Origin of the sequence: Stenotrophomonas sp. PS02300 (assembly GCF_029959395.1) — a bacterium.
Taxonomy (GTDB): Bacteria; Pseudomonadota; Gammaproteobacteria; order Xanthomonadales; family Xanthomonadaceae; genus Stenotrophomonas; species Stenotrophomonas maltophilia_AD.
This window is the reverse complement of sequence record NZ_JASCOP010000015.1, coordinates 1-51,926: the sequence shown is the minus strand read 5'-3', so window position 1 is coordinate 51,926 and position 51,926 is coordinate 1. Positions and strand designations below refer to the sequence as shown.

General features: G+C 67.6%; 48 protein-coding genes and 7 tRNA genes. 44 read left to right on the top strand and 11 right to left on the bottom strand.

Translation table 11 applies throughout. The features are described 5' to 3' along the window. Positions 1-71: 71 nt before the first annotated feature. Together nadC and QMX79_RS05230 are read right to left on the bottom strand one after the other, a co-directional pair. A complete protein-coding gene (gene nadC, locus QMX79_RS05235; RefSeq protein WP_282245072.1) occupies positions 72-926 on the bottom strand; it encodes a carboxylating nicotinate-nucleotide diphosphorylase in 855 nt (284 codons plus the stop codon). Next, positions 926-1,192: a Trm112 family protein gene (locus QMX79_RS05230; RefSeq protein ID WP_282245070.1), complete on the bottom strand. Its 267-nt coding sequence runs from the start codon at positions 1,190-1,192 to the stop codon at positions 926-928. Before QMX79_RS05230 ends, nadC begins: the two co-directional genes overlap by 1 nt. Before the next feature lie 59 nt (positions 1,193-1,251). On the opposite strand from QMX79_RS05230, the gene purE reads away from it, so the two are divergent. Beyond that, positions 1,252-1,755, top strand: a complete 504-nt coding sequence (gene purE, locus QMX79_RS05225) for a 5-(carboxyamino)imidazole ribonucleotide mutase (RefSeq protein WP_093534030.1) — start codon at positions 1,252-1,254, stop codon at positions 1,753-1,755. After that, the gene (locus QMX79_RS05220; RefSeq protein ID WP_282245066.1) at positions 1,752-2,900 is read left to right on the top strand and encodes a 5-(carboxyamino)imidazole ribonucleotide synthase; all 1,149 of its coding nucleotides are present in this window, start codon (positions 1,752-1,754) and stop codon (positions 2,898-2,900) included. The genes purE and QMX79_RS05220 overlap by 4 nt, the downstream gene beginning before the upstream one ends. A gap of 6 nt (positions 2,901-2,906) precedes the next feature. Here QMX79_RS05220 and QMX79_RS05215 read toward each other — a convergent pair whose 3' ends face one another. Next, on the bottom strand, positions 2,907-3,488 hold the full coding sequence (locus QMX79_RS05215) for a Fe-Mn family superoxide dismutase (RefSeq protein ID WP_282245065.1): 582 nt from the start codon (positions 3,486-3,488) through the stop codon (positions 2,907-2,909). A gap of 118 nt (positions 3,489-3,606) precedes the next feature. On the opposite strand from QMX79_RS05215, the gene grxD reads away from it, so the two are divergent. The 11 genes from grxD to QMX79_RS05160 all read left to right on the top strand — a co-directional run bounded on the left by grxD (position 3,607) and on the right by QMX79_RS05160 (position 17,084). Then, positions 3,607-3,927 (top strand): Grx4 family monothiol glutaredoxin, encoded by a 321-nt coding sequence (gene grxD, locus QMX79_RS05210; RefSeq protein WP_282245063.1) that lies wholly within the window; start codon positions 3,607-3,609, stop codon positions 3,925-3,927. Next, on the top strand, positions 3,924-4,667 hold the full coding sequence (locus QMX79_RS05205; RefSeq protein WP_282245061.1) for an SDR family NAD(P)-dependent oxidoreductase: 744 nt from the start codon (positions 3,924-3,926) through the stop codon (positions 4,665-4,667). The genes grxD and QMX79_RS05205 overlap by 4 nt, the downstream gene beginning before the upstream one ends. Positions 4,668-5,014: 347 nt before the next feature. Then, a complete protein-coding gene (locus QMX79_RS05200; protein WP_282245060.1) occupies positions 5,015-8,209 on the top strand; it encodes a carboxypeptidase regulatory-like domain-containing protein in 3,195 nt (1,064 codons plus the stop codon). Positions 8,210-8,474: 265 nt separating this feature from the next. Next, positions 8,475-9,863, top strand: coding sequence for a nucleotide 5'-monophosphate nucleosidase PpnN (gene ppnN, locus QMX79_RS05195; protein WP_095364063.1), 1,389 nt, complete (start codon positions 8,475-8,477; stop codon positions 9,861-9,863). Positions 9,864-10,026: 163 nt separating this feature from the next. Further along, the gene (locus tag QMX79_RS05190; protein WP_282245054.1) at positions 10,027-10,542 is read left to right on the top strand and encodes a GspH/FimT family pseudopilin; all 516 of its coding nucleotides are present in this window, start codon (positions 10,027-10,029) and stop codon (positions 10,540-10,542) included. Continuing rightward, positions 10,539-11,015, top strand: coding sequence for a type IV pilus modification protein PilV (gene pilV / locus QMX79_RS05185; RefSeq protein WP_282245052.1), 477 nt, complete (start codon positions 10,539-10,541; stop codon positions 11,013-11,015). The genes QMX79_RS05190 and pilV overlap by 4 nt, the downstream gene beginning before the upstream one ends. Then, positions 11,012-12,178, top strand: a complete 1,167-nt coding sequence (locus QMX79_RS05180; protein ID WP_282245050.1) for a PilW family protein — start codon at positions 11,012-11,014, stop codon at positions 12,176-12,178. The genes pilV and QMX79_RS05180 overlap by 4 nt, the downstream gene beginning before the upstream one ends. Positions 12,179-12,182: 4 nt before the next feature. Continuing rightward, positions 12,183-12,692 (top strand): PilX N-terminal domain-containing pilus assembly protein, encoded by a 510-nt coding sequence (locus QMX79_RS05175; protein ID WP_282245048.1) that lies wholly within the window; start codon positions 12,183-12,185, stop codon positions 12,690-12,692. Between the two features lie 11 nt (positions 12,693-12,703). Continuing rightward, the gene (locus QMX79_RS05170) at positions 12,704-16,507 is read left to right on the top strand and encodes a PilC/PilY family type IV pilus protein (protein ID WP_282245046.1); all 3,804 of its coding nucleotides are present in this window, start codon (positions 12,704-12,706) and stop codon (positions 16,505-16,507) included. Positions 16,508-16,521: 14 nt separating this feature from the next. Beyond that, positions 16,522-16,950, top strand: a complete 429-nt coding sequence (locus QMX79_RS05165) for a type IV pilin protein (protein ID WP_282245044.1) — start codon at positions 16,522-16,524, stop codon at positions 16,948-16,950. A gap of 57 nt (positions 16,951-17,007) precedes the next feature. Beyond that, positions 17,008-17,084 (top strand) — tRNA-Asn (locus QMX79_RS05160). Positions 17,085-17,156: 72 nt separating this feature from the next. Here the strand turns inward: QMX79_RS05160 and QMX79_RS05155 are convergent. Then, positions 17,157-17,693, bottom strand: coding sequence for a GspH/FimT family pseudopilin (locus QMX79_RS05155; protein WP_282245042.1), 537 nt, complete (start codon positions 17,691-17,693; stop codon positions 17,157-17,159). A 128-nt stretch (positions 17,694-17,821) separates the two neighbouring features. Here QMX79_RS05155 and uvrB point away from each other — a divergent pair, with 128 nt between their 5' ends. From uvrB to QMX79_RS05065, 18 genes are all read left to right on the top strand, one after another. Continuing rightward, positions 17,822-19,846, top strand: a complete 2,025-nt coding sequence (uvrB, locus tag QMX79_RS05150; protein WP_282245040.1) for an excinuclease ABC subunit UvrB — start codon at positions 17,822-17,824, stop codon at positions 19,844-19,846. Positions 19,847-19,952: 106 nt separating this feature from the next. After that, positions 19,953-20,027: transfer RNA gene (locus tag QMX79_RS05145), tRNA-Val, on the top strand. A gap of 172 nt (positions 20,028-20,199) precedes the next feature. After that, the gene (locus QMX79_RS05140; RefSeq protein WP_282245038.1) at positions 20,200-22,626 is read left to right on the top strand and encodes a DNA internalization-related competence protein ComEC/Rec2; all 2,427 of its coding nucleotides are present in this window, start codon (positions 20,200-20,202) and stop codon (positions 22,624-22,626) included. A 3-nt stretch (positions 22,627-22,629) separates the two neighbouring features. After that, on the top strand, positions 22,630-23,307 hold the full coding sequence (locus QMX79_RS05135; RefSeq protein WP_282245036.1) for a MotA/TolQ/ExbB proton channel family protein: 678 nt from the start codon (positions 22,630-22,632) through the stop codon (positions 23,305-23,307). A gap of 3 nt (positions 23,308-23,310) precedes the next feature. Continuing rightward, positions 23,311-23,733 carry a biopolymer transporter ExbD gene (locus QMX79_RS05130; protein ID WP_282245034.1) on the top strand — a complete coding sequence of 141 codons (423 nt, stop codon included), beginning with the start codon at positions 23,311-23,313 and terminating at the stop codon, positions 23,731-23,733. Then, positions 23,730-25,478, top strand: a complete 1,749-nt coding sequence (msbA, locus tag QMX79_RS05125; RefSeq protein ID WP_282245032.1) for a lipid A export permease/ATP-binding protein MsbA — start codon at positions 23,730-23,732, stop codon at positions 25,476-25,478. Before QMX79_RS05130 ends, msbA begins: the two co-directional genes overlap by 4 nt. Then, positions 25,478-26,503: a tetraacyldisaccharide 4'-kinase gene (gene lpxK / locus QMX79_RS05120; RefSeq protein WP_282245030.1), complete on the top strand. Its 1,026-nt coding sequence runs from the start codon at positions 25,478-25,480 to the stop codon at positions 26,501-26,503. Before msbA ends, lpxK begins: the two co-directional genes overlap by 1 nt. After that, complete coding sequence (kdsB, locus tag QMX79_RS05115; protein ID WP_282245029.1) at positions 26,500-27,297, top strand: 3-deoxy-manno-octulosonate cytidylyltransferase; 798 nt, start codon at positions 26,500-26,502, stop codon at positions 27,295-27,297. Before lpxK ends, kdsB begins: the two co-directional genes overlap by 4 nt. Positions 27,298-27,321: 24 nt before the next feature. After that, complete coding sequence (locus QMX79_RS05110; protein ID WP_282245027.1) at positions 27,322-28,737, top strand: hypothetical protein; 1,416 nt, start codon at positions 27,322-27,324, stop codon at positions 28,735-28,737. Beyond that, positions 28,734-30,581, top strand: coding sequence for an excinuclease ABC subunit UvrC (gene uvrC / locus QMX79_RS05105; RefSeq protein ID WP_282245024.1), 1,848 nt, complete (start codon positions 28,734-28,736; stop codon positions 30,579-30,581). Before QMX79_RS05110 ends, uvrC begins: the two co-directional genes overlap by 4 nt. A 9-nt stretch (positions 30,582-30,590) precedes the next feature. After that, positions 30,591-31,214, top strand: coding sequence for a CDP-diacylglycerol--glycerol-3-phosphate 3-phosphatidyltransferase (gene pgsA, locus QMX79_RS05100; RefSeq protein WP_282245022.1), 624 nt, complete (start codon positions 30,591-30,593; stop codon positions 31,212-31,214). 46 nt (positions 31,215-31,260) lie between these two features. Then, positions 31,261-31,336 (top strand) — tRNA-Gly (locus tag QMX79_RS05095). Between the two features lie 135 nt (positions 31,337-31,471). After that, positions 31,472-32,584: an NAD(P)/FAD-dependent oxidoreductase gene (locus QMX79_RS05090; protein WP_282245019.1), complete on the top strand. Its 1,113-nt coding sequence runs from the start codon at positions 31,472-31,474 to the stop codon at positions 32,582-32,584. A 93-nt stretch (positions 32,585-32,677) separates the two neighbouring features. Further along, positions 32,678-32,753 (top strand) — tRNA-Gly (locus tag QMX79_RS05085). A gap of 114 nt (positions 32,754-32,867) precedes the next feature. After that, positions 32,868-32,943 (top strand) — tRNA-Gly (locus tag QMX79_RS05080). A 47-nt stretch (positions 32,944-32,990) separates the two neighbouring features. Next, positions 32,991-33,064: transfer RNA gene (locus tag QMX79_RS05075), tRNA-Cys, on the top strand. 107 nt (positions 33,065-33,171) lie between these two features. Then, positions 33,172-33,393: a hypothetical protein gene (locus tag QMX79_RS05070; protein WP_068850768.1), complete on the top strand. Its 222-nt coding sequence runs from the start codon at positions 33,172-33,174 to the stop codon at positions 33,391-33,393. 261 nt (positions 33,394-33,654) lie between these two features. Continuing rightward, positions 33,655-33,891, top strand: coding sequence for a hypothetical protein (locus QMX79_RS05065; RefSeq protein WP_068850770.1), 237 nt, complete (start codon positions 33,655-33,657; stop codon positions 33,889-33,891). A gap of 23 nt (positions 33,892-33,914) precedes the next feature. On the opposite strand, the gene QMX79_RS05060 is transcribed toward QMX79_RS05065, so the two are convergent. Further along, complete coding sequence (locus tag QMX79_RS05060; RefSeq protein WP_282245004.1) at positions 33,915-34,955, bottom strand: 4Fe-4S dicluster domain-containing protein; 1,041 nt, start codon at positions 34,953-34,955, stop codon at positions 33,915-33,917. Continuing rightward, the gene (locus tag QMX79_RS05055; protein WP_282245003.1) at positions 34,952-35,245 is read right to left on the bottom strand and encodes a hypothetical protein; all 294 of its coding nucleotides are present in this window, start codon (positions 35,243-35,245) and stop codon (positions 34,952-34,954) included. The genes QMX79_RS05060 and QMX79_RS05055 overlap by 4 nt, the downstream gene beginning before the upstream one ends. A 70-nt stretch (positions 35,246-35,315) precedes the next feature. Here QMX79_RS05055 and QMX79_RS05050 point away from each other — a divergent pair, with 70 nt between their 5' ends. Together QMX79_RS05050 and hemN are read left to right on the top strand one after the other, a co-directional pair. Then, on the top strand, positions 35,316-35,756 hold the full coding sequence (locus QMX79_RS05050) for a group III truncated hemoglobin (RefSeq protein WP_282245002.1): 441 nt from the start codon (positions 35,316-35,318) through the stop codon (positions 35,754-35,756). Positions 35,757-35,800: 44 nt separating this feature from the next. Then, entirely contained in the window at positions 35,801-37,210 is a 1,410-nt protein-coding gene (hemN, locus tag QMX79_RS05045) for an oxygen-independent coproporphyrinogen III oxidase (RefSeq protein WP_282245000.1), read from the top strand. Positions 37,211-37,212: 2 nt separating this feature from the next. Here hemN and QMX79_RS05040 read toward each other — a convergent pair. Further along, positions 37,213-37,299 (bottom strand) — tRNA-Leu (locus QMX79_RS05040). 75 nt (positions 37,300-37,374) lie between these two features. Between QMX79_RS05040 and QMX79_RS05035 the strand changes: the two genes are divergently transcribed. The 5 genes from QMX79_RS05035 to QMX79_RS05015 all read left to right on the top strand — a co-directional run bounded on the left by QMX79_RS05035 (position 37,375) and on the right by QMX79_RS05015 (position 42,822). Further along, positions 37,375-38,067, top strand: a complete 693-nt coding sequence (locus tag QMX79_RS05035) for a glutathione S-transferase family protein (protein WP_282244999.1) — start codon at positions 37,375-37,377, stop codon at positions 38,065-38,067. 1 nt (position 38,068) lies between these two features. Beyond that, on the top strand, positions 38,069-39,073 hold the full coding sequence (locus QMX79_RS05030) for a TraB/GumN family protein (protein ID WP_282244997.1): 1,005 nt from the start codon (positions 38,069-38,071) through the stop codon (positions 39,071-39,073). A gap of 69 nt (positions 39,074-39,142) precedes the next feature. Further along, positions 39,143-39,598, top strand: coding sequence for a BLUF domain-containing protein (locus tag QMX79_RS05025; protein ID WP_282244996.1), 456 nt, complete (start codon positions 39,143-39,145; stop codon positions 39,596-39,598). A 286-nt stretch (positions 39,599-39,884) separates the two neighbouring features. Next, complete coding sequence (locus QMX79_RS05020) at positions 39,885-41,168, top strand: nucleotide sugar dehydrogenase (RefSeq protein WP_282244995.1); 1,284 nt, start codon at positions 39,885-39,887, stop codon at positions 41,166-41,168. Between the two features lie 31 nt (positions 41,169-41,199). Further along, on the top strand, positions 41,200-42,822 hold the full coding sequence (locus tag QMX79_RS05015) for an FMN-binding glutamate synthase family protein (RefSeq protein WP_282244994.1): 1,623 nt from the start codon (positions 41,200-41,202) through the stop codon (positions 42,820-42,822). On the opposite strand, the gene QMX79_RS05010 is transcribed toward QMX79_RS05015, so the two are convergent. Both QMX79_RS05010 and QMX79_RS05005 read right to left on the bottom strand, forming a co-directional pair. Beyond that, entirely contained in the window at positions 42,819-44,063 is a 1,245-nt protein-coding gene (locus tag QMX79_RS05010) for a TIGR03862 family flavoprotein (protein ID WP_282244993.1), read from the bottom strand. The genes QMX79_RS05015 and QMX79_RS05010 overlap by 4 nt on opposite strands. Positions 44,064-44,068: 5 nt before the next feature. After that, positions 44,069-44,509, bottom strand: coding sequence for an FKBP-type peptidyl-prolyl cis-trans isomerase (locus tag QMX79_RS05005; protein WP_282244992.1), 441 nt, complete (start codon positions 44,507-44,509; stop codon positions 44,069-44,071). A 63-nt stretch (positions 44,510-44,572) separates the two neighbouring features. Between QMX79_RS05005 and QMX79_RS05000 the strand changes: the two genes are divergently transcribed. The 4 genes from QMX79_RS05000 to QMX79_RS04985 all read left to right on the top strand — a co-directional run bounded on the left by QMX79_RS05000 (position 44,573) and on the right by QMX79_RS04985 (position 47,436). Further along, a complete protein-coding gene (locus QMX79_RS05000) occupies positions 44,573-44,938 on the top strand; it encodes a DUF6164 family protein (RefSeq protein ID WP_282244991.1) in 366 nt (121 codons plus the stop codon). Positions 44,939-44,983: 45 nt separating this feature from the next. After that, positions 44,984-45,730: a sulfurtransferase gene (locus QMX79_RS04995; protein ID WP_282244990.1), complete on the top strand. Its 747-nt coding sequence runs from the start codon at positions 44,984-44,986 to the stop codon at positions 45,728-45,730. Between the two features lie 92 nt (positions 45,731-45,822). Beyond that, positions 45,823-46,812 (top strand): LLM class flavin-dependent oxidoreductase, encoded by a 990-nt coding sequence (locus tag QMX79_RS04990; RefSeq protein ID WP_093534515.1) that lies wholly within the window; start codon positions 45,823-45,825, stop codon positions 46,810-46,812. 123 nt (positions 46,813-46,935) lie between these two features. Further along, entirely contained in the window at positions 46,936-47,436 is a 501-nt protein-coding gene (locus tag QMX79_RS04985) for a pyridoxamine 5'-phosphate oxidase family protein (RefSeq protein WP_282244988.1), read from the top strand. Here QMX79_RS04985 and QMX79_RS04980 read toward each other — a convergent pair. Together QMX79_RS04980 and QMX79_RS04975 are read right to left on the bottom strand one after the other, a co-directional pair. After that, positions 47,433-48,092, bottom strand: coding sequence for an exopolysaccharide biosynthesis protein (locus QMX79_RS04980; protein ID WP_282244986.1), 660 nt, complete (start codon positions 48,090-48,092; stop codon positions 47,433-47,435). The two genes, QMX79_RS04985 and QMX79_RS04980, sit on opposite strands and share 4 nt — an antisense overlap. Then, positions 48,076-49,419 (bottom strand): hemolysin family protein, encoded by a 1,344-nt coding sequence (locus QMX79_RS04975; protein ID WP_282244985.1) that lies wholly within the window; start codon positions 49,417-49,419, stop codon positions 48,076-48,078. Before QMX79_RS04975 ends, QMX79_RS04980 begins: the two co-directional genes overlap by 17 nt. Positions 49,420-49,700: 281 nt before the next feature. Here QMX79_RS04975 and QMX79_RS04970 point away from each other — a divergent pair, with 281 nt between their 5' ends. Together QMX79_RS04970 and QMX79_RS04965 are read left to right on the top strand one after the other, a co-directional pair. Continuing rightward, the gene (locus QMX79_RS04970) at positions 49,701-50,327 is read left to right on the top strand and encodes a DUF47 family protein (RefSeq protein WP_282244983.1); all 627 of its coding nucleotides are present in this window, start codon (positions 49,701-49,703) and stop codon (positions 50,325-50,327) included. Between the two features lie 13 nt (positions 50,328-50,340). Further along, the gene (locus QMX79_RS04965; RefSeq protein WP_282244982.1) at positions 50,341-51,462 is read left to right on the top strand and encodes an inorganic phosphate transporter; all 1,122 of its coding nucleotides are present in this window, start codon (positions 50,341-50,343) and stop codon (positions 51,460-51,462) included. Positions 51,463-51,926: the final 464 nt, after the last annotated feature.

Below are 51,926 nucleotides of genomic sequence, written 5' to 3'. Positions count from 1 at the left end.
ACCAACGGTCGTGCGCTACCGCATCCGCGGTAGGTGTCGACCGTTGGTCGATGCGGGCCGCCGACCAGAATTCAGGGCGGGTCGCCCAGCTTCAACGACAGGTCAATCGCCTGCACATGCTTGGTCAGCCCGCCGATCGAGATGCAATCCACCCCGTCGTTGGCAATCGCGCGCAGGCCAGCCAGGTCCACGCTGCCGGAGACCTCCAGCGGGATGCGGCCGGCGGCGATGCGTACCGCTTCACGGCGGGTGGCGGCGTCGAAGTCGTCGATCAGGATGCGGTCACAGCCCACCGCCAGCGCTTCGCCCAGCTGCTCCAGGTCTTCCACTTCCACCACCAGCGGCAGCCGTGGCCACTGCGCCCGCGCGGCGTTGACCGCAGCGGTCAGCGAACCGGCGGCGCGGATGTGGTTTTCCTTCAGCATCACCGTGTCGTACAGGCCTTGGCGATGGTTGTCGCCCCCGCCGCAGCGCACTGCGTACTTCTGGGCCGCGCGCAGGCCCGGCAGGGTCTTGCGGGTGTCCAGGATGCGCGTGCCGGTGCCGGCCACGGCCGCTACGTAGCGTGCGGTGGTGGTGGCAGTGCCCGACAGCGTCTGCAGGAAATTCAGCGAGGTGCGCTCGGCGCTGACCAGGCTGCGGTTGCGCCCGTGCAGGATCGCCAGCACGGTGCCGGCGGGCACCGCATCGCCTTCGGCCACGCGCCATTCGATCCGCACCTGCGGGTCCAATGACTGGTGGGTGGCATCGAACCACGGCCGGCCGGCGATCACCGCGTCCTGCTTGCACAGCAGGTAGGCGCTGTCGGGGCGGTCCGGGAGCAGGGCGGCGGTCACGTCACCCGGGCCGATGTCCTCGGCCAGGGCGCGGGCGACATCGGCCTGTACCTGGCCGGGGTCAGGGGGCGTCAGCGCGCTCAGGCTCATTACCTGGGGAAATCGGTGATCTGGGCGGTATCGATGGCTTCTTCCGGCAGCAGCACCGGAATGCCGTCGTTGACCCGGAAAATCTGTTTGCGGTCCTGGGTCAGCAGCGCTTCGCGCAGGGGCTGGTCCAGCGGGGTGCCGTCGAGGTTGGTCACCGTGCCGGCGCCAATGGCCCGGTTGAGCGCGTCCAGGCCCTTGGAATCCAGCAGGGACAGGCGCTGGTTGGTGCGGGGCGCGCACAGGAGGTCGATGACTTTGCGATCCATGGGTTCTTCGTCTTGCGTGGAAGGCGGCTAGAATACGTCTTTAAGGCAGGTGACGGCCAATGACCCCCAACCAATCCGCGCCGCTCGTCGGCATCGTCATGGGTTCCCGCTCCGACTGGGAGACCATGCAGCACGCGGCGCAGAAGCTCGACGCGCTCGGTGTTCCCTACGAAGTGAAAGTCGTGTCGGCGCACCGCACGCCCGACGTGCTGTTCACCTACGCCGAACAGGCCGGCCCGCGTGGGCTGCGCGCCATCATTGCCGGTGCCGGCGGCGCCGCGCACCTGCCGGGCATGATCGCCGCCAAGACCGCAGTGCCGGTGCTGGGCGTGCCAGTGCAGTCCAAGGCCCTGAACGGCATGGATTCGCTGCTGTCGATCGTGCAGATGCCGGCCGGCATCCCGGTGGCCACGTTTGCCATCGGCAACGCCGGCGCCTCCAACGCCGCGTTGTTCGCCGCCGCCATGCTGGCGCCGGAGCAGCCGGCCATCGGCCAGGCGCTGGATGGCTTCCGTTCCCGCCAGACCGAAGACGTCATGGCCCACGACGATCCGCGTCAATGACCACGGTGACCGTTGGCATCCTGGGCGGCGGCCAGCTGGCCCGCATGATGGTCCTGGCCGGCGCGCCGATGGGGCTGCGCTTCGAACTGTTCGACCCGGCCGCTGATGCCTGCGGCGGGCAGCTGGCGCCGCTGCAGGTGGCCGCGTTCGAGGACGAGGCCGCCCTGGCCGCGTTCGCCGAACGGGTGGATGTGGTGACCTTCGATTTCGAGAACGTGCCCGCCCGCAGCGCGCAGTTCCTGGCCGACCGGGTGCCGGTGTATCCCAACCCCGACGCACTGGCCGTGGCGCAGGACCGCCTGAGCGAAAAGACCCTGTTCCGCGAGCTCGGCATTCCGCTGCCGGCGTTCGCCGACATCGACAGCCGCGACACGCTGGCCGCCCGGGTGGCCGAGTTCGGCCTGCCGTGCATCCTGAAGACCCGCCGCTTCGGCTACGACGGCAAGGGCCAGTTCCGCCTGCGCAGCGAGGCCGACATCGATGCGGCATGGGACGCGCTGGGCGGCCAGGTGGCCCGTACCGGGCTGATCCTGGAGGGCTTCGTCGCCTTCGAACGTGAAGTCAGCGTGGTCGCCGTGCGTGGCCAGGATGGCGAATTCCGCGCCTGGCCGGTCACCGGCAACTGGCATGTGGATGGCGTGCTGTCGGCCAGCCTGGCCCCGGCACGGTTGTCCCCGGCACAGCACGACGCCGCGATCGGCTATGCGCAGACCCTGGCCGAACGGCTCGATTACGTCGGCGTGTTCGCGCTGGAGCTGTTCTGCCGGGGTGACGAGCTGCTGGCCAACGAGATGGCACCGCGCGTGCACAACTCCGGGCACTGGACCCTCGAAGGCAGCGAAACCTCGCAGTTCGAGAACCACCTGCGCGCCGTGGTTGGGCTGCCGCTGGGCGACACCCGCATGCTGGGGCATGCCTGCATGCTCAACTGGCTGGGTGAGATGCCCGATGCGGAAGCCGTGCTGGCACAGCCGGGTGGCCACTGGCACGACTACGGGAAGGAGTCGCGTGACGGCCGCAAGGTCGGGCACGCCACGCTGCGCGAGGACGAGGCCGGAGTGCTGGCTGACGCGTTGGAAGCAGTGGGGCGGCAGCTGGATCGCTCTGAACAGGTGGAGCCCGCAGTCGCCAGCCTGCGCGGTTGATTTTTTTCAATCGCGCAGCTGCGTGGCCACGAAATCCCAGTTGACGATTTTCCAGAACGCGTCCAGGTACCGGCCGCGTTCGTTCTGGTAATCGGTGTAGTACGCGTGTTCCCACACATCGCAGGCCAGCAGCGGGGTGCTCTGGCCGGTCAGCGGGGTGCCGGCGTTGCGGGTGGCCTGGACCGCCAGCGCGCCATTGGGGTGCTGCACCAGCCATACCCAGCCGGCGCCGAACACGCCCAACGCGACCCGGTCGAATTCCTCGCGCAGCCGCTTGGCGTCGCCGAAATGGCGGCTGATCAGTTCGCCCAGCCGCCCCTGCGGTTCGCCACCGCCGCGTGGGTGCAGGCACTGCCAATAGAAGGCGTGGTTCCAGGCCTGCGCGGCCGCGTCGAACAGGCTGCCCTGGCTCTGCCGCACGATCTCCTCCAGTGGCAGCTCGGCCAGCTCGGTGCCCTCGATGCGTGCGTTTACCGCCTCCACGTAACCCCGGTGGTGCTGGCCGTGGTGCAGGTCCAGGGTGGTGGCCGACAGATGCGGCTGCAGGGCGGTGCGGTCGTAGGGCAGGCGGGGCAATTCGAGGGGCATGGGTCGCTGCAGGCTGGAGACGGGGCGCCGGAGGCAGGGCCAGTAGGATTACAATGACCGTCTGGGAAGTCTATCCGACCGGCGAGGTCGGGTGTCCCGTGGCGCAGGGAGAGTCGTGGTGGCGGTAATGCAAGAGATCCAGGCCGAAGTGGACAAGTACCCCCTCGTGTTGTTCATGAAGGGCACCCCGCAGTACCCCATGTGCGGCTTCTCCAGCCGCGCCGTGCAGGCGCTGATGGCCGCCGGCGCCGTGTCGCTGCGCACCGTCAACGTGCTGGAACTGCCCGAGGTCCGCGCCAACCTGCCACGCTTCTCGAACCTGCCGACCCTGCCGCAGCTGTTCATCAACGGCGAGTTGATCGGCGGCTGCGACATCGTGCTGGAGCTGTTCGAATCCGGCGAACTCAAGCGGATCGTCGAAGAGGCCTCGCAGCCGTGAGTGCGGTCCCGTCCGTTGGGGTCGGGACCGGATCGCTGGCCGATCGCGTCATTCTGGTGGCCGGTGCGGGTGGGGGCTTCGGCAGTGCCGCCGCCATTGCCTGTGCCGCCGCCGGTGCCACCGTGGTCCTGCTGGGGCGCAAGCCGCGCCGGCTGGACCGGGTCTACACGGCGGTGGAAGCGGTCGGCCCCGAGCCGTTGCTGTACCCGCTGGACCTGGAAGGGGCCACCCCGGACGACTACGCCACCCTGGCCGAGCGGCTGCAGTCCGAGCTCGGCCGGCTCGATGGCGTGCTGTACTGCGCCGCCGACTTTGCCGGCCTGACCCCGTTCGAACACGCCGACCCGGCCGCGTTCGCACGGGCGGTGCACGTCAACCTGACCGCCCCGGCCTGGCTCGCCCAGGCCTGCCTGCCACTGCTGCGCCAGCGCGACGATGCCGCGCTGGTGTTCACCGTGGACGATCCGGCCCGGGTAGGGCAGGCCTACTGGGGCGGCTATGGCGCCGCCCAGCATGGCTTGCGTGGGCTGATTTCCGCGCTGCACGACGAGCTGGCCAACAGCCCGGTCCGGGTCAGCGGCCTGCAGCCCGGCCCGATGCGTACCGCGCTGCGGGCCCGGGCCTACTCGATCGACGAGGACGGCATGGCCCGCGATCCGGTTGCCTGCGCCGCCGCGGCCGTCGAACTGCTCTCGGCCCAGGGCATCGCCCACCGGGGCGCGGTGCTGGACCTGGCGTAACCGGCTGGCAACAGCCGCGACTTACCCTTGAGGTGAGGCCCGCCGGCGCATGGCGGCGCGCCCGATCCTGAACGCGAAAGAACCCCGGCATAGCGCCCTGTTCAGCCAAATGTGAAGAAAGCGTCACGATCGCGTTGTGATGGCGTGTGTTTTGTCGCCAAACGGTCATATAGCGGGCTTATCGTGTTAATCTAGTGTTAACCGTTGCGGCTGAAACCAGCCTGCGGCAAGGGAACCCAGATAAAAGTCCAGACAGCCGCTGAATGGCTGCTTGGGCGCGCTTTTTTTTCCGTCATCGCCAACTCGCATCGAGGCTACTCCCAATGATCGACCCACGCTGTCTCCGGATGTCCAAGCTCACCCTTGGCCTCATGGCAGTACTTGCTGCCGCCCCCGCCTTCGCCCAGAGCACCTCTGCCGGTGTCGGCGGCCAGGTCATGTCTGCCGCTGGCCAGCCTGTTGCTGGCGCCGAAGTCACCATCACGCACACCGAGTCGGGCACGGTCAGCCGCGCCACCACCGATGCTGCGGGTCGTTACAACGCGCGCGGCCTGCGCGTGGGTGGTCCGTACACCATCACCATCACCAAGTCCGGTGAGGGCACCAAGACCGAAGAAGGCGTGTACCTGGGCGTGAACCAGACCGGTACCGTCAACGCCGCCCTGACCGGCGACGTGGCCGCCACCAACCTGGAAGCGGTGCAGGTCGTGGCCGTGGCCGGCGGCTCGGAAGTGTTCAGCTCCACCAAGATGGGCTCGGGCACCAACATCAGCCAGCAGCAGATCGAGACGGCCCCGTCGATCGGCGGCAACATCCAGGACCTGATGCGTCTTGACCCGCGCGTGACCTTCATCGACCGCGCCTCGGGCTCGATCTCGGCCGGTGGCCAGAACCCGCGCTTCAACTCGATCAACATCGACGGCGTGTCCGCCAGCGACACCTTCGGCCTGGAAGGCAACAACATGCCGACCCGCCGCCAGCCGGTCGCCATGGAAGCCATCGAAGCACTGGACATCAACCTGTCCAACTACGACGTCAGCATCGCTGCCGCCGCCGGTGCCACCGTCAACGCGGTGACCAAGTCCGGTACCAACGAATTCCACGGCTCGGTCTACGGCACCTACCGTGACGGCGACTGGTTCGGCGACAACCCGGAAGGCCAGAAGTTCAACGGCTTCACCAAGGAAGAAACCTACGGCATGACCGTGGGCGGCCCGATCGTGAAGGACAAGCTGTACTTCTTCGCCAACTACGAGAAGTTCAAGCAGGCCGCCCCGGGCGCCGACCTGAGCGGCACCGCGCTGGGCAAGGCCAACCCGCAGTTCACCCTGGCCGACGTGACCCGTGCGCAGCAGATTGCTGAAGGCTACGGCATCGCCGCCGGTGGCCTGGAAAGCAATGGCGATACGGAGATGGAAGAGTACGCGCTGAAGCTGGACTGGAACATCAGCGACAACCACCGTGCCAACATCCGTTACAGCAAGATCGACCAGAGCAAGCTGCGCATCAACGGCATGACCACCAGCTCGGCCTCGCTGAGCTCGTACTGGTATCAGCACGACAAGACCAACGAGAGCTACGTCGCCCAGCTGTTCAGCGACTGGTCGCCGAACTTCTCGACCGAGCTGAAGGCTTCGTACCGCGAATACTCGGCGATCCGCAATGTCTCGACCGACGCGCCGAGCATCCGCATCTTCTTCCAGGGTACCGAAGCCTCGCCGTCCGGCGACTCGCTGTACCTCGGCACCGAAGTCAACTCGCAGGACAACATCCTGGAGACCAAGGCGTGGAACTACTACGCTGCCGCTACCTGGACCCTGGGTGACCACGACGTCAAGTTTGGTGCGTCGTACGACACCAACGACATCTACAACTACTTCGGCGCCAACTCGTGGGGCGCCTACACCTTCTACGGCCTGGACAACTTCGCTGCCGGCCGCTGGAGCAGCTACAACTACAACCCGGAACGCACCCCGGGCTCGATTCCGGCTGACTACAAGTTCAGCAACCTGGCCCTGTTCGTGCAGGACACCTGGTACGTCAACAACAACCTGACCCTGACCTTGGGCGTGCGTGCCGACCGTGCCGACACCAGCCCGGCCCCGGCTTACAACGCCCCGGCCTCGGCATTCTTCGGTCTCGACAACAGCGAAGTGCTGAGCAACAAGTTCCTGATCCAGCCGCGTGCGGGCTTCAACTACACCTTCGACACCGACCGCCAGACCCAGCTGCGCGGCGGCGTGGGCCTGTTCCAGGGTGACGCCCCGCAGGTGTGGCTGAGCAACAGCTACTCGGCGACCGGCTTCAACAATTCGGTCTACACCTACACCAACGGCTACAACCCGGCGCTGCCGTTCAACCCGAGCAAGGACGGCCAGCCGGTCCCGACCACGCCGGGCTCGAACCGCCAGAACGTCAACTTCGTCGGCAGCGACTTCAACATGCCGTCGGTGTACAAGGCCAACCTGGCCTTCGACCACGAAACCCCGTGGTACGGCATCGTGGCCTCGGCCGAACTGCTGGTCACCAAGGTCAAGGACGCCCTGTACTACAAGAACCTGAACCTGGGTCCGGTGCAGTACCAGGGTCCGGACGGCCGTGACATGTATTACTCCCGCGGCAGCACCGGCAATGCCTGGGCTACCGGCAACGCCCGTGCAGGTCGCAACCAGGCCTATGACGCGGTGTACGAGATCGCGAACACCGACAAGGGTCGTACCTCGCAGTTCACCGTCTCGCTGGCCAAGCCGTGGGATGCCGCCAGCGACTGGTCCTGGAACCTGGGCTACACCTACACCGATGCCACCGAAGTCGGCACGCTGACCAGCTCCACCGCCAGCTCGGGCTGGGGCTACCAGTACGCCTTCAACGCCAATGACGAAATCGAGAACACCTCGCGCTACCAGATCCGCGACCGCCTGTCGGGTGCGCTGAACTGGAAGCACAAGTTCTTTGGTGACTACGAAACCCGCGTCGGCCTGGTCTACGAAGGTCGCAGCGGCCGTCCGTACAGCTACGTCTACGTGAACGATGCCAACGGCGACAGCCGCTCCGCGAACGACCTGTTCTACGTGCCGACCGGCCCGGGCGACGTGCTGTTCGGCAACCTGACCCAGAGCGGCCAGTTCACCGCCGATCCGGCCATGGAGGCCTCGTTCTTCGAGTGGCTGAAGAACAACCCGCAGCTGGCCAAGTACGCCGGCCAGGCGGCTCCGGCCAACCAGTTCCGTACCGGTTGGATCAACACCTTCGACCTGCGCATCAGCCAGGAACTGCCGGGCTTCATGAAGGGTCACAAGTCGGAGATCTGGCTGGATATCCAGAACGTCGGCAACATGATCAACAAGGACTGGGGCAACATCTACGACTACGGCTTCTTCGCCGATGCGCGTGTGGCCACCCTGCAGGGCATCAAGGACGGCAAGTACGTGTACAACTTCCGCGGCGCGGACGAGCCGGCAGTGGCCAACAACGACGCAGACGGCTTCGACGTCGGTGTCTCGCAGTGGTCGGTGCAGCTGGGCTTCCGCTACCAGTTCTGATGAACTGAGCTAGTGGCAAGGTAAGAGGAACGGCCGGGGAAACCCGGCCGTTCTGCTGTATGCGGGGCGGAGGCGGGCGAGGGCGCTTGTCTGTTTCTGTGGATGGGCGTATGCTCGTCCGGTTGCGCGAAAAACGCGCACGTACGGCAGCCCCCGAGGCGTGGCCGGGGTCGAAACGCATCCAACGGTCGGGTTTCCCGGCCGTTTTGCTTTTTAAGGGGGCAGCGGTACAGTCGGCAACCTTGAGGAAGCGAAAAGAATGGAAATGACGATCACCGAAAAGCCGGCGCGCACGCTGCCGGTGCAGGACGCGCGGATCTACCCGCGCGGTGGGCTGGATGTGCTGTCGCGCGCTGAAGTGGCGCGCCTGCGCGATGCATCCGGCGGCGGCATGCACGAGCTGCTGCGCCGCTGCGCGCTGGCCGTGCTGACCAGTGGCAGTGCATCGGACGATCCGCGCGCGGCGCGCGATCTGTACCCGGATTTCGACATCCAGGTCGCCCAGCAGGACCGTGGCGTGCGCATCGACCTGGTCAATGCGCCGGCGATGGCATTCGTGGATGGCGAGATCATCCGCGGCGTGGCCGAACTGCTGTTCGCGGTCGTGCGCGACCTGGCCTACATGGCCATCGAAATGGGCCCGGCCTACGCGGCCGAGCTGGAATCCTCCGAGGGCATCACCAACGCCGTGTTCGGGCTGCTGCGCAACGCGCGCATCCTCAACCCGGGCGACCCGAACCTGGTGGTGTGCTGGGGCGGCCATTCGATCGGCCGCGATGAGTACCTGTACACCAAGCAGGTCGGCTACGAGCTGGGCCTGCGCGGCCTGGACATCTGCACCGGCTGCGGCCCGGGCGCGATGAAGGGCCCGATGAAGGGCGCCACCATTGCCCATGCCAAGCAGCGCAAGCACACCACGCGCTACATCGGCCTGACCGAGCCGGGCATCATCGCCGCCGAGTCGCCGAACCCGATCGTGAACCACCTGGTGATCATGCCGGACATCGAGAAGCGTCTCGAAGCGTTCGTGCGCATTGGCCACGGCATCATCGTGTTCGCCGGCGGCGTCGGCACCGCCGAAGAGATCCTGTACCTGCTCGGCATCCTGCTGCGCGAGGAGAACAAGGACCTGCCGTTCCCGCTGATCCTGACCGGCCCGACCGTGGCCGCGCCGTACTTCGAGCAGATCGACCGCTTCATCCGCCTGACCCTGGGCGATGCCGCGGCCGAGCGCTACCAGATCATCATCGGTGACCCGGTGGCGGTGGCCCGGCAGATGTCGGCCGGCATCAAGCGCGTGCGCGAACACCGGCTGGTGCAGAAGGATTCGTTCTTCTTCAACTGGTCCATCGAGATTCCGTGGGAGTACCAGCAGCCGTTCGTGCCGACCCACGAAGCGATGGCCGCGCTGGACCTGCACCACGGGCGTCCGCCGCACGCACTGGCGGCCGACCTGCGCCGCGCGTTCTCCGGCATCGTCGCCGGCAACGTGAAGGAAGACGGCATGCGCCGGATCGAGCAGTTCGGTCCGTTCGAGATCCACGGCGACGCCGACATGATGCAGGCCCTGGATGAACTCCTGCGCGCCTTCGTCGAACAGCGCCGGATGAAGATCTCGGGCGAGTACCAGCCCTGCTACCGGGTGCTGGCCTGAGAGAGCGGGGTGGCCGGGTCGGGAGCCCGCGCCACCCCCGCCCAACCGTACGGGTGTCAACGGTTTGACGCCCGTCGCCTCCGGGCGACCGTTCGTCCTGCTGTCGCTTGCCGCCGGGCGGGCGGCCGTCCATTGTCCGTGTCATCACGCTGGGGAGCGTCCCATGTCTTCACGCCGGTCCAATGGCTTCACACTGGTCGAACTGATGATCACCGTTGCGGTGGTTGCGATTCTGGCTGCCATCGCATTTCCGAGCTTCCAGTCCACGCTGCGGTCCAACCGCGTGGCCTCGGCCAGCAACGAGGTATCCGGCCTGGTCGCCCTGGCCCGCAGCGAAGCGATCCGCAACAAGCGCGGTGGCGGCGTCTGTGGCAGCACCAGCGGCACCACCTGCGACGGCGCATGGGGCAAGGGCATGCTGGCCTGGTCCGATGTGGATTCCAATGGTGCGCTGGACGCCAATGAAGTCGTGCTCCGCTTCGTCGTGATGAACCCGGCGATCACCGCCACCGGGCCGAACGCCGCTGGCATTACCTTCGACGCGCGCGGCCGGCGCGTGGGTTCCGATCCCAAGCAGGTGGTGCTGCAGCCGACCTCCTGCAAGAACCAGGCGCTGCTGCGTCGCCTGACCGTCAACGCATCCGGCCAGATCAGCACCGCCAAGGAGTCGTGCGCATGAATCGCTTTTCCAACCCTTCAGGGCGGAAGAACGCCGGCGGCTTCAGCATGATCGAGGTGCTCATCACCATCATCGTGCTGGCCTTCGGCCTGCTCGGCTTCGCCCTGCTGCAGACCATGAACGTGCGCTTCGTGCAGAGTTCCAACTACCGCACCCAGGCCACCAACCTGAGCTACGACCTGCTGGACCAGATGCGCGCCAACCGCTACCAGTCGGCGTGGTATTCCGGCGCGTCGTTCGCGGCTGGCTCGGTCACCCGTGCCGCCTGCTCGCGCCAGATCGGCACCGTCACCATCGCCCAGAACATCACCCGCTGGCAGTGCCAGGTGGTGCAGGCGCTGGGCGAGGGCGCCAGCGCCACGGTGACCAACAACAACGGCCAGGTAACGGTCGGCATCGCGTGGGCTGACCAGCGCTGGGACAAGGACAATCCCGATACCCGAACCACCTTCACCGCGGTGACCCAGCTATGACGCACGCAATTGCCGCCAAGCGCCGCATGGCCGGTATCTCGCTGATCGAAGTCATGATCGCGATGGTGATCGGCCTGGCCCTGATGCTGGGCGTGGTCCAGGTGTTCTCTGCCTCGCGCGAAGCCTCGCAGCTGGCCCAGGGCAATGCGCGCGCGCAGGAAAACGCGCGCTTTGCGCTGGAGTTCCTGCAGCGCGACATCCGCATGGCGGGGCATTTCGGCTGCGTCAATGACCAGGCCCACTTCGTCAAGAATGAAGGCGACCCGCGGGTGAACATTGCCGGCGTGGCGACCGGCGGCGGAAGCGCGCTGGACTTCTCCGTGTCGGTTCAGGGCTACGAGGCGGCCAACAGTGCGCCGACCAATACCTTGACCCTGGGCACTACATGGGGCGACGCGGCGGGCATGCCCATTCAGCTGCAGAACCTCAACGCGCGCGGTGGCAGCGATGTGCTGGTGCTGCGTTTCCTGTCGCCGGTGGGCGTTCCGGTCACCAGCATCTCCGCCGGCAGTGACAACAAGATCGGCTTCAACGCCGAGATCGGCAAGCGGTTGACCGAAGACGGCGTGGGCGCGCCCCGGCTGTTCGGGATTGCCGACTGCAGCCACGCGGACGTTTTCATCGGCACCTATGCGGCAGGTGAGGTCACCGCCGCCAATGCCACCCTGGACCGCTACAACGTGCAGCCGACCGGCGAGACCATGCTGTACCGCGCCGAGTCGATCGCCTACTACATCGGCACGTCCGCCAGCGGCGAACCGGTGCTGATGCGTGCGCGCGCCAACGCGGCCGGCACCTACGACGTGCGCGAGGAACTGGTGGAAGGCATCGAGAACCTCCAGGTCATCTATGGCCTGGATACCACGCCGGTGATCGCCCAGGCCACGCTGCCGTCGGGCAACGTCACCGTGCAGCAGACGGCAGCCGGTGTCAGCACCGGCACCGATGCCGCCGCGGCCAACGAATGGCGGCGCGTGGGCCAGGTGCAGGTCGGCGTGCTGGCACGCAGCCCCAGCCCGGCCACGGCCTCGGCGGTGGCCGCTGCGGCGAATGATCCCCGCCTGCTGGGCGTTCGTTTCGCGCCTGCGGGAACCAATGACGGGCGTTACCGGGCCGCATACGAGTCCACCATCGCCCTGCGCAACCGCCTCTTCGGGAACTGATGTCATGAACCGGTCTTCCAGGTCGCCTGCAACCCCCTCAACGCAGCGTGGCGCCGTGCTCTACGTCGCCCTGATCATGCTGATCCTGCTGGCGCTGATCGGCATCGCCGGCATGCAGGTGGCAGGCATGCAGGAAAAGATGTCCGCCAATTACCGCGCCACCAACACGTCGTTCCAGAGTACCGAGAGCTTGACCCGGCGCACCGAGCACAGCATCGAGGCCATCGCCAACCGTACCGCGCTGCCGGACCCGGCACCGATTTCCGCTGCCAGCATCCAGCAGAACTGCGATGACGGCTACGACCCGGTGGACTGGGGCCGCAAGAAGGTCATCACGGGCACTGAGGCGGTCAACGTGCGCCGTATCGACTCCTGCATCATCGGTGGCGGTTCGCTGGGCATGGGCGAAGCGCTCGACCCGACCGCACCGGTCTACCAGATCACTTCCTTCTCGACCGATGTTCCGGCAGGCCCGTCCTCGTCGGCCGTCATCGACACCATCTTCAAGCTTTGAGGGCTGCCGGCATGATCACGCGTAAATTCGGTGTCACCGCGGGCGCAGGTGTGCTGCTGCTCGGCGCCGGTGCCTATTTCATGTACAGCCTGTTCGCCGCCCAGGGGCAGGGCGAGCTGTCCCAGGTGCCGATGAACTCGGTCAACACGGCGCCCCCGGCGTTCATCATGGCCGTGGATGACTCCAACTCGATGATGTTCGAGCGCATCTTCACCGGCGGCGATGGGCGGCTGCAGTGGAATGGCAGCAGCTTCTTCAAGTCCGCGGGCGTGTTCTACAACAGCAGCACCTCGTGCAACAACGATAATCAGGTCGACTGCTACCTCCACCTGTATCCGCATGCCGACTACAACAAGGCCTACAGCTACGGGCGGGCGATTCCGCCGCTGGACCAGTTCGGGTTCGCCCGCTCGCCCACCTACAATGCGAGCTACTTCAACCCGGCCGTCACGTATGAGACGTGGCGCCGGGCTGACAGGACCCTGTGGGACGATCCGATCCTCACCGCGACGCGCGCCGATCCCCGATCGGACTTCAAGGTGCCGTACGGCGTCACCTACAACCTCCAGGATTTCCGGACCGTATCGACCGAGGGTTTCCAGGTTCTCAAGGGCATGACCCTCCCCAAGGGGACGACCTACTACTCCGACGGTACCACCTGCAATACGAATCGCAACGATGGTCTGCCAGACGCGAAAAAGAAGTGGGTGGAGCTGGAGAAAGATTGGACCGCGCCCACCAACTGTCCGAACGGGATTCCGATCAAGTACTTCCCGGCCACGTTCTATCTGCCTGCAGCTGCCGCTGCACCGGCCGGCTACAAGACGGGCGATGAGTTCCGTCCGGTGATCAAGGGTGCCTGCGGACCGGACTGCGACATGCGCCGGTACACCATTGCGTCGGCGAACTACGACAGCGGCTACGCCGCGGCAATCAAGAATTTCTCCATCTGGTTCCAGTATCACCGCAACCGCATCCTCTCGATGGTGGGCTCGTCCTCGCACGCGATGAGTGAAGTCGAAAACATGCGGGTGGGTTACTTCACCATCAACAACCGCACCGACGTCACCATGTACGACGTGGGCACCCAGCGCGCGGACCTGTTCAAGAAGATCTACACGCTGGGCCCGAACGGCGGTACGCCGAACCGGCAGGCAGTTGACTTCCTGGGCAAGCAGTTCCGCCGCACGGACGCCGGCGCGCCGGTGGCGCTGTCCTGCCAGCGCAACGGCGGCATGCTGTTCACGGATGGCTATACCAACTCGGGCAACAAGCCGGACGGCACCGACTATGGCAACGCCGATTCCACGGGGACCACGCACTTCCCGGGTGCGCCGTTCGAGGACAGCTACAGCAACACGATCGCCGACATCGCTGCGGCCTACTACGATGGTGCCCTGGTGCCGCTGCGGTCGGGCGGCAACTTCCCGGCCGGGCAGGTCCCGGTCAGCAAGCAGTGCGAGACGCTGAGCAAGTCCTCGCCCGACTGGAAGCGCCTGGACTGCCAGAAAGACCTGCACATGAACTTCTACGGCGTCACGCTGGGCGCGCAGGGCAGGATCTACGACGTGAACCAGGCGGCGACCAAGGATCCGTATGCCAACCCGCCCGCCTGGAACAGCGGAAACCCGATCGACGCCGACGACGGTCGCGTCATCGACGAAATCTGGCACGGCGCCATCAACTCCCGTGGCGAGTTCATCAATGCGAAAACCCCGGCGGACGTGACTGCAGCGATGCGCCGGGTGCTTTCCGCCGTGGCGGCGGGTTCCTCGCCGTCGGGCAGCATCGCGCTGACGGGTGCCCGGATCGGTGCGGGTTCACTCACCGTTTCGCCCACGTACGAAGTGGCCAATGAGGGTACCGACTGGTTCAGCCGGCTGACTGCCAGCCAGGTGACCGTCGACCGCGCCACGAATTCGGCGGTCTACACGCCGATCTGGGAAGCCAGCAGCAAGTTCCCGGCGGCCGGCTCCCGCAACATCTACTTCGGCAGTGGCACGGGTGTCAGCGTGTTCGATTCGTCGACGGTAACGCTGGACCTGCTCTGCACCAAGTCTACGACCCTCTACCCGGGAATGAGCCAGTGCGACAGCGCGACCCTCAAGACCATCGGTGCGACCGATGCGTCGGCGGCGTCCTACCTGCGGGGTGATACCAGCCTGGAAGTCCGCAACGGCGGAAAGTTGCGCGATCGCACCACCACCCTCGGTGACATCATCAACTCGTCGCCGCAGATCAGTTCGCCGATTGATGATTACGGCTATCGCAACCTTGACGGGCTTGGCACCAGCTACGTCGCGTACATGAAGGCAAAGCAGGGCAACAACTACATGGTCTATGTCGGCGCGAACGACGGCATGCTGCATGCCTTCGACGGTGGCCTGGACTGGGAAGGAAAGACCGCTGGCAATGGCGGGCGCGAGAAGTTCGCCTATATCCCGGAAACCGCGATTGGCCACATGGGTAACCTGCTCAAGCCGTACAACAGGCTCAACGCGCAGAACCAGTCGCCGCACCGCTATTCGGTTGACGGCCCGGTCGTGGTGGGCGACACGTATTATGGCGAGGCCTGGCATACCACCCTCGTGGGCACCGCCGGTGCCGGCGGGCGCGGTGTCTTCGCCCTGGACGTGACCAATCCCAACAAGTTCGATACCAACAGCCGCCTGTGGGAAATCAACGACATCTCAGGCGGTTCCAGCGACATCAGGAACAACATCGGCTTCGTGCTTGGCAAGCCGGTCATCGTGCCCGTGAAGAGCGGTACGTCGGTGACGTGGAAGGCCATCTTCGGTAACGGCTACAACAGCAAGAACGGCAGGGCGGTGCTGTTCGTGGTCGACATCGGCACCGGTTCGCCCAAGGTGCGCATGATCGAGGCCGTCGAATCCGGTGACGGTAAGCCCACCGGCACCAATGGGCTGGGCAACATCGTGGTGGTCGATCGCAAGGACAACAGCGATACCACCCGCGCTGTCCGCGATGGCTTCGCCGACACGGTCTATGGTGCCGATGCCAATGGTGCCGTGTGGAAGTTCGATCTGCTGTCGAGCAGCGATTCGATCAGCGTTCCGGTGTTCACCACTGCCACGCGCACCGAGTCCAAGATGGTCTACCGCCAGCCCATCACCGGTGGCCTGGTGGCGGCTTCGGGCGAGGGCGGTGGTGTGCTGTTGATGTTCGGCACCGGCAGTTTCTCGTTCGTCAACGACAAGCTCGACGAAACCATCCAGTCCCTGTATGGGTTCAATGAACGCTCGGGCGCCACCGTGACCACGGTTACCCGCGACAAACTGCAACCGTATACCGTGACTACCCATGCCGACGGCGTATCGCGCGAGGTGAAGGCGGGAACGCGGCCCGCCGGGGCGCTGGGCTGGTACGTCGACCTGCCCAAGGGCGAGCGTTTCGTCGGGTATCCCGACGTCGTGTCCGGCGTCGTGTTCATGCCCACCTATTCCGCACTCCTGGAATCCACCGGGTGCAGCACCGTCGGCAAGAACTGGCTGTTTGGCCTCGACGCGCGTTCCGGCGCGGCAGCTCTGTCGTCGGTCCGGGTCGGCTCGCCGGGCGGCAAGGGCTATGCCGATGGTACCGGCGCGATCGCGCTGGATATCGGCGGTACGGCGCCGGTCAAGGACGTGGCCATTTCGGTGGTGCCACGCCTGGGCGCGCCGGCCAACCCGGGCGGCGGTGTGCCGCCGCCGGCCCCGCCGGGCAGCGGCTGCTGGATGGTGGTCAACGTGGCCGGCGCACAGCCGATGTACCTGCCGTATCCCTGCGGCCGCCAATCCTGGCGCCAGATCCAGTAACGGAGACCGTGTACATGCATTCCATTCGCGCCAATGGGGCCTGCGGCAATCGCCGCAGCGCCCTGGGCTTCACCCTGATCGAGCTGATGATCGTGGTCGCGGTTGTCGCCATCCTCGCCGCGGTGGCGGTGCCGGGGTACCAGGACCAGGTGCGGAAATCGCGCCGGGCCCAGGCCAAGGCCGATATGGTGGAGTACAGCCAGCGGGCCGAGCGCTTCCATACGGTCAACAACACCTACCAGGGCTTCACCCTGCCCACGACGCAGTCACCGCGCGAGGGTACGGTGTCCCGGTATGTGCTGGGCATCCAGCAGACCGCGTCCACCTTCACCATTACGGCCACGCCACAGTCCACGCAGTCCAAGGACAAGTGCGGCACGATGACGATCAACCAGGCCGGGGTCAAAACGCCGGCCGAGGCCACCGTGTCGGGCTGCTGGTAAACAGCACCCGCCAAGGTCTTGCATCGGCACCCGACAACCTCTAACATTCGCGTCCCCGCCCGAATAGCTCAGCCGGTTAGAGCACTTGACTGTTAATCAGGGGGTCGTTGGTTCGAGTCCAACTTCGGGCGCCAGATACTGCAGAAGCCGCGAGAAATCGCGGCTTTTGTTGTTTCTGCGCATTCATCGTCCCGCACGTGCATCCATCAGGGGCAGGGCACGGACTCCGCCGACGTCTGCGAACGCGCCCGCCCACTGTTGTTGACGCGCACTTCGGCGCGGCGCTGCCCTCGTACGCACACCGCGATGGTCAGGTTGCTGCCGAAGCTGCGCCCGTTGGCGGCAAACCGCAGGGCGGGACGGCCAGCGCTACCCACGGCATGGACGCCCTGCTGGCGCGGGCCGGGCTGGTAGTGCAGCACATCCTGGCGCGCGGCAGGCTGCGCGTCCTGTCCTGGATCGAGATAGATCAGCCAGCCTGCGCTCCAGTCCCGCGTGCAATGGTGCCCATCGTCGCTGGCGCAGACGCTGACCGGGTGGCGTCGGGTGATGGCCGTGCTGCGCGCCGCCGCGAAGGCGGACAACAGCTGCATGCGAACCCGGTCGGCGCGCATGCGGTCGAGCAGGTCGCTGAACGGTGGTACGGCGATCGCGGCCAGCGTGGCCAGGATGCCGACGGCCAGCAGCAGCTGGACGAGGGAGATGCCGTGGGATTTGCGCGCGAGCGTACGCGTGATGGGCATGATGGAGGCCGTGGCTGCCGGAGCTGTCGACCCTGCGCTCCACGGGCGGGGCAGGGTATCGGGCTTCCCCTCAGCCGGCCGTCACCCAACCCCCCGCTATAATGGAAGGCCCGGTCTATGGCGGCACCATGAGCGATCGCTTCGAACTTGTATCTCCGTACTCCCCGGCCGGTGACCAGCCGGCGGCGATCGAGAAGCTGACCGCCAACTTCGAGGCCGGCATCGCCAAGCAGACCCTGCTGGGCGTGACCGGCTCGGGCAAAACCTACACCATTGCCAACGTCATCCAGCGGGTGCAGAAGCCCACCCTGGTGATGGCGCCGAACAAGACCCTGGCCGCACAGCTGTATGGCGAGTTCAAGGCGTTCTTCCCGCACAACGCGGTGGAGTACTTCGTCAGCTACTACGACTACTACCAGCCCGAAGCCTACGTGCCGTCGTCGGACACCTTCATCGAGAAGGACAGCTCGATCAACGAGCACATCGAACAGATGCGGCTGGCGGCGACCAAGACGCTGCTGTCGCGCCCGGATGCGATCGTGGTGGCGACCGTCTCGGCGATCTACGGCCTCGGCGCGCCGGAAGATTACCTGTCGCTGCGCCTGATCCTGTCCACCGGCGAGCGCATCGACCAGCGCGACCTGATCAACCACCTCACCCAGCTGCAGTACACCCGCAACGAGTACGAACTGCACCGCGGCACGTTCCGCGTGCGCGGCGAGGTGATCGACATCTTCCCGGCCGAATCGGACAGTGAAGCGGTGCGCATCGAGCTGTTCGATGGCGAGGTGGAGCAGATCAGCATGTTCGATCCGCTCACCGGCGAGAGCCTGCGCCGCCTGCAGCGCTACACCGTGTACCCCAAGACCCACTACGCCACCACGCGCGAGCGGGTGCTGTCGGCGGTGGATACGATCAAGGCCGAGCTGAAGGTGCGGCTGGAGCAGCTGTACGAACAGAACAAGCTGGTGGAAGCGCAGCGCTTGGCGCAGCGCACCCAGTTCGACCTGGAAATGATGGCCGAGGTCGGCTTCTGCAACGGCATCGAAAACTATTCACGCCATCTCACCGGCAAGGCTGCCGGCGAGCCGCCGCCGACCCTGTTCGACTACCTGCCGCCGGATGCACTGCTGGTCATCGACGAATCGCACGTGACCATTCCGCAGATCGGCGCGATGTACAAGGGCGACCGCTCGCGCAAGGAAACCCTGGTGGAGTTCGGCTTCCGGCTGCCGTCGGCGCTGGACAACCGCCCGCTGCGCTTCGAGGAATGGGAAGCGCGCTGCCCGCGCAGCATCTACGTGTCTGCCACTCCGGGGCCGTACGAGCTGCGCGAAGCGGCCGATGAGATCACCGAGCTGGTGGTGCGCCCGACCGGCCTGATCGATCCGGTGGTGGAGATCCGCCCGGTGGGCACGCAGGTCGATGACCTGATGAGCGAGGTCAACGAGCGCATCAAGCTGGGCGACCGCGTGCTGGTCACCACGCTGACCAAGCGCATGGCCGAGAACCTCACCGAGTACCTCACCGAGCACGGTATCCGCGTGCGTTACCTGCATTCGGATATCGACACGGTAGAGCGCGTGGAGATCATCCGCGACCTGCGCCTGGGCAAGTTCGACGTGCTGGTCGGCATCAACCTGCTGCGCGAAGGCCTGGACATGCCCGAAGTGTCGTTGGTGGCGATCCTGGATGCGGACAAGGAAGGCTTCCTGCGCTCGACCGGGTCGCTGATCCAGACCATTGGCCGCGCCGCACGCAACCTGCGCGGCAAGGCGATCCTGTACGCGGACAAGATCACCCGTTCGATGCAGGCAGCGATCGACGAAACCGACCGCCGCCGTGCCAAGCAGGTGGAATACAACGAAGCGCATGGCATCGTGCCCAAGTCGGTACTGCGCCCGATCGTGGACGTGCTCGAAGGCGCGCGCTCGGACGCGGCGGAAAAAGAAGCGCGCGGCAAGGGCAAGGGGCGGGGTGGCCGGGTGGCCGAGGAGGCGGTGGACTACCGCACCCTGGAACCGGCCCAGATCGCCAAGCGCCTGCAGGCGCTGGAGCAGCAGATGTACCAGCACGCCCGCGACCTGGAGTTCGAAGATGCCGCACGCGTGCGCGACCAGATCCGCAAGCTGAAGGAGGCCAGCCTGGGCTGAACAACGCGTTGTGAAATACCTTCACAAAAGTGTTGCTCTTCACACCCGACGTCCGTAATATACGCGGCCTGCACCGACGCAATTGCAGCGGCACAGCGAGACAAACGGGCGGTTAGCTCAGCGGTAGAGCACTACCTTGACATGGTAGGGGTCACAGGTTCGAACCCTGTACCGCCCACCACTCCAGTCCCAGCGACTGCGGTGGAACAACAGAAAAGCCGGCCATCAGGTCGGCTTTTTTGCGTTGTGGGCTCCGCATCAGGGGCGCTTCCCGACGACACGTTTCGCACCCGCCTGATGGCGACCGCGTCGCCGCCGGCCAAACATGCAGGTTCCCGCGCGTGGTGGCCTGCATGTCGTTCCTGTCGGACGTCCTCTCCCGTTTGTTCCCGGCTCCGTTGCCCCTGTTCGGCAAGGCATGTGCGGCTGCACTGCTGGCCGGTGTGTGCGGTGTCGTGTTCGCGCCGGTGCTGCTGCTCCGGATGCCCGCGTGGTGCGCGCTGCTCGTCGGAGCGGGCGTCTGGTTGGGATGGCCGCGTGCACGGTGGTGCGGCGCAGTGCTGGCCGGGATCGGCTGGGTCACCCTGCACGCGCATGCCGGCCTGGCCCTGCAGTTGCCTGCGGATGCCGCGCCTGCGGACCACGTGCTGCGCGGCCGGGTAGTGGACCTGCCGCAGCATGGATCACGCAGCACCCGCTTCCGGTTCCGCGTGGATGACGATGCGGCGATGCCCACGCACCTGCGTGGGCGCGAGCTGGCGCTGGCCTGGTATGACGTCACTGCGGCGAAAGCGCCTACCCGCGTTCCTGCAACCGAACCGGCGCTGCGCTACTCGCTTCGCGCCGGTGCACGCTGGCAGCTTCACGCGCGGCTGCGTCCACCGCGTGGATTGCGCAACCCCGGTGGCTTCGACGCCGAGCGGCATGCGCTGCTGCAACGATTGTCCGGCACCGGGCACGTGCGCGCGCCTGCGATGGCGCTGGACGACCCGGCCGGATTGCCGGCGTGGCGCGAGCGCATGGCCGATGCCATCGCGGGACATGTGCCGGGCCTTGGCGCGCGTTTCATCCAGGCGCTGGCGCTGGGCGACACCCGGGGGCTGGGGCAGGGCGACTGGGATGACCTGCGCGCGCTGGGCCTGACCCATCTGGTGGCGATCTCCGGGTTTCACGTCGGGCTGGTGGCCGGGTTCGCGGCATGGCTGGCGGCGCTGGCGTGGCGCGCGCTTCCCGGGCTGGGGCGCTGCTGGCCACGGCCGCTGGCAGCCGCACTGGCGGCCGTTGCCGGTGCTGCGCTGTATGCGGCGGTGGCGGGCTTCGCGTTGCCCACGGTGCGAACGGTGCTGATGATCGCGGTGGTCGCCGCTGCACGCTGCGTGCGGCGACCCACCACGGTCGGCCAGGCGCTGGCGCTGGCGGCGCTGGTGGTGCTGCTGGTCGATCCGCTGTCGGTACTGGCCCCGGGGTTCTGGCTGAGCTTCGCCGGCGTGCTGTGGCTGGTCTGGTGCCTGCCGGGTCGCGACGTCCATTGGCTGCGTACGTTCCTGGCCGCGCAGGGCGTGGCCACCCTGGCGCTGCTGCCGCTGACCGTCGCCCTGTTCGGGCAGGCCTCGCGGGCGGGGCCGCTGGTCAACCTGCTGGCCATTCCGTGGTGGAGCCTGGTGGTGGTGCCGTTGGCGCTGCTCGGCACCGGGCTTGAAGCGCTGTTCGATGGGGCGGGGCGTTGGCCCTGGCGCGGGGCGGCCGCCTGTTTCGACGCGAGCTGGTGGCTGTTCGGGGCGCTGGCGCGCCAGCCGTGGGCGCTGTGGTGGGCGACCCAGGCGGGTGTTACGGCGGTGCCGTTGGCGGTGCTCGGAGTGTTCTGGCTGCTGCTGCCGCGCGCCGCCGGCATGCGCCTGCCGGCGCTGCTGCTGTGCCTGCCGCTGCTGTGGCCCGTGCGCGACCGGCCCGCGCCCGGCGAGGTCGAGCTGCTGGTGATGGACGTGGGGCAGGGCCTGGCCGTGTGGGTACGTACCCGCCACCACCGGTTGCTGTACGACGCCGGCCCGGCCGCCGAGGGAGGATTCGATGCCGGCGAACGGATCGTCGTGCCGACCCTGCATGCGCTGGGCGAGGCCGGGCTGGACCGGGTGCTGCTCAGCCATGGCGACCGCGACCACGCCGGCGGCATGCCGGCCGTGCGGCGCGCCTTCCACGCCCCGCCACTGCAGGCGCCACCCGGTGCGGTGCCCGGTGCCGGGCTGCGCTGCAGCCGGGGCGAGCGCTGGCGTTGGGACGGGGTGGACTTCACTGTCCTGCACCCCCCGCCGGACATGGACTACGCCGGCAACGCCAGCAGCTGCGTGCTGCGCATCCAGTCCGCCCACGGCGTGGTGCTCCTTACCGGCGACATCGGCCAGCGCGAAGAGGCCGCGCTGGTCGCCACGGTGCCAGCCGCGCTGCGCGCCGACGCGGTGCTGGTGGCGCACCACGGCAGTGCCGGCTCATCCGGTGCGGAATGGGTACAGGCGGTGTCGCCGCGCCTGGCCATCGTCTCGGCGGGGCATGGCAACCGGTTCGGGCACCCGCGCCGGGACGTGGTGCAGCGCTGGCAGGGCGCCCCCGCCGAAGTGCTGAACACCGCCGAGAGCGGCGCGCTGCGCCTGTGGGTGGGCGGGGAGGGGCTGCAGGTGCGCGAACAGCGTCTTTTCGAACGCCGTTGGTGGGATGCCGCGGAGCGGGCGCGGTCGGCTGCTATCCTATCGGCGGTCATACAGGCGGCCAATGGGCCGGAGGGTTGAAACGTGTGGGAACTGGTCAAGGCCGGTGGCTGGCCGATGGTGCCGCTGCTGCTGTTGGGCGTACTGGCTTTGGCAATCGTCCTGGAGCGTTTCTGGACCTTGCGGCGTAACGAGGTCCTGCCCCCGGGGCTGGGCCAGGAAGTGCGCAACTGGGCCGCGCGCGGCAAGCTCGATCCGAATCACATCCAGTCGCTGCGGGCCAACTCGCCGCTGGGCGCGTTGCTGGCTGTGGCGCTGGAGGCGCGCAACCGCCCGCGCGACCAGATCCGCGAACGCATCGAAGATGCCGGCCGCCACCTGGTGCACCGCATGGAGCGGTTCCTGAACGCGCTGGGCACCATCGCATCGGCCGGCCCGCTGCTGGGCCTGCTCGGTACCGTGGTGGGCATGATCCAGATGTTCCTGGGCATCCTCGACCACGGTGTGGGCGATGTGAACCAGCTGGCCGGCGGCATCGGCAAGGCGCTGGTGTGCACCGCCACCGGCATGATCGTGGCCATCCCGGCGTTGATGTTCCATCGCTACTTCAAGGGCCGCATCGGCGGTTACGTGATCGAGATGGAAATGGAGGCCTCGGCCCTGCTCGATGCCCTGGACGGCCGTCCCGGCGTCATGAACGCGGCACCGCGCGCCGGCACCGCGCCGGCACCCGGCGCCGCGCCCGTCACGGCCAAGGGCTGACGGATGCGCATCCGCAACGACCGGGTCCAGGACGAGGTGCACATCGATCTGGTGCCCCTGATCGACGTCATCCTCGTGCTGATCATCTTCTTCGTGGTCACCACCACCTTCGACGCGCGCTCGACGCTGCAGCTGCAGCTGCCGACCGCCAGCCAGCAGGACACCACCGAGCCGCCGCGCTCGCTGAGCGTGCTGGTCAACGCCGAGGGGCGTTACTTCATCAACGACCACGAAGTGCTGCGCACCGACGTGGAATCGGTCAAGCAGACCATTGCCGCCGTCGCCGGCACCGACCGTGAGCAGACCGTGCTGCTGCGCGCCGATGCCCGCACCCCGTACCAGGCCGTGGTGACCGCCCAGGATGCCCTGGGCCAGCTCGGTTTCCGCCGCATCGCCATCGCTACCGCGCCGGAGGTGCGTCCATGAGTAAACAACACGCGCCGGTCTGGCCGATCTACAAACGCCTGCTGGGCTACACCCGCGCCTACTGGGTGTTCATGGTGGCCGCCGTCATCGCGATGGTGGTCGAAGCCCTGGCCGGCTACCACTTCACCAAGCTGATGGAACCGCTGGTCAACCGCGGCTTCGTCAACCCCGAGCCGCGCATGGCGGTGATCCTGCCGCTGACCATCCTCGGGCTGTTCATGATGCGCAGCCTGGCCACCCTGGTCAGCGATTACGCGCTGGCCCGCACCGGCCGCAGCGTGGTGCGCGACCTGCGCGAGCAGGTGCTGTCCAAGTACCTGCACCTGCCGTCGTCGCACTTCGACAGCGAAGCCACCCCCGTGATGGTCAGCCGCCTGAACTACGACACCGAGCAGGTCACCCAGGCCAGCGCCGATGCGCTCAAGACCCTGGTCGCCGACACCCTGACCATCATCGCCATGCTGGTGGTGATGCTGCAGATGAGCGTCAAGGTGACCGTGGCGATGCTGGTGGTGGTGCCGCTGATCGGCGTGATCGTCTCGTTCGTGGGCAAGCGCTACCGGCGCATCAGCCGTGGCATCCAGGACGGCATGGGCAGCATGGCGCAGACCGCCGAGCAGTCGCTGGCCGCGCAGCAGGAAGTGAAGGTGCATGGCACCCAGGCGCACGAGATCTCGCGTTACTCGCGGCTGGCCAACCGCATGCTCGGCCTGAACATGAAGGTGGAAACCACCCGCGCGCTGGCCTCCAGCACCGTGCAGTTCCTGGCCGCCCTGGCGCTGGCCGTGATCGTGTGGGTGTCCACCCGCGAAGCGCTCGCCGGGCGCTTGAATGCGGGCCAGTTCATGGGCCTGATGACCTCTATGATGGCCATCATTCCGTCGCTGCGCCGCCTGACCAGCGTGCAGACGTCGATCTCGCGCGGCGTGGCCGCCGCCGAGCGCCTGTTCGGCATCCTCGACCTGCCGGTCGAGCGCGACGAAGGCAGCACCCGCGCCAAGCGCGTCCGTGGCGAGCTGTCGTTCCAGCACGTGATGCTGCGTTACCGCGAAGACACCGGCATCGCGCTGGACGACATCACCTTCGACGCCAAGCCGGGTACCGTGACCGCCATCGTCGGCCGCTCCGGCAGTGGCAAGACCAGCCTGATCCGGCTGGTGCCGCGCTTCTATGAGCCCAGTGGCGGGCGCATCCTGCTCGATGGTGTGCCGCTGGACGACTACCCGCTGGCCGACCTGCGCCGCCAGGTGGCGATGGTCGGGCAGAAGGTCATGCTGTTCGACGATACCGTGGGCGCCAACATCGCCTACGGCATGGATGCCAGCGAGGATCAGATCCGCGCGGCCGCCGAAGCGGCCAATGCGTGGGAGTTCATCGAACGCATGCCGCAGCAACTGCAGACGCCGGTGGGCGAGAACGGTGCGCTGCTGTCCGGCGGCCAGCGCCAGCGCCTGGCGATCGCCCGCGCGATCCTGCGCGACGCGCCGGTGCTGATCCTCGACGAAGCCACCGCCGCGCTGGACAACGAATCCGAGCGGCTGGTGCAGGATGCCCTGCAGCGCCTGATGCCCGAGCGCACCACCCTGGTGATCGCGCACCGCCTGTCCACCATCGAACACGCCGACCAGGTGCTGGTGATGGACCACGGCCGCATCGTCGAGCGCGGCACCCACAGCGAACTGCTGGCACTGGGCGGGCTGTACGAGCACCTGCACAAGATGCAGTTCCGCGAAAGGCAGCCCTGATGGCGTCCAAGGGTTCCCAGACGCCGTCGTACTGGTACGACGGCAGTGCGATTCCGTTCGCCGCACGCCTGCTGGCGCCGGTGTACGGCGCCGTGGTGGCGCTGCGTCGCGGTCTGTACCGGCGCGGTTGGCGCAAGCGTCATGCGCTGCCGGTGCCGGTGATCGTGGTCGGCAACGTGACCGCCGGTGGTACCGGCAAGACCCCGCTGACCATCGCCCTGGTGGACCGCCTGCGTGACGCGGGCTGGAAACCCGGCGTGGCCAGTCGCGGTTATGGGCGCGAAGAGGCCAAGGTGCCGCGCTGGGTTGAGGCAAGTACGCCGACCGCGCTCGGCGGCGACGAACCGGTGCTGATCGCCTGGAAAACCGGCGTGCCGGTGCGGGTCGATGCCGACCGCGTGGCGGCCGGCAGGGCGCTGGTCGAAGCCGGCTGCAACATCATCGTCTGCGACGACGGCCTGCAGCACTATCGGCTGGCGCGCGACATCGAAATTGAAGTGGTCGACGCACAGCGCCGCTACGGCAACGGCCGGTTGATCCCGGCCGGGCCGCTGCGCGAGCCCGCCGAACGCGCACGCGACTGCGACTTCCGCGTGGTCAACCTGGGCCAGGCCAGCGCCGATCCGTCCGCGCTCGCCTCGTGCGGTTTCGGCGAATGGGCGATGCAGCTGCATATCGACAGCGCGCAACCGCTCAGCGGTGGCCGCGCCCGCGCGCTGTCGCACTTCCGTGGCCAGCGCGTGCACGCCGTGGCCGGCATCGCGCACCCGCAGCGCTTCTTCGACATGCTGCGCGCGCATGGCATCGGCGTGGTACCGCATGCCTTCGCCGACCACCATGCCTACCAGGCCGCGGACCTGCGCTTTGGCAGTGAGCTGCCGGTGCTGATGACCGAAAAGGATGCGGTGAAGTGCAAGGCGTTCGCCAACGAATGGCATTTCTCGGTGCCGCTGTCGGCCGATCTTCCCGCCGCGTTCTGGGTCAACCTGCTGGACCGCGTGGATAAACTTAGGGGTCCTGCATGAGCCAGTCCGTCGATTTCGTCGTCGCCATTCCGGCGCGTTACGCCGCTTCGCGGCTGCCCGGCAAGCCGCTGCGGCTGCTCGGCGGCAGGCCGCTGGTGCTGCACGTGGCCGAACGCGCGCTGCTGGCCGGCGCGCGCGAGGTCTGGGTGGCCACCGATGACGCGCGCATTGCCGATGCCCTGCAGGGCCTGGACGGCGTGCAGGTGGCGATGACCGCCGCCAGCCACGCTTCCGGTACCGACCGGCTGGCCGAATGCGCCCGCCAGGCCGGCTGGTCCGACGACACCGTGGTGGTGAACCTGCAGGGCGACGAGCCCTTCGCCCCGGCCGAGGGCATCCGCGCGGTGGCCGAAGCGCTGGTCTACAGCGGGGCCGCCATGGCGACCCTGGCCACCCCGGTGGAGGATGCGCAGACCCTGTTCGACCCGAACGTGGTCAAGGTGGTGCGCCAGCAGAACCTGGACGCGCTGTACTTCAGCCGTGCTCCGATTCCCTGGCAACGCGATGCCTTCGCGCAGTCTCGCGAGACGCTGTCCGGCCCACATTGGCTGCGCCACATCGGCATCTATGCCTACCGCGCCGGCTTCCTGCAGCAGTTCGCCGCCTTGCCGCCGGGCGTGCTGGAACAGCTGGAATCGCTGGAGCAGCTGCGGGTGCTGGAGGCGGGCCACCGGTTGAGCGTGGCGCTGTCGCCGGCCGCCTTCCCGCCGGGGATCGATACCCCCGAGGACCTGGCGCGTGCCGAAGGCTGGTTGGCCCGCCGCGAAATTGACGGTGGCACGACGGTTGCATGACGCCCACTCCGGCATAATCACCGCATGAACGTACAACCCGTCCAGGACCTGCCCGAGTTCGCCACGTGGCTCAATGCCGCGCCGACCACCCTGACCGAACTGCGCGGTCGCCCGGTGGTGCTGGCCTTCGTCAACGCCGCCTCGGTCTGGTGCGCGCACCGGCTGGCCGAGCTCGGCCAATGGCAGTCGCGCAACCCCGGCAAGCTGCAGGTGCTGGTGCTGCAGGTACCGCGCTTCGACTTCGAGCGCGAACCGGAGCAGGCGCTGAAGCTGCTGCGCCGCCAGGGCGTGACCGTGCCGGCGCTGCTGGATGCGGACTGGGACGGCTGGCGCCGGTTCAACATCACGGCGTGGCCGACCCTGGTCCTGCTGGACGCGCAGGGGCGCGAGGTTGACCGCCTGGTCGGCTTCGGCGACGAGCTGGACCGCGCGCTCAACAGCCTGTGCCAAGGGACGTCGAGTCCGCTCGATGTCGATGCCTCGCGGCAGCGTGAGCTGCATCCCGAACCGCGCGTGCCGATGCTGTTCCCGACCGCGCTGGCGGTGAGCACCGAGCGGCTGTACATCGCCGACAGCGGCCACCATCGCATCCTCGAATGCAGCCACGCCGGGCGGGTGCTTCGCCAGTTCGGGCTGGGCACCGCCGACATGATGGACGGCGGCCCGGGCGAGGCCGCGTTCAACCGGCCGCAGGGCCTGGCGCTGGAGCGCGAGTGGCTGTACGTGGCCGACACCGGCAACCACGCGCTGCGCCGGATCCACCTGCTGACCGGCCAGGTCGACACGCTGTGCGGCAATGGCCGCCCCGGCGACCCGCGCGAAGGCGCGGTAGGCGATCCCCGGCAGACGCCGCTGAACCACCCGCAGGGGCTGGCCGTGGCCGACAACCAGGTGCACATCGCCATGGCCGGCGACAACCGCATCTGGAGCTACCACCTGGGCCAGCGCACGCTGTCCTGGCGCGCCGGCTCCGGTGCCATGGACGAGCGCGACGGCAGTGGCCATCTGGCCGCGTTCGCGCAGCCGGCCGCGCTAGCGGCGGTGCAGCAGGTGCTGTACGTGTGCGACGCGCTCGGCTCGTCGATCCGGTCGATGCAGCTGCGTGGCGACCTGGTACAGACGCTGGTGGGGCAGGGGATGTGGGCGTTCGGCGAGCAGGATGGCCCGCGCACCACTGCCCAGCTGCAGTACCCCCAGGCGATCGCGATGAGTCCGGATGCGCCCGTGCTGTGGATCGCCGATGCCGGCAACGGGCGCCTGCGCACGCTGCGCCTCGGCGGCGGCGAATTGAACACCGTGGAGCTGCCGCGGCGGCTGCATGGGCCGGCCGGCCTGGCGCTGGGCGGCGGGGCGGTGTGGATCGCCGAGACCGATGCCCACGCCGTACTGCGTTTCGACCCCGTCAGCGGCGTACTGAGCGACGTGCCGATCAGCGAATGACCCCGAATACCGCTCCGGCCTTCGATGGAAAGGCATTCGCGGCCCATCTGAGTACCGCGCCCGGCGTGTACCGCATGTACGCCGCCGACGACACCCTGCTGTATGTCGGCAAGGCACGCGCGCTGCGCAACCGCGTTGGCAGCTACTTCAACGGCGCGCCGAAGACCACGCGGATCATGTCCATGCTCTCGCAGGTCGCGCGCATGGACGTGACCGTCACCCGTTCCGAGTCCGAAGCGCTGCTGCTGGAAAACCAGCTGATCAAGTCGCTGACGCCGCGTTACAACGTCTCGCTGCGCGACGACAAGACCTATCCGCACGTGCTGCTGACCCGCGAAGACTGGCCGCGCATCGCGCTGCACCGTGGGCCGCGCGCGGTGCCGGGCCGGTATTTCGGTCCGTACCCGGGGGTGACCGCGGTGCGCGAAACCCTCAACCTGATGCACAAGCTGTTCAAGCTGCGCAGCTGCGAGGACAGCGTGTTCCGCAACCGCTCGCGGCCCTGCCTGCAGTACCAGATCGGCCGCTGCAGCGCGCCCTGCGTGGACCTGGTGGCCGCCGACGACTACGCCGAATCGGTGCGGCGTGCCTCGATGTTCCTGGAAGGCAAGAGCGACCAGCTGGCGCGCGAACTGGGCACGCAGATGCAGGCGGCCAGCGAAGCGCTGGAATTCGAACAGGCCGCGCGCCTGCGCGACCTGGTCACCGCGCTGCGCAGCATGCAGACCCGCCAGTACGTGGATGGGCGCGCCGCCGACCTGGACGTGCTGGCCTGCGCCACCCAGGGCGCCAGTGCCTGCGTGATGCTGCTGGCGTTCCGCGACGGCCGCAACATGGGCACGCGGCCATTCTTCCCGCGCACCAACGGCGAAGAAAGCGCGGACGAAGTGCTGGGTGCCTTCGTGTCGCAGTACTACGCCGAGCATTCACCGCCGCGCGAGATCCTGCTGGACCGCGAGATTCCCGATGCCAGCCTGATCGAATCGGCGCTGAGCGCCTCGGCCGAGGCCAAGGTGCAGTTGAAGTGGAACGTGCGCGGCGAACGGGCCGGGTATGTCGAGCTGGCCAGCCGCAATGCGCAGATCACGCTGGTCAGCGAACTCACCAGCCGCAGTGCCCAGCATGCGCGCAGCGAAGACCTGCGGCAGATGCTGGGCCTGGCCGAGCAGGTCAAGCGCGTTGAGTGCTTCGACATCAGCCACACCATGGGCGAAGCCACCGTGGCGTCGTGCGTGGTGTTCGACGCCAGCGGTCCGGTGCGCAGCCAGTACCGCCGCTTCAACATCAGCGGCATCGAGCCCGGCGATGACTACGCCGCCATGCGCCAGGCCATCGACCGCCGGTTCCGCCGCGCGGTGGAAGAAGAAGGCGTGCTGCCGGACCTGCTGCTGATCGACGGCGGCGCCGGCCAGTTGGCGCAGGCACAGGCCGCGCTGGCCGACCTCGGCGTGGAAGGGGTGATGCTGGTGGGCGTGGCCAAGGGCGTGGAGCGTCGCGCCGGGCACGAGGCGCTGGTGATGCCCGATGGCCGCGAGCTGCGCCCGGGCGCGGCGTCACCGGCGCTGCAGTTCATCCAGCAGGTCCGCGACGAAGCGCACCGGTTTGCGATCACCGGCCATCGCGGCCGCCGCCAGAAGGCGCGCATGACCAGCAAGCTGGAGGACATTCCCGGCATCGGGCCGCGCCGTCGCGCCAGCCTGCTGAAGCATTTTGGTGGACTGGTCGGCCTGAAAGCAGCCGGCGAAGCGGAAATCGCCAAGGTGGAGGGCATCAATGCTGCCCTCGCCGCACGCATCTACGCTAACCTACATGGACTGCCCACGCCTCCTGTGGCCGGCGAGTAGAGAGACGCAATGAAGTTGACCCTCCCCACCTGGCTGACGCTGCTGCGGATCGTGATGATCCCGGTGCTGGTGCTGGTGTTCTACCTTCCCTACACCTGGACCAATTTCGCCTCCGCCGCGATTTTTGGCATCGCCGCGCTGACCGACTGGCTGGATGGCTGGATCGCACGCCGCTACGACCTAGCCTCGGCGTTTGGTGCGTTCCTTGATCCGGTCGCGGACAAGCTGATGGTGGCCGTGGCGCTGTTCCTGATCGTGCAGGGCCACCCGACCCCGTGGATGGCGTTCTGGGCCGCGGTGATCGTCGGTCGCGAAATCGCGGTATCGGCGCTGCGCGAATGGATGGCAGAAATCGGCCAGCGTGCGAAGGTGCGGGTGGCGTTGATCGGCAAGATCAAGACCACCGCGCAGATGGTCGCGCTGTTGTGCCTGTTGTATTCGGTGGCGCCGAATACGCCGGTGTCCGATATCTGGATGGGCGAACCGGTGTTCCATATCGGCGACTGGACCCTGGCCATCGCCGCGGTACTGACCCTGTTCTCCGGCCTGCAGTACCTGCACGCGGCGTGGCCGAGCCTGCGCGAAGACGAACGCGCCGCGCGGGAAACCGCGCGCTTGAAAAAGAAGGGCTGAGGGCTGTTGACAGCACCGCGTTTGGCTGTAGAATTTCGCCTCCCAAGCGGGAATAGCTCAGTTGGTAGAGCGCAACCTTGCCAAGGTTGAGGTCGCGAGTTCGAGTCTCGTTTCCCGCTCCAGATTCAAGAAAAAAGCGACCTTCGGGTCGCTTTTTTCGTTGGCGGCGGCGCTTCATTCCCGCTTCACCGGCACTTCATGGCCGCCCCGCCTGCCGCCGCGATCCTGTGCGCCCGCATCCGCAGGAACGCATCGCAATGAACACCCCCAACGCCGCATACGACTGGGACCTGGTCGTGGTCGGCGCCAGTTTCGCCGGCGCCGCCTGCGCACTGGCCGCTGCCGAATTCGGCCTGCGCGTGTGCGTGCTGGAACGCAAGGAAGATCCAGGCGCGCGCCTGCATACCACCGGCATCCTAGTCAAAGAGGTCGTTGAACAGACCTGGCTGCAGCGCATTCCGCCCGCACTGCTGCAACGCGTGGAACGCGTGCGCCTGTACGCGCCGAACCTGCGCAGCGTGCAGCTGGCCGCACCGGGCTACTACTTCATGACCACCGACACGCCGAACCTGATGCGCTGGCTGGCAGCCGAACTGCCTGCGCATGGTGTCGAGCTTCGCCTGCAGCAGTCCTTCACCGAGGCCGTGCGCGATGGCGAGGGCTGGCAGGTGGCCGGGGCAGGGCGCACGCGCTACCTGGTGGGCGCTGACGGCGCCCGTTCGCGCGTGGCCCAGCGCACCGGGCTGGGGCGGGTGCACGACACCCTGTTCGGGATCGAGCAGGAATTTGCCGGCCTGCAGCTGCCAGAAGGTGGCGCGCTGCATTGCTTCGCCAGCCGTCGCTTCGCGCCCGGCTACATCGGCTGGGCGGCGCAGAACCCGACCGGAGTGCAGATCGGGCTGGCGCTGCGCCACGACCCCGCGCATGCGCGCCCGCCGGACCTGGCGGGTTTCCTGGCGCACATCCGCAGCGTGATCGGGCTGCCCGACGCGGCCCGCCCCGGCGCGACCCGCGCCGGGCTGGTCCCCTGTGGGCTCGCACGCGGGCCGATCGCGGCGCCGGGCGTGATCCTCACTGGCGACGCGGCCGGTATCGTCTCGCCGCTGTCGGCCGGTGGCATCCATTCGGCCTGGCGGCATGGCTGGACGGTCGGCGATGCGGTGGCCCGCCACCTGCGCGGCAGGGGGCCTGCGGCCGAAAGCGTCGCCGTCCGCGCCGCGCCCACGTTCCGGCGCAAACGGGTGCTGCGCTGGGCCATGGACCACCTGCAGGCGGATTGGCCGCTGGATCTGCTGCTGCAGTCCCGCTTGCTGCGGCGGGTGGCCGAACAGGTCTATTTTCATCGTCGCGGCATGCGCATGCACGGCTGAATACCGCTGCATAAACCTGTTGACGACGTGAAGGAATCCCGACACAATAGCGCTCCTTCGACGCAGGTGCCGGTCGCAGGACGCAGCAACACTGCGGGAATAGCTCAGTTGGTAGAGCGCAACCTTGCCAAGGTTGAGGTCGCGAGTTCGAGTCTCGTTTCCCGCTCCAGATTTCGACAGGGCCCCCCAGGGGCCTTGTTTTTCTCCGCGGTGGCACGCGGCGATGAAGTGTAAAAAGGCTGGTGTGTTACCCGCGGTTCCGGTAACATATGCGCCTGATTTTGCGGGAATAGCTCAGTTGGTAGAGCGCAACCTTGCCAAGGTTGAGGTCGCGAGTTCGAGTCTCGTTTCCCGCTCCAAATCCTGACCAGGCCCCGTTCTCGGGGTCTTGTTTTATAAGGTCACCGGCCTGGTGGCAGAGTGGTCATGCAGCGGACTGCAAATCCGCGTACGCCGGTTCAATTCCGACCCAGGCCTCCAGTAGTTCGACAAACCCCGCTTCGGCGGGGTTTTTCGTTTCCGCCCTTCACCTCGCCCGGACGAGCGCGCACCTACTGTGCAGTACCGTTTCGTGTCGAGGATGTTCGATGGATATCGCCTTGTGGTTTGCAGCCGTCGGCGCGCCCGGTTCGTTCTGGGATTCGCCCAGCAACGTCAGCGGCGTGGTCGTGCTGGGGTTTGGGCTGGCGGCCATCGTGCTTTCGTTCGGCCTGGCCAAGGTGTTCAAGCGCTTCAACGGCGTGGCCTGGATGGTACTGGGCGCCGGTGTGGCCATCAGCGCCTATGGCATCTGGCGGATGGGGGGCTGACCACCCGCCGGGCCACCGCCTGCTGACATCACAGTGTCAACGACCGCGCGGCATCCTGCCTGCGTGGGCAGGGGCTTGCCTGAACCATTCATGCCATGTTTGATCGCCTGTTCACCATTGGTTGACTTGGCGCGAAGGGCATGAAAGGGTGGAGTGAAACGTGGGTGAAGTCCCGCCGCCTCCCAGCGGCGGGGCGGCAGGCGCAAGCCTGACAGGGGGAATTGCTCGTCTTCGATGCAGGGCAGGTCCAAGGGAGGTCGTATGCGATACGGCGCGAATGACTTGGCTGACGGCGTCCGCACCGAGCTGGAGGCCAGCTACAGCAAGCATGGATGTGGGCCGGAGTTCTGGACCACCTACCAGCAGGTGCTTGAACGCCTGGTGCCGCAGGGCCGCGGCCGCACCCAGGTGACCAACGAACTGGCCCTGATCATTGAACAGCTCGGCATTGTCCGGCGCGCGCAGATGGTGCCGCCGCCCGACAACCGCACGCGCTGAAGCCCACCGCCCGGGGACGGCGGTTACAGGTAATGCAGACCGATACCGAGCAGTGCGGCCAGGCTCAGCAGCGCCGCCAGCGCGCGTGGGCGCAGCCAGCGCCGTGGCCGGCCCTGCACGGCGTTCTCGCTGGCGACCTGGATCAATCCGGTGGGAAACTGCCACGCACGCATCTGCGCATCGCAGGCATCCACGCACGCGCCACAGGCGATGCAGTCCGGCTGCGGCCCGGCGCGCACGTCCAGCTGCATGGGGCACTCGCGTACGCAGGCAGCGCAGTCCAGGCAATCGCCAAGGCGATCGTCGGCGAAGCGCGGCGGCGGGCCGGCCAGGGCCGGGTGCGCCGCACGGAAGGCGTAGTCGCTGGCACTGGTCGGATCGAGCAGGCCACGCCCGCGTTGCAGTACCGAGCCCTGGCCGCGTTCGCGCGGCCCGCGCGGTTCGGCACGGCGGGCGTCGTAGCAGACCTGCGGGGTGTCGGCATCGCATAACACCGGGGCCACCCGCGCATACGGGCACAGGTCGATGCAGACCTGTTCGCGCAGGAAACCGGCGTTGGCCCACGCGGCCGTGGCGTAGAACAGCACCCAGAACGTTTCCCAGCCGCTCCAGCGGGACGGCCAGAAGCCGGTCACCAGCGGCTGGATCGGGCTGAACAGGCCGACGAAGGTGATGCCGGTCCATAGCGCGATCGCGGCCCAGGCCAGGTGTTTGACCAAGCGGGCAAGGGCCGGCGGGCGCAGCCGTCGCGCGGTGCTGCGTTCAATCCAGCGGAACAGGCCGCTCCACAATGTCTGCGGGCAGGCATGCCCACACCAGACCCGCCCCGCCAGCGTGGTGAGCAGCACCAGCGTGCAGGCCAGCACGGCGACCAGCCCGAACAGCACGCCAACGTCCTGCGGCCACAGGGTCAGCCCGAACAGATCGAAGCGGCGCGCGGGCAGGTCGAACAGCAGCGCCTGGCGCCCGTTCCAGCGCAGCCAGGGCAGGGCGTAGAACAGCCCGAGCAACGACGCGGACACCACGGTGCGCCAGCGCAGGGCAGGGGGCGCAACCGGCGTCATCCCAGCGGCAGCTCGTCGTCATCGCGCGGCCGCGGCCGCAGCAGGTAGCCGGTGACCGCGCTGGCGGCAGCCGTCACCGACCAGAACATGAAGAAACCCAGCGTGTAGCCCAGTTCGCGGCTGATCGCCTGGTCCGGAAAGGTGATGTCACGCAGGCGCAACGGGTCCACGAAGGCGAAGAACACCGCGCAGGCCAACCCGGCGGCAACAAAGCTCGGCCACAGGACTGCGCCCCACTGCTGGATGAGCAGGCGGCGGCGGTTGCCAGGCGGGGCGTTCGGCGTGTCCATGGCCTGCACGGTAGGCCCTGCGACAGCACGCCACATTGATCCTGATCAAAGCGGCCAGCATCATGGCCGCATGTCCCCACCCGTCGCCGCCCCGATGCTGCCTGCCGCCTCCCTGGTGCTGTGCAGCGAGCAGGAAGTCACCCGCCTGGTGCACGACTTCTACGCCCGCGTGCGCCTGGACGACCAGCTGGGCCCGGTGTTCGAGGCGCGCATCCACGACTGGGACGCGCATCTGGCCCAGCTGGTGGATTTCTGGTCGGCCATGCTGCGTGGCACCCGGCGCTTCAACGGCAATCCGATGTCCAAGCACATGGCCATGCCGGAGCTGGAGCGCGCGCTGTTCGACCGCTGGCTGCTGCTGTTCCGCCACACCACCGCCGAACTGGGCAACCCGCCCATGCAGCAGCTGGCCGACGACGTGGCCACGCGTATCGCCGACACCTTCTGGCGGCGCATCCAGATGCAGCGCTGGCCTGAACTGCCGATCGCCGGAAAAACGCGCCCGGATTGATCTGGCTCAATGCAGGGCCGCCCGCCGGCGCGCACGCTGGCGCCATGGATACTCTTTCGCCTGCCGCCGCCGGGCTTGCCTGGCACTTCGATCCGGACCTGCTGCGTCGCCACGACCGGCCCGGCCCGCGCTATACCTCCTATCCCACGGCGCCGCATTTCCACGACGGCTTCGGCGAACACGGGCTGCGCGCCGCGATCGCGGCCAGCAACGTGGAGGCGCTGCCGCTGTCGTTGTACGTGCACGTGCCGTACTGCAGCAGCCCGTGCTTCTACTGCGGCTGCAACCGGGTGATCACCCGCGACCATGGCAAGGGCGTGGCGTATGTCGCGCGCGTGCTCAGCGAAGCCGACCTGATCGCGGGGTTGTTCGATGCCTCGCGCGAGGTGGTGCAGCTGCACCTTGGCGGTGGCACCCCGAACTTCCTGGCCGCCGCCCAGATGCGCGAGCTGATCGACGGCCTGCGCCAGCGCTTTTCGTTCAGCACCTCGGCCAGCCGCGATTTCTCGATCGAGCTCGATCCGCGCTTCGTCACCCGCGACGACATCGCCGTGCTGGGCGCGCTGGGCTTCAACCGGGCAAGCCTGGGCATCCAGGATTTCGACCCGGTGGTGCAGCGTGCGATCAACCGCGAGCAGGGCGTGGAGGCCACGCTGGAGGTACTGCGTGCCTGTCGCGAGCATGGCCTGCGCTCGGTCAACGTGGACCTGATCTACGGCCTGCCGCACCAGACCCTCGAAGGCTTCGCGCGTACCCTGGAAACGGTGCTGCGCGAACGCCCCGACCGGTTGGCGATCTATGGCTATGCGCACCTGCCGAACCTGTTCAAGGCGCAGCGGCAGATCCCCGATGCCGCGCTGCCCAGCCCGGAACAGAAGCTGGCCCTGCTGGGCCTGGCGGTGCGTCGGTTGTCGCTGGCCGGTTACCAGTACATCGGCATGGATCACTTCGCGTTGCCGGAAGAAAACCTCTCGCGCGCCCAGCGCGCCGGCCAGCTGCACCGCAACTTCATGGGCTACACCACGCACGCGCAGACCGACCTGGTCGGGCTGGGCGCCAGCGCGATCAGCCGGATCGGCAACAGCTACAGCCAGAACCCGCGCGAGTTGCCGGGCTGGGAAACGGCGGTGGATGCAGGGCGCCTGCCGGTGTGGCGGGGGCTCACCCTGGACGCGGACGATGCGCTGCGCGCCGCGCTGATCAACCAGCTGATGTGCCAGGGCGAAGTGGACGGCCGTGCGCTGGCCGCGCGCCACGGTGTCGATTTCGACCAATACTTCGCCGATGCGCTCACCGCGTTGACGGCGCTGGAGGCCGATGGCCTGGCCGGGTACCGCGACGGCGTGGTGCGTGCCACCGCGCGTGGGCGTCCGCTGCTGCGCCTGCTGGCGATGTGCTTTGACCGTTACCTGGCCCAGCCCGAACAGCCGGTGCGCTATTCGCGGGCGATCTGAGGTGGTGCCCGGAGCCGGAATCGAACCGGCATGGGGTTGCCCCCGGCGGATTTTAAGTCCGATGCGTCTACCAGTTTCGCCATCCGGGCGGCGCTGCGGAGGGATTGTAGCGGAATCCAGCAGGGCGCTAGCATCAGGCTTTCCTGCTCCGGGCGATCCTGCATATGCTGAAACTGCACATCGGCAACAAGAACTACTCCTCGTGGTCGATGCGGCCGTGGGTGCTGATGACCCAGGCCGGCATTCCCTTCGAGGAGGTCGTGCTGCGCTTTGACAGCTTCGACCCGGACTCGCAGTTCAAGCGCAGCGCCGAAGCCTTGTCGCCCTCGGGGACCGTGCCGGTGCTGGTCGATGGCGCGCTGGTCGTCTGGGATTCGCTGGCCATCGCCGAATACCTGGCCGAGCGTTTTCCGGAACGGGTGCTGTGGCCGCAGGATCGCAGCGAACGTGCGCTGGCCCGGAGCGCCACCGCCGCGATGCACAGCGGATTCGGCGCGCTGCGTTCGCACTTTCCCATGAACATCGAAGCGCAGCTTCCCGAGGTCGGGGCGCGGGTACTGCGCGAACAGCCGGACGTGGTAGCCGACCTGCAGCGCCTGCTGGCGCTCTGGGAGCGGTTGCTTGCGCGCCACGAGGGTCCGCTGTTGTTTGATCGCTTCAGCATCGCCGATGCGTTCTTCGCGCCGGTGGTGATGCGCCTGCACACCTATGCCGTGCCGGTGTCGCCGCGCGTGGCCGCGTACATGCAGCAGGTGCGGGCACTGCCGGGCGTGCAGGCGTGGATCGCGGCGGCGCTGGACGACCACGATTTCCGCCCGTTTGAAGAACCCTACCGGCAGGCACCGGATCGGGGCTGACATGGCGAAGATGGCAGCGGCGGGCGCGATGCTGGTGTGGCTGGCCTGCGCGGGCGTGCCCGAGGGCAGGGCGCAGCAGGCACCGCCCGAGGTGGTCGACCTGGCGCCGGTGGTGGTCTCCGGCGTGCAGCCCGGCCCGGGCATGTGGCGGGTCACCAATGCGCAGGGCCACGCGCTGTGGATCCTGGGCACGGTATCGCCGCTGCCGGCCAGGCTGGACTGGCGCGCCGACGAGGTCAAGGCGGTGATCGCCAGCGCCGATGCGGTGCTGGGGCCGCCGGGCTGGACGCTGGATGCCGATGTCGGCTTTTTCAGCCGGCTGACCCTGCTGCCCTCGGCCATGAAGGCACAGCACGACCCGCAGGGCCGGCGCCTGCAGGAGATCCTGCCACCGGCGCTGTATGCCCGGTGGCAGCCGCTCAAGACGCGCTACCTGGGCCGCGGCAACGGGGTGGAGAAGGACCGTCCGCTGGTGGCCGCCACCCGCCTGTATGTGGCGGCCCTTGACGAGGTCGGGCTCAGCCCGCGCTCCAGCGTCGGCAAGCTGCTGGAAAAGGCGTACAAGGCGCGCGGCCTGACCCCGGTGGTGACCCGCGTGGTGATCAAGGTCGACGATCCGCGCGCCGCGCTGAAGGAAGTGCGGGCCAGCCCCCTGCAGGATGTGGATTGCCTGCAGCGCACCCTGGACGTGGTGGAACACCAGCTGCCTCTGCTGGTCGAGCGCGCCAACGCATGGGCGGTGGGCGATATCGACGCCCTGCAGCAGCTGGCCCTGAAGAGCCAGTACGACGCCTGCGTCGGTGCCATCGCCAGCAGCGAGCTGGGTCGCCGCCGTGGCATGGCGGACCTGGATGCACGCTCGGCCGACAAGTGGATGGCCGCGGCGCGGGAGTCACTGGCCAGGCACCCGGTGACCTTCGCCACCGTGTCGGTGCATGCCCTGGCCGAACCCGGCGGCTACCTCGAGCGCCTGCGCCAGGCCGGCTACAGCGTGGAATCGCCCTGAGCCGCGTCGTCGCCTATCACCCCCGCAGCCTTCATGGCATAGTCATGTGGACTTCACCGGGGGGTGCATATGGCGTTGCGGGCGTTCGCCTATGTGAGCGAAGCAGTGGAGGGTATCGATGGCGCCGACATCGACCGCATCCTCGTTGAAGCATCAGGCTTCAACCGGGTGGCCGGCGTCACCGGCGTGTTGATGTTCGACGGCCGCCGCTTCCTGCAGTACATCGAAGGCCCCGACGATGGCGTGGCCCCGGTCGAGCAGCGCGTGATCAACGCGCGCAGCCACCAGCGCATGCGCGAACTCGCGCGGGGGGACGTGGCGACCCGTCACTTCCCGCGCTGGACGATGGCCTCGGCCCGGATCGAACCGGAGGTGATGGATGCCATCGTGGACGTGGACTGGAACGGATTCTCCGCCGTCGCACCGGTGGAGGGCCAGCGCCGGATCGGTTTCGCGCGCCTGCTCGAAGTGTGGACCGGCGTGTCCGGCGAGCTCGAACCGGCGGCGGTGACCCTGGGGTCCTGATCCCCGGTGTTCGTAACACAAAGATCACAGGTCGGTCCTTACCATGTGCCTACCAGCTGTGACCGGTCCGGGGTATGCCCCCGGGGTTGTCTGAAAGGGAAGTAACCGCAGCTGGACCACTTGTTGGCCGTCGTCCGTACTCTCCGCGGGCGGCGGCTTTGTTCTTTGTGGCGCAGCGCCGGCCGCGTTAGGCTTGTCGCATCTGTTCCCTGGTGGTGCCCCGCATGATCGATCGTCCCCCTGCATTCCTGTTGCCGCGCCTGCGCGCGCCTGCGAGGCTGGCCGGATGACGGCGGCGGACCGCGCCGCACAGGCGCGCATCGGCGTGATCGGGCTGGGGTATGTCGGCCTGCCGTTGACGGTGGCGTTCGGGGCGCAGCTGCCCACGCTCGGGTACGACATCGACCACGCGCGCGTGGCCGAACTGCAGCAGGGCCACGACCACACCCTGGAAATGTCGGCGGACGAACTCGCCGCTGCGGTGCACGCGCGCTACAGCGTCGACCCTGCCGACCTGGCCGCGTGCACCGTCTATATCGTGACCGTGCCCACCCCGATCGACGCGCACGAACAGCCGGACCTCGGCCCGCTGCGCGATGCCAGCATCCTGATCGGCAGCGTGCTCAAGCCCGGCGACCTGGTGATCTACGAATCCACCGTCTACCCCGGCACCACCGAAGAGGTCTGCGTACCGTTGCTGGAAGCCGGCTCGGGGCTGCGTTTCAACCAGGACTTCCATTGCGGCTACAGCCCGGAACGGATCAACCCGGGCGACCGCCAGCGGCGCCTGCCCGACATCCGCAAGATCACCTCTGGGTCCACCCCGGAGATCGCCGCGCTCGTCGATGCGCTGTACGCGCGCATCATCACCGCCGGCACCTGGCCGGCGCCGTCGATCCGCGTGGCCGAAGCGGCCAAGGTGATCGAGAACATCCAGCGCGACGTCAACATCGCGCTGGTCAACGAGCTGGCGCTGATCTTCGACCGGCTCGGCATCGACACCCAGGATGTCCTCGACGCCGCCGGCAGCAAATGGAACTTCCTGCCGTTCCGCCCCGGCCTGGTCGGGGGCCACTGCATCGGCGTGGATCCGTACTACCTGCTGCACAAATCCGAAAGCGTGGGCTACCACCCGGACCTGATCCACACCGCGCGGCAGGTCAACAACCGCGTCGGCGCGCACGTGGCCCAGCGCGTGCTGGCACTGCTGGCCAGCCGCGGCAAGGCCGGGCAGGGCGCACGCGTGCTGGTGCTGGGGGTGACCTTCAAGGAAAACTGCCCGGACCTGCGCAACAGCCGTGCGCTGGAACTGGCCCAGGCCCTGCAGGCCAGCGGCGCGCAGGTGCATGTGCAGGATCCCTGGGTCGGCCCGGCCACGCTGGAAGGCAGTGGCGTGCAGTGGGTGGAGCAGCCCGACCCGCAGGGCTACGACGCGGTGGTGCTGGCGGTGGCGCACGATCGTTTCCGCACGATGGACACGGCACGGATCCGCGCGCTGCTGGCACCGGATGGGATCGTCTACGACGTGAAGTCGGTCTGGCCACGGGACGTGGTCGACGACCGCCTGTAAACTCGACTGCAGTTGTTGATCGAGGAAAGCCATGCATCGTTACCTGGTCTACGTGCTCGCCATCCTGCTGCTCCCGGTCTCGTTGTACCTGGCCGAGTACTGGGCCGCCTGGTACTGGGGCGTGGGCATCAGTGCGGCGATGGTCATCCTGGGCACCTGGGACCTGCTGCAGAAGCGCAGCACGCTGCGTCGCAACTACCCGGTCATGGCGCACTTCCGCTACGGGCTGGAATCCATCGGCCCGGAAATCCGCCAGTACTTCGTGCAGAGCGATCTGGAGGACGTGCCGTTCTCGCGCCAGCAACGCGCGCTGATCTACCAGCGCTCCAAGAATGAAATGGAGGTGGTGCCGTTCGGCACGCTGCGCAGCACCTACGCGGTGGACTACGAATGGATCAACCATTCGCTGGCGCCGACCGAAGTGGCCGACCACGACTTCCGCGTGCTGATCGGGCCCAACTGCGCCAAGCCGTATTCGGCCAGCGTGTTCAACATCTCGGCCATGAGCTTCGGCTCGCTGTCGGCCAATGCGATCCGCGCGCTCAACGAAGGCGCGCGCCGCGGCGGTTTCTACCATGACACCGGCGAAGGCTCGATTTCGCCCTACCACCGCGAGATGGGCGGCGACCTGGTCTGGGAAATCGGCTCCGGCTATTTCGGCTGCCGCGATGAGCACGGCGGTTTCAGCGAAGAACGTTTCGTCGCCAACGCCAACACCGACCAGGTGAAGATGATCGAGATCAAGCTGTCGCAGGGCGCCAAGCCCGGCCACGGCGGGGTGTTGCCGGCGGCCAAGGTCAGCGCCGAGATCTCGGCCACGCGTGGCGTGCCGATGGGCGTGGACTGCGTGTCGCCGTCGAAGCATTCGGCGTTCAACACACCGGTGGAACTGCTGCAGTTCGTGGCGCGCCTGCGCGAGCTGTCCGGTGGCAAGCCGGTGGGCTTCAAGCTGGCCATCGGCCATCCGTGGGAATGGTTCGGCATCGCCAAGGCGATGCAGGAAACCGGGCTGCTGCCGGATTTCATCGTGGTCGACGGTGCCGAAGGCGGCACCGGTGCCGCGCCGGCCGAGTTCATCGACCATGTCGGCGTGCCGATGCATGAAGCACTGCTGCTGGTGCACAACACGCTGGTCGGCCTGGACCTGCGCGACCGCGTCCGGGTCGGCGCGGCGGGCAAGGTCAGCAGTGCGTTTGAGATCGCGCGCACCATCGCGCTGGGCGCGGACTGGTGCAACGCCGGGCGGGGCTTCATGTTCGCGCTCGGCTGCATCCAGTCACTGAGCTGCCACAGCGACCGCTGCCCGACCGGTATCGCCACCCAGAATCCGAGCCGCTGGCGGCACCTGGATCCGGCCGACAAGGCCACCCGCGTGCACAACTACCACGAGAACACCCTGCGTGCGCTGCGCGACCTGCTGTGTGCGGCCGGCCTGCAGCATCCGGCCGAACTGGGGCCGGAACACATCGTACGCCGCGTCTCGCCGGTGGAGATCCGCTCGCTGGCCTCGCTGTACCGCTACCTCACCCCCGGCGAACTGCTGCGCCGGGTGCCGGACCACGCGGTCTTCCACGACTTCTGGGCGGATGCGCGCAGCGACTCGTTCCAGCCGCCCGCGCGCATCCAGGCGTTGCGCAACAGCAAATCGCGTTAGCGCGCGAGGTATTCGACGACACCGCGCCCCGCCCGCAACCCGCTGGCGAAACACGCGGTCAACAGATAGCCGCCGGTGGGGGCTTCCCAATCCAGCATCTCGCCGGCGCAGAACGTGCCGGGAACGTCGCGCAACATCAGCGCCGCATCCAGCGCTTCCAACCGCACGCCGCCGGCGGTGCTTATCACTTCGTCGAGCGGCCGCGGGCGCAGCGGCGACAGCGTGAGCCGCTTCAACGCGGCGGCGATGGTCTCTGCCGGCAGCTGGCCGGCATCCTTGCCCAGCACTTCAAACAACAGCGCCGATTTCACCCCGCCCAAGCCGAGCTGGCGGCGCAGGTGTTCGCCGAAGCTGCGGCCCTGGCGGGGCTTGTGCAGCTTGTCCAGCAGCTGCGCTTCGGTCTGCCCGGGCAACAGGTCCAGCTGCAGCTGCGCCTGGCCATCGCGCGCCAGGGTGTCGCGCAGGTCCGCGGCGAGCGCGTAGATGAGGCTGCCTTCAATGCCGTTGGCCGTGATCACGCATTCGCCCTGCTGCGTGTGTTCGCGGCCATCGAGGCCCGTCCAATGCGCGACCACCGGCTTCAGCGGGGCACCGGCCTGGCGGTCGCGGAAGTAGGGCGTCCAGTCGATGTCGAAACCGCAGTTGGCCGGCTTGAGCGGCGCGATTTCGATGCCGCGCGCGTCCAGCGGTGCCACCCATGCGGCGTCCGAGCCCAGCTCGGGCCAGCTGCCACCGCCCATCGCCAATACCACCGCATCGGCCTGCACCGTGGCAACGCCTTCCGGTGTGTCGAAGCGCAGCGCGCCGTCCTCCTGCCACCCGCTCCAGCGATGCTGCACGTGGAAGCGCACGCCCTGTTCCTTCAGCCGGCGCACCCAGCCGCGCAGCAGCGGGGCGGCCTTGCGGTCGACCGGGAACACCCGCCCGGACGTGCCGACGTAGGTCTCCACGCCAAAGCCCGCGGCCCACTCACGCAGCGCGGGGCCGTCGAAATCGGCCAGCCACGCGCCAACCTCGGCCGCACGCTCGCGGTAGCGGGCCACGAACACGTCCTGCGGATCGGAATGGGTCAGGTTCAAGCCGCCCTTGCCCGCGATCAGGAACTTGCGCCCGGGCGAGCCCTTGGCCTCGTACAGGTCCACGGCGTGGCCGGCGGCGCGCACGGTCTCGGCCGCCATCAGCCCGGCCGGGCCGCCGCCGATGATCGCCACGCGTCGCGCAGGGAGGACGGGAGTGCTCATGCGGTTCAGCGCGGCTTGACGTCGAGCAGCTCGACATCGAACACCAGCGAGGCGTTCGGCGGAATCGGGCCGGCGCCGGAGGCACCGTAGCCGTAGTCGGCCGGAATCATCAGGGTGCGCTTGCCGCCGACCTTCATGCCGGCAAAGCCCTCATCCCAGCCCTTGATCACCCGGCCCTGGCCCAGCCCGAAGCTGAACGGCTCGCCGCGGTCGACCGAGCTGTCGAACTTGGCGCCGTGCTTGTCGGCGGCCTTTTCGTCGTACACCCAGCCGGTGTAGTGGACCACGATGGTGCTGCCCGGGGTCGCCTCGGCGCCGGTGCCCGGCTGGGTGTCGATCTTCTCGAAGGTGGCGATGCTGCCGCCCGGCGGCGGGCCGGGCGGGGTGCAGGCGGCCAGCAGCGAGAGCAGCGCGGGGACGAGCAGGAACTTCGGCAGAGCACGCATGGGCGGCACCGGATGGAAAATGGGACGCAAGGGTAGCGCATCGCCGGGCGCTATCATGGGCGCATGTCGAAACTGCTGCTCAACCTGCGCAATGTCGCGGACGATGAAATCCAGGATGTGATCGCGCTGCTGGACCGGGCGGGCATCGCCCATTACCGCACCGAACCCAGCCCCTGGGGGATCTCCTTTGGCGGTATCTGGATCCGCGACGATGCCGACCAGGCCCGGGCCAAGGCCCTGATGGCCGAGTACCAGCAGGCGCGCGGCGAGCGGGTCCGCGCCGAACGCCAGGCCGCGCTGGCCGATGGCAGCGCCGAAACGTTCAGCACGCTGCTGCGGCGCCGCCCGTTGTTCGTGGTGGCTGTGCTGGCCGGCATGCTGGTGGCCGCCGCGCTGGTACTGCTGCCGTTCGTGCTGCTGCGCGGCTGAACGCCCGGTTGGGCGGCCGGGGCGGGCCCCGGGTAAAATGGGCGGATGATCGCCAATACCGCCGCCTACCATTTCACCCCGATCGCCGACCCGGAGGCGCTGTGCGCCACCTTGCTGGCGCGTGCCGAGGCCGGCGAGCTGCGCGGCACCGTGCTGGTGGCGGGCGAGGGCATCAACCTGTTCCTGGCCGGCCCTGAGGCCGGTATCGATGGCTTCTATGCCGCGCTGCGCGCCGACCCGCGCTTCGACGGGCTGCGGGTGAAGACCAGCTACAGCCAGATGCAGCCGTTCGCCCGGCTCAAGGCCAAGGTCAAGCCGGAGATCATCAGCTTCCGTATCGACGACGGCCAGCCGCTGGCCTACCCGCGCGCGCCGTCGGTCGATCCGGCCACGGTGCAGCGCTGGCTGCGCCAGGGCCATGACGACGCCGGCAAGCCCGTGGTGATGCTCGATACCCGCAATACCCAGGAAATCGAGTACGGCACCTTCCACGACGCGCTGGTGCTGCCGATCACCAAGTTCACCGACCTGCCCGAGGCGCTGGCCCCGCACCGCGAGGCACTGCGCGACAGCACCGTGGTCAGCTTCTGCACCGGTGGCATCCGCTGCGAAAAGGCCGCGCTGTGGATGCGCAACGACGGCATGGACAACGTGCTGCAGCTGGACGGCGGCATCCTCGGCTATTTCGAGGCCGTGGGCGGCGAAGGCTATGACGGCCGCTGTTTCGTCTTCGACGAGCGCGTGGCGCTGGATGCCGGGCTGAAGCCTCTGGTTGACCAGGCCGCCGATTGATATCGCGCAGGAATCACCATTCCGCCAGCGGCCATGGTGTCCGCACACGAGCGCCCCCATCAACGAGGGATAACCTTTGATGGAACGCGTCCATGCAACTGTCGATTCTTGATCTGGCCCCGGTCTGTGAGGGCAGCGACACCACCCAGGCCTTCGCCAACATGCTGGACCTGGCCCAGCACGCCGAAGGCTGGGGCTTCCACCGCTACTGGCTGGCCGAGCACCACAACATGCCCGGGATCGCCAGCGCCGCTACCGCGGTGCTGATCGGCCACGTGGCCGGCGGCACCCAGCGCATCCGCGTCGGCGCCGGCGGCATCATGCTGCCCAACCACTCGCCGCTGCAGGTGGCCGAACAGTTCGGCACGCTCGCCTCGCTGTATCCGGACCGCATCGACCTCGGCCTGGGCCGCGCCCCGGGCACCGACCAGCCGACCGCACGCGCACTGCGCCGCTACTTCGACAGCGCCGACCAGTTCCCGCAGGACGTGCGCGAGCTGCTGCACTACTTCGAGCCGGCACAGCCCGGCCAGGCCGTGCGCGCGGTACCCGGCGCGGGCATCCCGGTGCCGGTGTGGCTGCTGGGCTCCAGCCTGTTCAGTGCACGCCTGGCGGCGGCGATGGGCCTGCCGTTCGCCTTTGCCTCGCACTTCGCGCCCGATGCGATGGACGAAGCGCTGGCGGTCTACCGCCGCGAGTTCCGCGCCTCGCAGTACCTCACCGCGCCGTACGCGGTGCTGGGCCTGAACGTGGTGGCGGCTGAATCCGAAGCCGAGGCCAAGCGCCTGTTCACCACCCAGCAGCAGAGCTTCGTCAACCTGCGCCGCGGCCTGCCGGGCCTGATTCCGCCGCCGATCGACGATATCGAAGCGTTCTGGCAGCCGCACGAGAAGATCGGCGTGCAGAACGCGCTGGCCTGCGCGGTGGTGGGCGACCAGCGCCAGGTCAGCGAGGGCATGGCTGCGTTCGCCGCGCGGCACAAGCCCGACGAGCTGCTGCTCACCGCCAACATCTACGACCACGGCGCGCGCAAGCGTTCGTTCGGGTTGGCGATGCAAGCGTGGAAATCGGCGACGCGCTGATAGGTAGAGCCACGCCCTGCGTGGCTGGCGCATTCCCGACGCGAAGGCGACGTGACCGTCCGGTTCACGTCGCCATTTCCCGCAATCCGGTGTGATGGAGCTCCTTACTGCAGGAGTCACCGCATGGCCGACCATGATCGCCAGCAGCACATCGAACAGCTGGCCGAACTGATCCGCGACGTGGACATCGCCATGTTCACCACCACCGGCGTGGATGGGCGCCTGTACAGCCGCCCGCTGGGCACCCAGGAAGTCGAATTCGACGGCGACCTCTGGTTCGCCACTGCGGCCGACAGCCCGAAGGTGGCCGAGATCGCGCTCAACCCGCGCGTCAACGTGGCCTACGCCTCGCAGTCGAAAAACACCTACGTTTCGGTGGCGGGCATCGCGCGTATCGTCGACGACCGCGCCAAGGTGGAGGAACTGTGGTCGCCGCCGATGAAGCTGTTCTTCCCGGGCGGCAAGGACGATCCGAACCTGCGCCTGATCCACGTGCGTGCCGAATCGGCCGAGTACTGGGACGGCCCGGGCACGCTGCTGGGCAAGGCGTTGAGTTTCGTGCTCTCCGCAGTGAGCGATGACCCCAGCGCACTGTCCGACAACGGGGTGGTGGACCTGCGTTAGAACCAGCGCTGGAACAGCTCGGTCAGGTAGTGCACCACCTGGCCGGAGCTGAAGCTGAAGAACAGCACCGCGGCAATCGCGCCGATCCAGTTGACCAGCATCAGGGTGCCATCGCGCTCCAGCAGCGCCAGCGAGAACAGCAGCAGCTGGAACCCGAACAGATAGTTGGTGAACGGGATCGGGAGCGACAGCAGAACGCCGGTCAGCACCAGCAGCAGCCCGGTGAACGCATGCGCCGGCAACGGCACCAGGAAGGCCGGGCGACGCGGCTTGAGCATGCGATCCAGGCGGCGCAGCGCGCCGTCGATCTTCCCCAGGAATTTATGCATCGTGCCGCGACGCGGCCCGCGGTTGGCGATGAAGCCCGGCAGCCACGGCCGCCGCATGCCGCACAGCATCTGCACGCCGATCAGGATCACCAGCGGCCCGCTCACGGCGCCTCCCAGCCCGGGCACCGGAATGAACGACGGCAGGATCGCGATGAACAGGAACACCCCGAACGCGCTCTGCTGAAGGCCCTGCAGGATCTGCCCCAGGCGCAGGCGTTCGTCGGGATCGCCGTGGTCGAACATCGCCAGCAGCGTACGGATGCCTTCGTTCTGGTATTCCGGCCGGCTCTGGTCCGGCGCCGGGGACGGATCAGCCGGTGAGTTCATCGGTCTCCTCTTCGGCCAGCGTGCGCAGCAGCAGCTTGTCCACGCGCGCGCCGTCCAGGTCGACGATCTCGATCCGCCAGCCAGCCCAGTCGAAGTACTCCCCGGCATGCGGGATGCGGCCGAAGTAGTGGATGCACATGCCGGCCAGCGTGTAGTAGTCCCCGTCATCCGCATCAGGCAGTTCGGCGTTGCCCATCAGCTCACGCAGGTCTTCGATCGACAGCGAGCCATCCACCAGCAGCGAGCCGTCCTCGCGGGTCACCACCAGCGCGTCCTCGTCGACGTTCTCCACCGACTGCATGCGGCCGACCACCGCGCCCATCAGGTCGCTGATGGTCACCAGGCCCTGGATCTCGCCGTACTCGTCCACCACCAGCGCCATCGACTGCTGTTCCTCGCGGAAGATCTCCAGCAGCTTCATCGCATGGGTGGACTCGGACACATACAGCGGCTCGCGCAGCTGCTGGAACAGCGAGTGCTCATCGCGCACCAGGCGGGTGACCAGGCTCTTGACCTCGAGCACGCCGACGATGTCCTGGTCGTTGCCGCGGAACACCGGGTAGCGCGAGAACTCGTGCTCGCGCATGGCGGTCAGGTTCTTCTCCGCATCGGCCTGGGTATCCAGCCACGCAATCCGGTTGCGCGGGGTCATCAGGCTGTCGGCGGTACGGTCGCCCAGGCGCATCACCCGGTTCATCATGTCGCGCTCATGCGCGTCGATCACGCCGGCCTCGTGGCTTTCGGCCACCAGCATGCGGATCTCTTCTTCCGTCACGCTGGCCGCCTGGTCCTTGCCCAGCCCCAGCAGACGCAGCACCAGGCGGGTGGTATGCGAAAGCAGCCACACGAAGGGGAAGGCGATGCGGGCCAGGCCGCTCATGGGCAGCGCGACCAGTCCGGCGATGTCCTCCGAACGGGTGATTGCAAGGCGTTTGGGCACCAGTTCGCCGAAGATCAGCGTCAGGAAGGTGATCAGGGCCACGGCGAGGGTCTTGCCGATCACCTCCGACCACGGCTGCGGATCGTTGAACAGCGGGAAATTGGCCGACAGTGCCGGGAACATGCCCTGCAGGTGCTGGGCAATGGCGCTGCCGATGGCATCGCCGCCGTAAACACCGGTCAGGATGCCGATCAGGGTGATGCCGATCTGCACCGTGGACAGGAAGCTTTCGGGCTTCTCGGACAGTTCCAGCGCCCTCTGGGCCCGCGTGCTGGTGGCGGCCATCTGCTTGAGCCGGCTCTTGCGCGAGGTCATGACCGACATTTCGGACATGGCGAAGAAGCCGTTGAGCAGGATCAGGGCTAGGACAATAAGAAGTTCAAACACGGGCGTCGTCCCCGGTTGGTGGCAGGGAGGGCGTGTTCAAGCGCGGGCGGCTACCGGGCCAGGTCAAGCCTGGCGGGCGCGGCGGGGGATAAGGGTCGTCGTCCATAGAGTGCACCCGAAGGTGCCCGCGCATCTTAACAAAAGCCGGGGGGAGGGGTGCAAACAGGGTCGTTCAGGTGGCCCGGAGACGGCGTGAAGATGACGGGAGTACCCGGATTGGACATCAAACCGTCATAATTCCGCCCGGTGCCGTCCTTCCTCGACGGCGAATAGGTTTCTCAATGTTCTCTCTGCAGACCATTTTCGGCTCCGGCAAACAGTTCTACACCCTGCTGGACGAGGCTGCCCAGGCCGCCCACGACAGCGCCAAGGCGCTGCATTCGATGCTGCGCGACGCCGACCGGCAGCCGGCGCTCGACGCCTTCAAGCTGGCCCGCCTGCGCGAACGCGCCGCCTCGGACAAGATCAGCCAGGCGCTGGTGGACAGCTTCATGACCCCGATCGAGCGCGAAGACATCGAAGCGCTGGGCTCGGCGCTGTACAAGATTCCCAAGCAGGTCGAGAAGTTCGCCGACCGCTACTCGCTGGCCACCAAGCACCTGGAACACATCGATTTCGCGCCGCGCGCGGCGATGCTCGAGCAGGCCGCCAGCGTGGTCGTCGAGATGGTCCACGACCTGCGCAACATGAACCTGGACAAGATGACCGGGCTCAACGAAAAGCTGCGCGCGCTGGAAAACGAAGCCGACCGCCTGATGCTCGAGCTGTACCGCGACATCTACTCCGGTCGCCTGGACAACCTGCAGATGTTCCTGCTCAAGGAGTTCTTCGAGATCCTGGAAAAGGCCATCGACCGTTGCCGAGAGGCCGGTGTGGTGGCGTACCAGATCGTGCTGAAGAACAGCTGACGGACGCCACAGCATGCTGACCCTCGTTCTGGTGGTGATCCTGGCCGCGCTCGTCTTCGAGTTCATCAATGGCTTCCACGACACCGCCAACTCCATCGCCACCGTGGTGGCGACCAAGGTGCTCTCGCCCGGCTGGGCGGTGATGCTTGCGGCCTTCATGAACCTCATCGGCGCCCTGACCGGCACCGCCGTGGCGCTGACCATCGCCTCGGGCCTGCTCAACACCGGCGTGGTCGACGTGACCCCCCAGGTGATCCTGTGCGCGCTGCTGGGCGGCATCATCTGGAACCTGATCACCTGGTGGAAGGGCCTGCCGTCGTCGTCCTCCCACGCGCTGATCGGTGGCCTGTGCGGCGCCGGCCTGGCCGCGGCCCACAACAACTGGGACGCGCTGATCTGGTCCGAACGCATCGGCACCTGGGCGCAGAACAAGGGCCTGCTGTGGAAGGTGTTCCTGCCGATGATCACCTCGCCGATCGCCGGCTTCCTGCTCGGCATCGTGGTGATGCTGCTGCTGTGGGCGATCATCGCGGCCATGGCCAAGGCCGGTGGCTGGCTGGGCCGCCTGGCTCGCCCGCGCATCGTCAACGCGTTCTTCGGCAAGGCCCAGATCGTCTCGGCGGCCTACATGGGCTTCGCCCACGGCCACAACGACGCGCAGAAGACCATGGGCATCATCGCCATGACCCTGATCGGCGCCGAAGCGACCGGCGCACTGAACGACCTGCCGTCCTGGCTGGCCTTCATGCACCCGGACGCACACGCCGGTGACGGCATCGCCATGTGGATCGTGCTGACCTGCGCGGTGGTGATGGCTGCCGGTACCGCCTCGGGCGGCTGGAAGATCATCAAGACGCTGGGCCACAAGATGGTCAAGCTGCACCCGATCCACGGCTTCGCCGCAGAAACCAGCTCGGCCACGATCCTGACCCTGGCCGCGCACTTCGGCATGCCGGTCTCGACCACCCACAGCATCTCCACCGCCATCATGGGCGTGGGCTACGCCAAGAACCCGCGTTCGCTGCGCTTCGGCGTGATCGAGCGCATCGTCTGGGCCTGGATCCTCACCATCCCGGCGGCCGGCGGCTGCGCCTACCTGATCCTGAAGCTGTTCGAGCTGTTCGGCTGGACCTGATGGTTCTGGTTTGAAATGCGAAAAACCCGGCTTCGGCCGGGTTTTTTGTGTCTGTTGCGTGGTCGCGAAGAGCAGCGTTTTCATCGCTGCGAGCGGGGCGGCCGACGGGCAGCCCCCTACGGGACACGCCGTGAATCCATCCCTGGAGGCTTGTCAAAAACATCCATGTTTTTGACAGTCCCTACGGGGGCTGCCCGCCGACCACCCCCGACAGATGGTCGTTGGCGGATGGGAACGGCAGCCACGCAGGGCGTGGCTCTACGCGGCGGGTACTGGAGTCGGTAGCGTCGGTTCCCAAACGACGGCACGCAACGCCACCGCGGCCGGTAACGCAGGAAAACGATCGACACCGCCGTTGATCTTCCCGTGGCCACCAACTCACCGTCGAGGGTCGGCGGGGGCGGGTTTGCGGGACTGTCAAAAACATGGATGTTTTTGCCAAGCCTCCATGGATGGATTCACGG

Coding starts and splice junctions, on each gene's coding strand:
- purE (WP_093534030.1), top strand. CDS start 1,252: ATGACCCCCAACCAATCCGCGCCGCTCGTCGGCATCGTCATGGGTTCC.
- QMX79_RS05070 (WP_068850768.1), top strand. CDS start 33,172: ATGGATATCGCCTTGTGGTTTGCAGCCGTCGGCGCGCCCGGTTCGTTC.
- pgsA (WP_282245022.1), top strand. CDS start 30,591: ATGAAGTTGACCCTCCCCACCTGGCTGACGCTGCTGCGGATCGTGATG.
- uvrB (WP_282245040.1), top strand. CDS start 17,822: ATGAGCGATCGCTTCGAACTTGTATCTCCGTACTCCCCGGCCGGTGAC.
- QMX79_RS05000 (WP_282244991.1), top strand. CDS start 44,573: ATGTCGAAACTGCTGCTCAACCTGCGCAATGTCGCGGACGATGAAATC.
- QMX79_RS05175 (WP_282245048.1), top strand. CDS start 12,183: ATGAACCGGTCTTCCAGGTCGCCTGCAACCCCCTCAACGCAGCGTGGC.
- QMX79_RS05055 (WP_282245003.1), bottom strand. CDS start 35,245: ATGGACACGCCGAACGCCCCGCCTGGCAACCGCCGCCGCCTGCTCATC.
- QMX79_RS05090 (WP_282245019.1), top strand. CDS start 31,472: ATGAACACCCCCAACGCCGCATACGACTGGGACCTGGTCGTGGTCGGC.
- QMX79_RS04980 (WP_282244986.1), bottom strand. CDS start 48,092: ATGAACTCACCGGCTGATCCGTCCCCGGCGCCGGACCAGAGCCGGCCG.
- QMX79_RS05230 (WP_282245070.1), bottom strand. CDS start 1,192: ATGGATCGCAAAGTCATCGACCTCCTGTGCGCGCCCCGCACCAACCAG.
- QMX79_RS05015 (WP_282244994.1), top strand. CDS start 41,200: ATGCATCGTTACCTGGTCTACGTGCTCGCCATCCTGCTGCTCCCGGTC.
- QMX79_RS04985 (WP_282244988.1), top strand. CDS start 46,936: ATGGCCGACCATGATCGCCAGCAGCACATCGAACAGCTGGCCGAACTG.
- msbA (WP_282245032.1), top strand. CDS start 23,730: ATGAGTAAACAACACGCGCCGGTCTGGCCGATCTACAAACGCCTGCTG.
- pilV (WP_282245052.1), top strand. CDS start 10,539: ATGAATCGCTTTTCCAACCCTTCAGGGCGGAAGAACGCCGGCGGCTTC.
- hemN (WP_282245000.1), top strand. CDS start 35,801: ATGGATACTCTTTCGCCTGCCGCCGCCGGGCTTGCCTGGCACTTCGAT.
- QMX79_RS05220 (WP_282245066.1), top strand. CDS start 1,752: ATGACCACGGTGACCGTTGGCATCCTGGGCGGCGGCCAGCTGGCCCGC.
- QMX79_RS05140 (WP_282245038.1), top strand. CDS start 20,200: ATGTCGTTCCTGTCGGACGTCCTCTCCCGTTTGTTCCCGGCTCCGTTG.
- ppnN (WP_095364063.1), top strand. CDS start 8,475: ATGACGATCACCGAAAAGCCGGCGCGCACGCTGCCGGTGCAGGACGCG.
- QMX79_RS05060 (WP_282245004.1), bottom strand. CDS start 34,955: ATGACGCCGGTTGCGCCCCCTGCCCTGCGCTGGCGCACCGTGGTGTCC.
- QMX79_RS05010 (WP_282244993.1), bottom strand. CDS start 44,063: ATGAGCACTCCCGTCCTCCCTGCGCGACGCGTGGCGATCATCGGCGGC.
- QMX79_RS05020 (WP_282244995.1), top strand. CDS start 39,885: ATGACGGCGGCGGACCGCGCCGCACAGGCGCGCATCGGCGTGATCGGG.
- QMX79_RS05155 (WP_282245042.1), bottom strand. CDS start 17,693: ATGCCCATCACGCGTACGCTCGCGCGCAAATCCCACGGCATCTCCCTC.
- QMX79_RS05065 (WP_068850770.1), top strand. CDS start 33,655: ATGCGATACGGCGCGAATGACTTGGCTGACGGCGTCCGCACCGAGCTG.
- nadC (WP_282245072.1), bottom strand. CDS start 926: ATGAGCCTGAGCGCGCTGACGCCCCCTGACCCCGGCCAGGTACAGGCC.
- QMX79_RS04970 (WP_282244983.1), top strand. CDS start 49,701: ATGTTCTCTCTGCAGACCATTTTCGGCTCCGGCAAACAGTTCTACACC.
- kdsB (WP_282245029.1), top strand. CDS start 26,500: ATGAGCCAGTCCGTCGATTTCGTCGTCGCCATTCCGGCGCGTTACGCC.
- QMX79_RS05215 (WP_282245065.1), bottom strand. CDS start 3,488: ATGCCCCTCGAATTGCCCCGCCTGCCCTACGACCGCACCGCCCTGCAG.
- QMX79_RS05180 (WP_282245050.1), top strand. CDS start 11,012: ATGACGCACGCAATTGCCGCCAAGCGCCGCATGGCCGGTATCTCGCTG.
- QMX79_RS05035 (WP_282244999.1), top strand. CDS start 37,375: ATGCTGAAACTGCACATCGGCAACAAGAACTACTCCTCGTGGTCGATG.
- QMX79_RS05025 (WP_282244996.1), top strand. CDS start 39,143: ATGGCGTTGCGGGCGTTCGCCTATGTGAGCGAAGCAGTGGAGGGTATC.
- QMX79_RS04990 (WP_093534515.1), top strand. CDS start 45,823: ATGCAACTGTCGATTCTTGATCTGGCCCCGGTCTGTGAGGGCAGCGAC.
- QMX79_RS05050 (WP_282245002.1), top strand. CDS start 35,316: ATGTCCCCACCCGTCGCCGCCCCGATGCTGCCTGCCGCCTCCCTGGTG.
- QMX79_RS04995 (WP_282244990.1), top strand. CDS start 44,984: ATGATCGCCAATACCGCCGCCTACCATTTCACCCCGATCGCCGACCCG.
- QMX79_RS05165 (WP_282245044.1), top strand. CDS start 16,522: ATGCATTCCATTCGCGCCAATGGGGCCTGCGGCAATCGCCGCAGCGCC.
- QMX79_RS04965 (WP_282244982.1), top strand. CDS start 50,341: ATGCTGACCCTCGTTCTGGTGGTGATCCTGGCCGCGCTCGTCTTCGAG.
- QMX79_RS05030 (WP_282244997.1), top strand. CDS start 38,069: ATGGCGAAGATGGCAGCGGCGGGCGCGATGCTGGTGTGGCTGGCCTGC.
- QMX79_RS05005 (WP_282244992.1), bottom strand. CDS start 44,509: ATGCGTGCTCTGCCGAAGTTCCTGCTCGTCCCCGCGCTGCTCTCGCTG.
- QMX79_RS05110 (WP_282245027.1), top strand. CDS start 27,322: ATGAACGTACAACCCGTCCAGGACCTGCCCGAGTTCGCCACGTGGCTC.
- QMX79_RS05170 (WP_282245046.1), top strand. CDS start 12,704: ATGATCACGCGTAAATTCGGTGTCACCGCGGGCGCAGGTGTGCTGCTG.
- lpxK (WP_282245030.1), top strand. CDS start 25,478: ATGGCGTCCAAGGGTTCCCAGACGCCGTCGTACTGGTACGACGGCAGT.
- QMX79_RS05200 (WP_282245060.1), top strand. CDS start 5,015: ATGTCCAAGCTCACCCTTGGCCTCATGGCAGTACTTGCTGCCGCCCCC.
- uvrC (WP_282245024.1), top strand. CDS start 28,734: ATGACCCCGAATACCGCTCCGGCCTTCGATGGAAAGGCATTCGCGGCC.
- QMX79_RS05190 (WP_282245054.1), top strand. CDS start 10,027: ATGTCTTCACGCCGGTCCAATGGCTTCACACTGGTCGAACTGATGATC.
- QMX79_RS05130 (WP_282245034.1), top strand. CDS start 23,311: ATGCGCATCCGCAACGACCGGGTCCAGGACGAGGTGCACATCGATCTG.